Source organism: Corallococcus sp. AB011P, from assembly GCF_003611605.1.
Classification (GTDB): domain Bacteria; phylum Myxococcota; class Myxococcia; order Myxococcales; family Myxococcaceae; genus Corallococcus; species Corallococcus coralloides.
This window is the reverse complement of sequence record NZ_RAVX01000003.1, coordinates 167,444-225,114: the sequence shown is the minus strand read 5'-3', so window position 1 is coordinate 225,114 and position 57,671 is coordinate 167,444. Positions and strand designations below refer to the sequence as shown.

27 protein-coding genes (1 of these 27 cut by a window edge) are annotated in these 57,671 nt (G+C 71.3%); 16 read left to right on the top strand and 11 right to left on the bottom strand.

Going from position 1 to position 57,671, the window contains the following annotated elements; genetic code table 11:
- The first annotated feature begins 25 nt into the window (after positions 1–25).
- Entirely contained in the window at positions 26–772 is a 747-nt protein-coding gene (locus D7X30_RS10705; protein ID WP_120562792.1) for a hypothetical protein, read from the top strand.
- A 12-nt stretch (positions 773–784) separates the two neighbouring features.
- Here D7X30_RS10705 and D7X30_RS43405 read toward each other — a convergent pair whose 3' ends face one another.
- The 3 genes from D7X30_RS43405 to D7X30_RS42755 all read right to left on the bottom strand — a co-directional run bounded on the left by D7X30_RS43405 (position 785) and on the right by D7X30_RS42755 (position 3,955).
- Positions 785–2,371, bottom strand: a complete 1,587-nt coding sequence (locus D7X30_RS43405; RefSeq protein WP_120562791.1) for a nitrilase-related carbon-nitrogen hydrolase — start codon at positions 2,369–2,371, stop codon at positions 785–787.
- Positions 2,368–2,955: a PadR family transcriptional regulator gene (locus tag D7X30_RS10695; RefSeq protein WP_120562790.1), complete on the bottom strand. Its 588-nt coding sequence runs from the start codon at positions 2,953–2,955 to the stop codon at positions 2,368–2,370. The genes D7X30_RS43405 and D7X30_RS10695 overlap by 4 nt, the downstream gene beginning before the upstream one ends.
- 64 nt (positions 2,956–3,019) lie before the next feature.
- A complete protein-coding gene (locus D7X30_RS42755; protein ID WP_233591537.1) occupies positions 3,020–3,955 on the bottom strand; it encodes a GNAT family N-acetyltransferase in 936 nt (311 codons plus the stop codon).
- 73 nt (positions 3,956–4,028) lie between these two features.
- Between D7X30_RS42755 and D7X30_RS10685 the strand changes: the two genes are divergently transcribed.
- From D7X30_RS10685 to D7X30_RS10675, 3 genes are read left to right on the top strand one after another with little or no spacing between them, the layout of a single operon-like run.
- The gene (locus D7X30_RS10685; protein ID WP_120562789.1) at positions 4,029–5,204 is read left to right on the top strand and encodes a trypsin-like serine protease; all 1,176 of its coding nucleotides are present in this window, start codon (positions 4,029–4,031) and stop codon (positions 5,202–5,204) included.
- A 50-nt stretch (positions 5,205–5,254) separates the two neighbouring features.
- Positions 5,255–7,288, top strand: coding sequence for a CHAT domain-containing protein (locus D7X30_RS10680; RefSeq protein WP_120562788.1), 2,034 nt, complete (start codon positions 5,255–5,257; stop codon positions 7,286–7,288).
- Entirely contained in the window at positions 7,285–10,932 is a 3,648-nt protein-coding gene (locus tag D7X30_RS10675; protein ID WP_120562787.1) for a hypothetical protein, read from the top strand. The genes D7X30_RS10680 and D7X30_RS10675 overlap by 4 nt, the downstream gene beginning before the upstream one ends.
- Here D7X30_RS10675 and D7X30_RS10670 read toward each other — a convergent pair.
- Positions 10,915–12,378 (bottom strand): hypothetical protein, encoded by a 1,464-nt coding sequence (locus tag D7X30_RS10670; protein ID WP_120562786.1) that lies wholly within the window; start codon positions 12,376–12,378, stop codon positions 10,915–10,917. The genes D7X30_RS10675 and D7X30_RS10670 overlap by 18 nt on opposite strands.
- 169 nt (positions 12,379–12,547) lie before the next feature.
- On the opposite strand from D7X30_RS10670, the gene D7X30_RS10665 reads away from it, so the two are divergent.
- The 4 genes from D7X30_RS10665 (at position 12,548) to D7X30_RS10650 (ending at position 16,880) form a co-directional block, all read left to right on the top strand.
- Positions 12,548–12,958: a response regulator transcription factor gene (locus D7X30_RS10665; RefSeq protein WP_158619232.1), complete on the top strand. Its 411-nt coding sequence runs from the start codon at positions 12,548–12,550 to the stop codon at positions 12,956–12,958.
- A gap of 166 nt (positions 12,959–13,124) precedes the next feature.
- Positions 13,125–13,502: a response regulator gene (locus D7X30_RS10660; RefSeq protein ID WP_233591507.1), complete on the top strand. Its 378-nt coding sequence runs from the start codon at positions 13,125–13,127 to the stop codon at positions 13,500–13,502.
- A 330-nt stretch (positions 13,503–13,832) separates the two neighbouring features.
- Positions 13,833–15,626 carry a diguanylate cyclase domain-containing protein gene (locus D7X30_RS10655; protein ID WP_120562783.1) on the top strand — a complete coding sequence of 598 codons (1,794 nt, stop codon included), beginning with the start codon at positions 13,833–13,835 and terminating at the stop codon, positions 15,624–15,626.
- A gap of 222 nt (positions 15,627–15,848) precedes the next feature.
- A complete protein-coding gene (locus D7X30_RS10650) occupies positions 15,849–16,880 on the top strand; it encodes an LLM class flavin-dependent oxidoreductase (protein ID WP_120562782.1) in 1,032 nt (343 codons plus the stop codon).
- Here the strand turns inward: D7X30_RS10650 and D7X30_RS10645 are convergent.
- From D7X30_RS10645 to D7X30_RS10630, 4 genes are all read right to left on the bottom strand, one after another.
- Positions 16,831–17,331, bottom strand: a complete 501-nt coding sequence (locus D7X30_RS10645; protein WP_147443156.1) for a DUF6232 family protein — start codon at positions 17,329–17,331, stop codon at positions 16,831–16,833. The genes D7X30_RS10650 and D7X30_RS10645 overlap by 50 nt on opposite strands.
- Complete coding sequence (locus D7X30_RS10640; protein WP_233591506.1) at positions 17,324–17,686, bottom strand: DNA-binding response regulator; 363 nt, start codon at positions 17,684–17,686, stop codon at positions 17,324–17,326. The genes D7X30_RS10645 and D7X30_RS10640 overlap by 8 nt, the downstream gene beginning before the upstream one ends.
- Before the next feature lie 120 nt (positions 17,687–17,806).
- Positions 17,807–19,171 (bottom strand): sigma-54-dependent transcriptional regulator, encoded by a 1,365-nt coding sequence (locus D7X30_RS10635; RefSeq protein WP_370039109.1) that lies wholly within the window; start codon positions 19,169–19,171, stop codon positions 17,807–17,809.
- Positions 19,149–21,281 (bottom strand): ATP-binding protein, encoded by a 2,133-nt coding sequence (locus D7X30_RS10630; RefSeq protein WP_120562779.1) that lies wholly within the window; start codon positions 21,279–21,281, stop codon positions 19,149–19,151. The genes D7X30_RS10635 and D7X30_RS10630 overlap by 23 nt, the downstream gene beginning before the upstream one ends.
- 196 nt (positions 21,282–21,477) lie before the next feature.
- Here D7X30_RS10630 and D7X30_RS10625 point away from each other — a divergent pair, with 196 nt between their 5' ends.
- The 6 genes from D7X30_RS10625 to D7X30_RS10600 all read left to right on the top strand — a co-directional run bounded on the left by D7X30_RS10625 (position 21,478) and on the right by D7X30_RS10600 (position 26,877).
- On the top strand, positions 21,478–22,179 hold the full coding sequence (locus D7X30_RS10625; RefSeq protein ID WP_120562778.1) for a TetR/AcrR family transcriptional regulator: 702 nt from the start codon (positions 21,478–21,480) through the stop codon (positions 22,177–22,179).
- Positions 22,176–22,976: a CoA transferase subunit A gene (locus D7X30_RS10620; RefSeq protein ID WP_120562777.1), complete on the top strand. Its 801-nt coding sequence runs from the start codon at positions 22,176–22,178 to the stop codon at positions 22,974–22,976. The genes D7X30_RS10625 and D7X30_RS10620 overlap by 4 nt, the downstream gene beginning before the upstream one ends.
- Positions 22,973–23,719 (top strand): CoA-transferase subunit beta, encoded by a 747-nt coding sequence (locus tag D7X30_RS10615; RefSeq protein ID WP_120562776.1) that lies wholly within the window; start codon positions 22,973–22,975, stop codon positions 23,717–23,719. Before D7X30_RS10620 ends, D7X30_RS10615 begins: the two co-directional genes overlap by 4 nt.
- A gap of 46 nt (positions 23,720–23,765) precedes the next feature.
- On the top strand, positions 23,766–24,803 hold the full coding sequence (locus D7X30_RS10610; RefSeq protein ID WP_120562775.1) for a zinc-binding dehydrogenase: 1,038 nt from the start codon (positions 23,766–23,768) through the stop codon (positions 24,801–24,803).
- Between the two features lie 41 nt (positions 24,804–24,844).
- Complete coding sequence (locus D7X30_RS10605) at positions 24,845–26,095, top strand: hydroxymethylglutaryl-CoA synthase family protein (RefSeq protein WP_120562774.1); 1,251 nt, start codon at positions 24,845–24,847, stop codon at positions 26,093–26,095.
- Positions 26,096–26,628: 533 nt separating this feature from the next.
- Positions 26,629–26,877, top strand: a complete 249-nt coding sequence (locus tag D7X30_RS10600; protein WP_199724240.1) for a hypothetical protein — start codon at positions 26,629–26,631, stop codon at positions 26,875–26,877.
- 4 nt (positions 26,878–26,881) lie between these two features.
- Here the strand turns inward: D7X30_RS10600 and D7X30_RS10595 are convergent, their stop codons facing one another.
- A complete protein-coding gene (locus D7X30_RS10595; RefSeq protein ID WP_120562773.1) occupies positions 26,882–27,904 on the bottom strand; it encodes an isopenicillin N synthase family oxygenase in 1,023 nt (340 codons plus the stop codon).
- Positions 27,905–27,914: 10 nt separating this feature from the next.
- Positions 27,915–29,237 (bottom strand): FadR/GntR family transcriptional regulator, encoded by a 1,323-nt coding sequence (locus D7X30_RS10590; protein ID WP_120562772.1) that lies wholly within the window; start codon positions 29,235–29,237, stop codon positions 27,915–27,917.
- A gap of 942 nt (positions 29,238–30,179) precedes the next feature.
- Here D7X30_RS10590 and D7X30_RS10585 point away from each other — a divergent pair.
- Complete coding sequence (locus D7X30_RS10585; protein WP_120562771.1) at positions 30,180–31,232, top strand: oxidoreductase; 1,053 nt, start codon at positions 30,180–30,182, stop codon at positions 31,230–31,232.
- A 4-nt stretch (positions 31,233–31,236) separates the two neighbouring features.
- On the opposite strand, the gene D7X30_RS10580 is transcribed toward D7X30_RS10585, so the two are convergent.
- The gene (locus D7X30_RS10580; protein ID WP_120562770.1) at positions 31,237–31,710 is read right to left on the bottom strand and encodes a GNAT family N-acetyltransferase; all 474 of its coding nucleotides are present in this window, start codon (positions 31,708–31,710) and stop codon (positions 31,237–31,239) included.
- Between the two features lie 283 nt (positions 31,711–31,993).
- Between D7X30_RS10580 and D7X30_RS10575 the strand changes: the two genes are divergently transcribed.
- Positions 31,994–57,671, top strand: partial view of a non-ribosomal peptide synthase/polyketide synthase gene (locus tag D7X30_RS10575; RefSeq protein WP_233591505.1) — the 5' portion only. 7,325 nt of this gene lie beyond the right edge of the window; the window shows 25,678 of its 33,003 coding nt (coding positions 1–25,678); it begins with the start codon at positions 31,994–31,996; its stop codon lies beyond the right edge, outside the window.

Sequence of the window (57,671 nt, the reverse complement as noted above, 5' to 3'; positions counted from 1 at the left end):
CGAGGACTGGATAGGATGCGCGCCCATGCTCCTTTCCAAGAACGACTTCCTTCCGCGCGCGGAGGCCACGCTCGCCCGACTGGACGGAGCCCTCCGGGATGCGCTCTCCCATCAGGGCACGCCCCGGGTCACGACCCTGGAGAGGGCGTTCCCCAAGGACGAGCCCCTTCAGCCCGCCGCGCTCGCGAAGGCGCTGTGCCCCGGGCCCGTGTCACATGTCGGCCTGGCCGCCGTGGTGATGCGCGAGTTCCTTGAGCCCGTGGACGCCGTACTGGATGCGTCGCTGTCCAAGGCCACGGTCGTGACGGGCAACGCGAAGGCTCCCGGCTCGCTGCTCGTCACCTGCCCCCTCCTCGTGCTGGGCGACCTGGAGGTCGATGGATTCCTGGACGACTGCGGACCGGATTCGACCATCGTGGTCCTGGGCCGCTGTGTCGCAAAGGGACTGCGGACGTCGGGGAACTTCCTGGTCCTGGGCGACCTGGTGGTCCGGGACGTCATCCAGGGCGTCTACAACGATGAGAGTCTCATCGTGGCGGGCAACCTGGAGACGCGCTTCCTGGATGAGAATGATCACGAGGTCGCGTGCTACGGAGAGCTCCGCACGGAGCATCGCTTCGAGAACGGGCGCTCCGGCGAGGAGGCCGCATTGTGGGCCTCCGCCTTCCTGGTGCCCGGCCTCTGGAACATCGACCTCGGCGAAATCGACCACGGCGAACTCTTCGAACGCATCCGGCGGAACGAACCGGTCTTCACCGAAGCACGCGGCTGATTGAGTCCACCGTCAGTCAATGACAGACAGTGGCCCCTGGTCGTCCGTGTGGGCGGTCTTGGTGACGCTCCGCCGCCGCGCGATGAGCCCGCGCACGGAGGCCTGGAGCACCCAGGCCAGCGCGACCAGCCCGGAGAGCAGCCCCACCGAGTCCCCGATGCGCGCGTAGAGCGTGGGCACCCGGCCCACCGGCAGCTCCGCGCGCAGCACGCGCTCCTCCGCCGTGAAGTGGTCCAGTTCGCCATACACGCGCCCGTAGCCGTCCACCGCCACGGACAGCCCCTGGTTCACCTGCCGCACCATGCTGAAGCCCTGCTCCACCGCGCGGAACACCGCCTGCCGCGTGTGCAACGGGCTGATGCCCTTCCAGTCGCTCGATGGCAGCAGGAGCAGCTCGAGCCCTCGCGCCGAGGCGCTGGCGAACACCCCCGGGAAGTCACCGTCGAAGCAGATGGCGCCACCCAGGACTCCCACGCCGGGGGCATGGCTCACCGCCGGCTCCGCGCTGCCTGGGATGGAGTGCTCCGCCTCCCAGCCCGGCACCGGCCGGGACTTCACGTAGCGCCATGCCACCGCGCCATCCGGCCCCACCAGGATGAGTTCGTTGCGCAGCAGCCGCTCCGCCTCGGGCGTCATGCTCGCCACCGACATGCCGAGCCACACGCCCCGCTCGCGCGCCAGCGTGCTCCCCCGCGCGATGAGCGCCTCCAGCTCCGTGGCCAGCACCACCGCGTTGCCCTCGGACCAGAGGAGGAGCTTCGCCCCCTTCGCGGCCTCCTGCTCAGACAGGCGCAGCAGCTCCTCGTTCACCGCTCGCGAGGCCCCGGCGAAGGCGCTCCAGTCCTCATCACCAAAGACCTCGCCCTTCATGAGCCGGGACAGCCCCGCCTCGCGGCCCGTGGCCACATCTCCCGCCACCGTGATGCCCGCCACCTGGACGGGCTCGCCCTCCCTCCCCGCCCCCGCGAGCCGCAGCGCTCCGAAGCCGAGGATGGCCACCAATACCGCCGCGTACACCGACACTCCGGGCAGGACGCGGCGCCCTGTCTCCCGGTGCTCGAACGCCCAGTTGGCCACCGTGGCGAACCACACCAGGACGAACGTCAGGCCCCACAACCCCGTCACCGACACCCACTGCACCAATACCGGCACCCTTGCCTGGGTGTAGGCCAGCACGCCCCACGTGCCGAACGGGTTGCCCAGGCTGCTGAAGAACTCCAGCCCCGTCGTCGCCGCCGGCAGGAAGAGCGTCCCCACGAAGGAGCCCTGCGGCCCCACGATGAGCCGGTCCGCCAGGTACAGCCCCGCGACGACCACTGCGCCTCCCAGGGCCATGCCGAAGGCGCTCACGGCGGAGCCCGGGAACACCCCCAGGTTCGCCACGCCGACGGCGACGGTGTTGGCCACCAGGAGCCCCACGAAGCCCACCGCGGGACGCTGCCGCCGGGAGAAGAAGAGGAACAGGGCGCCCATCAGCCAGCCGGGCAGCACCGCCCACTCCGTGTTCAGCAACAGCACCAGTCCAGCCCCGACGCCCAGGGCGAGCCACGGCATGGACATGGACAGACGCCGCGCTCCTTCGTCCGGATGACTGCTCATCTCGCTCCCCTCTTCTTCGTCGAACCCGTCGTCGGCTTCAGCCGCTCAAGTGCTTCGCGCGCCTCGTCACACCAGCGCAGGTGCGCCTCCAGCCCGAGCAGCCCCGCGCGAATCGACAGGTGCTGGTAGGCGAACTCCGGGTCGTCTTTCCGGGCGTGACTGACGTCCCCGTCGATGAGGCGCAGCACCGCCAGCAACCCCTCCGCCTCGGCTCGGCTGCGCTCCACCTGCGCCAGGGAGTCCGCGGGCCCCACCTGCGCCCCGAAGAAGAGCTTGAGCAACAGCTCGTTGCGCTCCACGTGCGGGAGCACCGGCCGCCTCAGCCACTCCGCGAGCGCCTTCCGCCCCGCCGCCGTCACCCGGTACACCTTCCGGACCCGTCCGCCCCGCGAGCGCTCCTCTGGCTCGAGCTCCACCAGCCGCTCCTCCGCCATCCGCTCTAACGTCGGGTACAGGTTGCCGTAGCTCTCCTGCCAGAAGTGCCCCACCGACCGCTCGATGGCGCTTCGCAGGTCGTACCCACTCATCGGCTCCCGGCACAGCATCCCCAGGATGGCGAACCGACAGGTGCTCTCCCTCGCCATGACTGCCTCCTCCGTCCGGATATATCAGGCTGATATATCCGCCACCAGCCCCCCGGAGCTCGGGCTACAGCAGGCGGCAGAGCCACACGCTGGGAATGGCGGCATGGAAGCCGGCCTTCTCGAAGGCGCGCCGCGCCGGCGCATGACTCGCATCGCCACCGGTCGCCACGGTGGCGACCCTGGCGCCCGCGCGCTTCATGTGGCCGAGCGCGTATTCGTAGAGCGCCGTTCCGACCCCGTGTCCGGCATGATCGGGATGGACCGCGTTCAGGCCTATCTCGCCGATGAACGTCTCCGGGTCGACCTTCACCGCGACGAAGCCGACCACGCGCAGGTTGACCTCGGCCACGAACACGTCCCAGCCCGAGTCCGGAGCGATGAGCCCTCGAAGCATGTCGGCCTGGACTGCGTCCTGCTTCGCCTGCGCGAGTTCGTAGATCTCGTCGCCCAGGAGCGCGCGGAACGACGCGAACACGGGCTCGAAGGCCGCCCGCCGGATGTCCTCGAGGATCATCCCGTCAGCCACCGATGCGTGGCGGATGTGGAAGCGCCGCCGCGCGGTGATGCCATTGAAGCGATACCAGACGTGGTCGCGGACCTCGTCGCTCAACCCCAGCGCCTCGGCGCGCTCCAGCAGCGACTTCAGCTCCTCGGCGCTCAACAGTGGCCGCAGGTCCGCGTGGCCCTCCTGCAGGAAGAACTGGTGCACCAGCACCCGGGCCGCCACTTCACGTAACTCCTGCTCGTCATCGACGACGAGGGTCTTCGCGAGCCGATACAGAATGGTGTTCCGCGCCAGAAAGGCTCCCCGTTTCATGCACAGGTCACTCAGCGCCCAGAGCGCGTTCTTTCGCTGCCGGACGGAGAACTGGCCCTGTTCGAGGATCTCCACCAGCGCGTCGAACACCTCGGGTCCGCCCTTGTGGAGGGCATCCAGGTCGATGGGGACCCGCCACTTGTCCAGCTCATTGACGAGCCAGCGATATGCCTTTGCGTCCATGACGGCCACACTCCCAGTTCAAACGGTGAAACAAGCCTGCTCGCATCCCAAGGACGAACCCTAGAGTCGCCGCATGACCTCTCCCCGCTCGTCCTTTTCGTGGTCCCCTTCCCTGCGTGCCACCGTCGCGCTGGGCCTCCTGTCCCTGGGCGCTGGCTGTGGCCCTGAAGCGGTCAGCGATGCGCCCGCCGTGGCGGAGAGAGCACAGCCTCTCTTGGGGAGCACGCCCGCCTCCGCCGGTGAGTTCCCCTGGATGGTGTCCCTCCAGGACACGGCCGGGAACCACCTGTGTGGCGGCACCATCATCAACACCCACTGGGTCCTCACTTCACGCCAGTGCGTGCTGGGGACCGGCACCGTGACGCCCCCGCATCCCAGCACCCTGCGTGTCGTGGCGGGCGGCAACAGCCTGTCGGCGATGAGCAGCGCGGGGCAGGTGAGCACGCTGCTGGACATCATTCCCCTCATTGGCTCGTGGGATGTGACGCAGGGCAAGGACGCGGCGCTCCTGCGGTTGATGACCCCGCTGACGCTCAATGGCACCACGGTGGCGGCCCTGCCGGTGGCGACGGCGGCGGATGTCTCCGCCGGCTACACCGCCCCGGGGGTCATCGCCACGCTCTCGGGCTGGGGACAGACGAGCCCGGGCAGCGCAATCCCAGACGCGTTGATGAAGATGAGCGTGCCGCTGATGTCCAACGCGGATGCCTCCCTGGCGCTGGGGCAACCCCTCACCGCCGACCAGCTGGGGGCGGATGGTTCGGCGCAGGGCAACGCCTTCTGCACGGGGGACGTGGGGGGCCCGCTGGTGGTGGACGGTCCCTCTGGGAAGAAGCTGGTGGGTGTCGCCAGCTACAACCTGGGCTGCTCTGCGCCGAACATCTTCGAGAGGGCTGACTACCTCAAGGGGTTCATCGACTACATGACCCCGCGCCTGAATACCGCGCCGCGGGCGACGCTGCAGCACGTGAACGCAGCCCAGGGCGGCTGGAAGCACTACTCCCTGACCCTGCCGTCGGGCATCCCCGCGTTCACCGTGTCGCTCCAGAAGGGCACCGGCAATGGCACCCTCTACGTGCGCTACAACGCAGCGCCCACGCTGACGAGCTACACCTGCCGCTCCGGCGCCACGGACAGCAACCTGGAGTATTGCTCGCTCTACTACCCGAGCCAGGGGACCTGGTACATCTCCGTGTATGGCGAGACGGCTGTCGTCGAGGCCTCCATGCTCGGACGTACCTTCTATTGATACGGCCGCCTGCTTCGGGTGCCGTGAGGACGGGGTAGGCTTCCGCGCTCATGAGCACGAGTGGAACGGCGGCGCCCGGATTCTGGCTGGAGGTCGACCTCGCGCTGGCGGGCGATGAGGTCAGCGCCACGGCGCGGGGCAGCGGAGGCCAACAGCCCGCGCCGCACAGGTTGGGGCCCGCGCACTCGCGCGAGTCCCTCCGCCGCTTCAGTGAGTGGGTGCGGGACGCGGCCGTGCGCGGGGTTCCCCTGGAGTCCGCCGAGCAGGCGCGGGCGCTGCACTCCGCGCTCTTCCGCGAGGGGCTCCAGGAGGTGCTGCTCGAGCTGCGCGGCGTGTCGCGCAACACCGGGAGCAAGAAGCCGCTGCTGCTGCGGCTCCTGCCTCGGGACCGCGAGCTCCAGGCGCTTCCCTGGGAGGCGCTCTGTGGACCGTCCGGGCCGCTCGACTTCCTCGGCATCTCGCCGGAGCTGTGCATCGTGCGCGGGGTGCAGTCCACGAAGCCCTGGCTTCCTCGCGAGGTCACCGGGGCCGTGCGGCTGCTCGTCGTCTCGCCGCTGGACGAAGAGGCACCGGCCCGCCTGCGCGCCATGCTCCAGCCGGCCATCGACTCCGGAGCGCTGGAGTGGATGGAGCCGCTCGTGGGGCCCCGCTCGCGGCGTGACTACGTCATCGACCGGCTCCGCTCGGAGCCCGCGCCGCACATCCTGCACTTCATCGGTCATGGCGGCGTGGACCCGCGGGGAGCACCGGTCCTGCAACTCACGGATGCGGACGGCGCGTCCGCGGGGCTCTCCGTGGAGCTGCTGGCGAAGGAGCTGGCGGGAGCCTTCCGGGGCGACCTGCGATTGGTGGTGCTCGAAGCCTGTCAGGGCGCTCAACCGGGGGCGCTGACGAGCGCGGCTGAGCTGCTCGCGCAGGGCGGCGCGGACGCGGTGGTGGCGCACCTGTGGCCGGTGAAGACAGACGTGGCGCGCGCGTGCTCGCGGGCCTTCTACCGGGCGTTGGTGGGAGACACGCGGCACCGGGGCGACGTGGCCCGCTGCCTCCACGACGCGCGCAGCACGGTGCTGACGGAGTTCGGCGAGAGCGCCGAGGCCTTCTCTCCCGTGCTGTACCTGCGGGGCAGTGACACCACCCTCTTCTCCTTCCGGCCCGCCCGGGCGAACACCTTGCCGCGAGCCCCGGTGCAGGCCGAACCGGTGCGCGGAGAGGACCCGTCCGTGCGCGGGCTGATGGACCTGGTCTCACGCCCCTTCTCCCTGGTGCTGGGCGACCACGGGGGCACCACGGACGAGGACCTGCGGGAGCTCTTGCACGGCCGGATGCGCGGCACGCCGTGGGCCGTGCCGGAGGCCCTGCCGATGAGCGCGCTGGCGCAGCGGTTCACGCTGCGCTTCGGGCCCAAGACGCTGGACTCGCACTTCCAGGAGGTGTTCCGGGATGCGACGCCCACGCTGCCGCTGGTGGAGGCGCTGGCGCGGCGGCTGAAGCCCGGCGTGCACATCACGCTCTTGCGCACGCCTGTGTTGGAGCAGGCGCTCGCGCTGCACCGGCCCGAGCTGCCGCTGTATGTCATCCAGCCCTCGTCGCCCGACGAGGGCTCCGCGCTGATCCGACGGCGCCTGCCGGGGCAGGACTGGGAACCGCTCGACGCGCTGCCCCTGGACTTCGACCCCTCGCGCGACGTGGCGCTGGTGAGGCTGTACCGGGGCTACCTGCCCGACCGCGTCTTCGAAACGCCCCTGCTCACGGAGGACGATTACCTGCACGGCGTGCGAGACCTGGAGTCCGTCCTCCCGCCGGACCTGGCGGACGCCATCCTGGGGACGCTGGACAGCCGGCCCGCGCTGCTCATTGGACTGTCATTGCTGGCATGGCACCACCGCATGCTGTTGTCGCGGCTGTTCGGACGCCGGCCGCTGCCGCGCAAGAGCCTGGTGCTGCTGGAGCCCGGGGTGCATGAGGCGGAGTCTTGGAAGTCTGGCCGGGGCCTTCCCGCGGGCGCGGGCATCCAGGTGGTGCAGGCGGAAGCGGATGCGGTGGCCGAGTCCCTGGGCATGGGGACGCCGGGAGGTGCGCGATGAGCGGCCTGGTGAATCCCTTCCTCGGGCCGCAGCCCTACCGCGCGGCGGACCGCGAGCGCTTCTTCGGCCGCGAGACCGTGACGCAGCGGCTGGTGAACCGCATCCTCGCGCACCCGTGCCTCACGCTCTTCGGCCCCTCGGGTGCGGGGAAGTCGTCGGTGATGCAGGCCGGCGTGATTCCGCTGCTGGAGGAGGCGCACGAGTTCCGCACGGTGCGCATCGACGGGTGGCTCGCGGGGGAGGCTCCGCTGGCGCGGCTCGTGAGCACGATGCACGCGGAGCTGGAGCTGGGGCCGCCTCCAGAGCAGGCGGGGACGGCGCAGGCGCTGGACGCGGCGCTGGAGCTCGCCTCGCAGCGCTCGGACCGGCCGGTGCTCATCTACCTGGACCAGTTGGAGCAGCTCTTCCTGCCGGGGCGTGACGTGGAGGCGACGGGCGCGCTGCTGAAGGGACTGGACGCGCTGGCACGCAAGCCGGTGCGCGGGCTGCAGCTCGTGCTGGCGATGCGCGAGGACTACCTGGGGCGCTTCCGGGATCGCGTGCGGGGCCGGCGCGAGTTGCTGGAGCAGGGCTTCCGGCTGGGACCACTCACCGTGGGCGAGATGGTGAAGGTGTCTTGCCGGCTGGCCACCGAGAAGGGCCTGCCCTCGCAGCCCTGGTCCGAGCAGGAGGTGCGCGCGCTGATGCGGCAGGTGCGCATGGCGGGACAGGGCGAGCAGGACGATGACGCCGAGGTGCAGGCCGCGTTCGCGCAGATCGTCTGCCGGGCGCTGTGGGACGAGCGGGCGCGGGGCCAGGCCGTGGAGCCTGTCGCCGCGGAGCCGATGGTGCACCGCTACCTGGAGGCGACGCTGGATGCGCTCGGCTCCGACAAGAAGCGGGCGGCGCGCCGGTTGCTGGAGCAGTACCTCATCGCGAGCGATGGCAGCCGGACCCTGCTGACGGAACAGGAGGCCCGCGCCGAGCTGCCACCCGAGCACGCGGACGAGGTGCTGACGCACCTGGAAGCGGCGGCGGTGCTGCACGCGGAGCAGCACCAGGGCAGCCGGTACTTCGAACTGGGACACGACTGGCTCGCGCGCAAGGTCTTCGAGCTCAAGCAGCAGCGCATCGAGCGTGAGTCAGCGCAACGACAGCGCCGGCGTGAAGCGGCCGAGCGGCGCAGGCTCATCATCCTGGCGTCGGTGGCGGCGGGCGTGGCGGTGCTGATGGCCCTGCTGCTCATCTGGGCCCTGGCGGAGCGGTCCCAGGCGGAGCAGGCGACGACTGCGGCGGATCTCGCGACGAAGGAAGCCGTCAGGCAGGCGCGGGACGCGCGGGGATTGGCGTTGATGACGGGGGCTCGCGATCTGCAAGGCCGCGGCTACACCGCGATGGCCACGAAGCTGCTGCTCGAAGTGCCTGAACCCGAGCAGGCGCGGTGGTGGACGCAGCTGGCGCATGACTTCCTGAAGGACCCCCTCCCGGAGGTGACGTTCCAGGGAACGGATCCGCTGCGGGTCGCGGCCTTCAGCCCGGACGGCCAGCGGGTGGCGGCGGCCTCCATGGAGGGACCGGCGTGGGTATGGCGCGTGGACGGGACGGGCACACCCGTGGCGTTGACGGGCCATCTGGGCCGCGTCGGCTCCATCGAGTTCAGCCCGGACGGGCAATGGGTTGCCACCGCATCCCAGGACGCCACCGTCCGGGTGTGGCGGGCGGATGGGACGGGCACGCCCGTGGTGCTCCGGGGGTACGAGGATACCGTTCGCTCCGCGAGGTTCAGTCCGGATGGCCAGTGGCTGGTGACGGCTTCGGTGGACATGAGCGTGCAGGTGCGGCGGGCGGATGGAACTGGCAAGCCCGTGATGCTGGTCGGGCACGAGGCCTCAACCCTGTCGGCGCGCTTCAGCCCGGACGGGCGGCGCGTGGTGACCGCCTCGTGGGACGGAACGGCGCGGGTGTGGCGGGTGGATGGGAAGGGCTCGCCCGTGGTGCTCAAGGGGCACACGGAGCCCATCTCCTCCGCCGAGTTCAGCCCGGATGGGCAACGGGTGGTCACGGCTTCCGACGACAACACGGCGCGGGTGTGGAAGGCGGATGGGACGGGCACACCCGTGGTGCTCAAGGGACATGAGGGGGCCTTGTACTCCGCCACGTTCAGCCCCGATGGCCTGTGGGTGGTGACGGCTTCGGTGGACCATACGGCGCGGGTGTGGAAGGCGGATGGGACGGGCACACCCGTCGTGCTCGAAGGACATGAGTCCTCCGTCACCTCCGCCGGGTTCAGCCCGGATGGTCAGTGGGTGGTGACTACGTCCTTGGACAGGACCGCACGGGTGTGGAGAGCGGATGGAAGGGCTCCCCCCCAGGTGCTCAAGGGACACCAGGGTTGGGTCGAGAACGCGCGATTCAGTCCGGATGGGCAACGGATCATCACCGCGTCCAGGGATGGAACCCTCCGGGTCTGGAAAGCGGGCGGACCGGAGCTTCCTGTTGTGTTCCAGAGCCCCGCAGAGGCGGTCCAGTCCGCGAGCTTCAGTCCGGATGGGCAGCGGGTCGTCACGGCGGGCACCGACGGAGCGGCGCGCGTCTGGCGCACGGAGGGGACGGGAGCCCCCGTGGTGCTCGATGGTCGCGCGGGCTCCGTTTCGTCGGCCGCGTTCAGTCCGGATGGACAACAGGTGGTGATGGTCTTCGCGAACGGGAGTGCGCGGGTGTTGCGGGCGGATGGGACGGGCCCTCCGGTGGTGATGAGAGGGGATCTGCTCAATCCCATTGGCTCAGCGGAATTCAGTCCTGATGGCCAGTCGGTGTTGACCACGCTCCGGTTCGGAGGCGTGCCCCAGGTGTGGAAGGCGGACGGAAGTGGGACACCGCGGGTGCTGGGCTCCGACGAAGCGCGCTCCGCCCGGTTCAGCCGCGACGGTCAGTGGGTCGTGACCGCGTCGGACCAAACCCCGAAGGTGCTGAGGACGGATGGAACAGGCACGCCCGTGGCGCTCCTGGGGCATGAGCGCAGCGTTCTCTCCGCCGAGTTCAGCCTGGACGGCCAGTGGGTCGTGACCGCGTCCGAGGATGAGACCGCGCGGGTGTGGAAGGCGGACGGGACGGGCACGCCCGTGGTGCTCAAGGGGCATGGGGGTCACGTCTATTCCGCTAGCTTCAGCCCGGATGGCCTGTGGGTGGTGACGGCGTCCAAGGACAAGACCGCGCGGGTATGGCGGGCGGACGGGACGGGCACGCCCGTGGTGCTCAAGGGACACCTGGAGCGCGTCTCCTCCGCCCGCTTCAGCCCGGATGGCCGCTGGGTGGTGACGGCTTCGGCGGACACGACCGCGCGGGTGTGGCGGGCGGACGGAACGGGCCTGCCCCTGGTGATCCAGGGATGTGAGTCGGAGGTCGCATCCGCCGAGTTCCGTCCGGTCGGGCACCAGGTCCTCACGGTGTGCGCCGATGGACCGGCGCAGCTCTGGCCCCTGGATGTTTCGGAGCTCCAGCGGCGGCTTCGGGCCGTCAACAAGGACTGCCTTCCTCCGGACGTCCGTCGCAGCTACCTGGATGAAAGCGAAGAACAGGCGCGCAGCGGCTATGCGGAATGTGAGCGGGTCCAGGGACGGGATCCGCTCGTGACGCCGCCACCGACGCTACGGCTGCTGCCCTGAAAGCCTTGCAGCGGGGTCTCCAAGCAGCACATAGCCGCGCAAGTCATTGCGCAGCATCCACTGATAACCCTGTCGTTTCGGGTCGACAGGATCCGGAACGCCATACACCTGCGCGTCCTGCCGCGCCCGGTAGCCCGCCAGCAGCGCGTCGTTGACGCCCCGGTACGCGCTCATCAGCGAGTCCAGGGCGACGCCCGCGCGGCTGCCGTTGGACAGGACCTGGAGCGCGGAGAGGACACGCGAGGCACGGCTGCGCGTCATGTCCTCCGAGTCCAGGAACCCGAGCGTCCACGCCAAGTCGCTGTGGCCGATGATGCCCAGCGGGCCGCGCGGATTCGCCAGCAGGGCCTGGGGCAGCGCCGCCACGAAGGGGCGCTCCCCTTCCCTGGGCAGGCTGTGCAGCACGGACGCGGGACGGCCCGCGAACCCACCGGCCGCGGCGATCTGCGCGAGCCATGCGTGGAACGCGCTGTCCGGCGGCGTCGCCGCGCCGAAGCACGCCACGCTGAACCACATGCCTCCAGGCAGGAAGGGCGTGTCCCGCATCAGTGCTCCCGTGAGCGGTGGGCCGCCTCCCAACGTCAGCGCGCCCTGCATCGCCCGCTGCTCTTCGGGAGAAGCCCAGCCCTTCGAGGGCCGCCCCAACCCATGCGCCACCGTGAGCATCACCGCCGAGCGCGCATCGGCCGCGGCCTCCAGGAGCGCGTCAGCGTCCGCGTAGTCATAGGGAACCTCCTGGACCTTCAACGCGGGTCGCTTCTGCTTCCACCGCGTCTCCATGACCTGCCGGCAGGGCTCCACCAGCAGCTGGTGTCCGGACGTCGTGGCCGTCGTCCCGTCCCGCGCCGTGTACAGGAGCATGTCGGGGGCCTCCGGAGGCGCGCCGCGCTTCTCGGCCACGACCACCTTCTCGGCGTAGGACGTGTAGCCCGCGAGGTCCGGCGCACCGTCGGGCAGCCCCACGTGAAGCCGCCCCACGAACGCGCCATGCGCGAGCACGTGCTGCAACTCGATGGACACGTCGGGCAGGTCCCCGAGCAGCAGCAGGTACCTGGGACGTTCCTCCTCGGGGACGTCCTCGGCCCGGTGCACCGACTCCCTCCAGCGCACCGCCGCGTTCGCGTCCATGCCGGGAGGAACGCGGTAGCGCATCACGGGCGCACCCTGCTCCTGCTCGCGGTGCTGGAGGAGCGGCTCGATGGCGCGAAGCATGGCATCACCCGTCGTGCCTAACGGCGCGATGACACCCCAGCGCTGCGAGGCCAGGTCATTCGGGCTCGCGTCGGGGCGCTCCAGCGTCATGCCCTCGGCACGGCGAGGAAGCGGCGCGGGCCTGGGTGCATCCCGGGTGGAGTCCGCGGGAAGCCCTTCCTCCAGCACCGGCCGGCGGTCGTCAGCGCGCGCGAGCAGGAGCTGCAGCGCTTCATCCTTCACGGGCTCGGGCATCCTTTGGCTCCCAGTGGGACATTCGTCCTATTGATTCCAGAATCCGGAGACCGGTCCAGGAATTGGAAAACGGATCCGTCCGCGCCCGCCCCCTCCCCTGCAATCCCTTGCAATGATTGGAAGGGCGCATGACGCCTCGTGTGGCACAACCGCTGCACTGTTGTTGTGCATGCACGGTAAAATCCTCCTCCTCGATTCGAAGCCCCCGGTTCGTGGGGCGACGGCGCGTCACCTGACGGCAGCGGGCTTCACCGTCCTCACCGCTCGCACGGATTCCCAGGCGCGAGTCCTGCTGGACACGAACCTGTTCGACGCGGTCCTCATCGATCATCCCTTCGGCCGGCCCGGCATGGAGGAAGGTCTGCGCTTCGCTCGCGACCTGCGCCTGCAGGACTCGCACGTCCCCATCCTGCTGATGACGGCGCTGCCTCTGGACGAGGTCCGGCACTCGGCGTGGAGCAGTGGCATCACCAAGCTGCTGCCCAAGCCCCAGCTGATGCCGGTGCTCCTCCTCCACCTGTCCGCGCTCATCCCCGCCGCGGCCAACGAGGACCAGCCCCAGCCCATCCCCATGCGCTGAAACTCCAGACTGCCGTCTTCTCTGTTTCTGTCCGGATTCCGGAAACTGGATCCGCAAGCTGGACAAGCGGCCCGGCGGACGTGCTTTCGCTGGGCCAAGTGGCTGTAACGACTTCATCGCTTTATTCCCGGGGCTCCTGGCCCCTCGCTTGCTCATGCCTCCTTGTGTGCCCCGGAACCTGCTGATCATCGATGATGAAACGGTCCTGTGCTGGGTCCTGGGCCGCTTCTTCTCCAGCGCCGGGTACGAGGTCGACTCGGCCACGGACCTGACCGAGGCCCTGGAGCGGGTGAAACACGGCCGGTACGACCTGGTCATCAGCGACCTGCGCCTGAGCGGAACGCAGTCCGAGGAAGGGCTCATCATCGCGGAGCGGGTGCGCGAGTCCTCTCCGGCCACGCGCATGGTGCTGCTGACGGCGTTCGCGACGCCGGACCTGGGGACGCGGGCGCAGGCGCTGGGCGTGGACCTGGTGCTGAGCAAGCCCCAGCCGCTGCCGGACCTGGCGGAGCACGTGTCGCAATTGCTGGAAGCTCCGCGCTAGGAAGACGCGCGGTCGCCGGATCCACGCCGCGTCCGGGCGCCATCGCGGCGATGTCGCCGTGCGAGCGCGTCGCGTCCGCGCGGCCCGGAGTGACGCACCGCGACTCGCGTGCTCGGCGATCCGGAGTCCGGAACAGAGCGGCCCCGGGCGCGGCGGAGCCCGGGGCGCCACGCTCGCTGCCAGGGGAGCCCCGGTCCTGACGCAGGTGCAGGCAGTCGTGGGAATCCACGAGGGCCCCCTGCCCCGTCGGCCCATGGACGAGCGGACCTCACTTGGACAAAGGGTCGGGGTACGCAACGGCGACACGCGTGGCAGCATGACTGGACCGACATGTCCCGCTATGCCCTCATCGCCGAACTGGATCGCCACCGTGCCGCGGGCCTGCTCGCGCTCGCACAGCAAGAGGGGCTGGAGGGCGTGGTGGCGCGCGACGGCGCAGAGGCCCAGGAGCTGGTGCGTCTGCGCGGCTCGCCCACGCTGCTGGTGACGGACCTGGCGCTGCCCCGGGTGGATGGGTTCGCGCTGCTGGCGTGGCTGCGGGGCCGCTCGGATGCGCGTCACACGGCGGTGATGGTGGTGACGGCGTTCGACGAGCTGCGCGTGCGTGCCTGGCAGCTCAAGGACGCACTGGGCATCCACGCGCTGCTCAGCCGGCGCGCGGGGCCGGAGGCGATGCGCGACGGCGTGCGGCGCGCGCTCGCGGGCCAGCTCGCGGGCCACGGCCAGCTGGAGCTCAACGCTGACGAGGAGAAGCGGCGGCTCGCTCGCATCGACGAGCTGAAGCTGGTGAACCCGGGCCTGCCCGACAAGGAGCTTCAGGACCTGGTGACGGAGGTGGCGCAGTCCTTCGGGGTGCCCGTCGCGCTGCTGACGCTGGTGCTGGGGGACAAGCAGTGGTTCAAGGCGCACGTGGGGTTGCCCGCGGCGCTCGCGAAGGACCGGGGCACGCCGCGCGACTGGTCCTTCTGCCACCACGTGGTGCAAGGCCGCGAGGCCCTGGTGGTGCCGGACGCCACGCGCCATCCGGTGTTCCGGGACAACCCGCTGGTGCGCGACGGCATCGTCGGCAGCTACGCGGGCGCGCCGCTCATCACCTCCACCGGAGACGTGCTGGGCTCGCTGTGCGTCATCGACACGCGTCCGCTGATGCTGGGCCCGGAGGACCTGGCGGCACTGCGCGAGCTGGCGGGCCGCGTGGCGGAAAACCTGGAGCACACCGCGGTGAAGGGACGGGCTCGCTCCGCCTTGCCTCATCCCCAGCGCGCGACGGAGCCGGTGCTCACCGAGGCGGCGGCGCTGGCGCTGGTGCGCGAGGCGGTGAGCGCCCTCGAAGTGCCGGTGCTGGTGGTGGCGCCGGGCCGCAAGCCCTTCGCCGCCAACGCGGCGCTGGCGGAGCTGCTGGGGCTGCCGGAGGACCGGCTGTCGGGCATGGCCTTCGATTCGCTGTGCCAGCACGTCGCCAGCTTGACCGCGGACCCCGGCGGCACGCTGCGGCAGCTGGACCTGGCGGCGGAAAGCTCGCGCGGGCTGCACCTGACGCTGTCGCTGGAGCGGCCCCGGCCGCGCGTGGTGCGCTGGGTGGCGCGGCCCTTCCTGGTGCCCGGGGGCATCGCGCAGCTCCTGTCGCTGATGGACCTGGGCATCGGCGCCGACCTGAAGGGCAAGCACGAGCGGATCTTGCGCCAGGACGCGCTCACGGGGCTGGACACCCGGCGCGTGGGAGAGGAGCGGCTGGCCAGGGAGATTGGCCGTTGCCGACGGGAAGGGCTGCCCATCAGCCTGGTGCTGATGGACCTGGTGGAGCTGGGCGCCGTCAACCGCGCGCGCGGCTACGACGCGGGCGACGCGGCGCTGCGGGAGCTGGCCCGGCACGCGGAGGGCCTCTGTCCTCCACCGGGCTTCGTGGTGCGCTGGACGGGGGACACCCTCCTGCTCGCGCTGCCCGGGGCGGACGCCGTGGGCGCTGAGGCCGCTCGCCAGCAGCTCCATGACGTGCCCGGCCAGCCCGCGTGCGTGTCCATCGCCGTCACGGTGCAGGGCGAGGAGGATCCGCACGGCACCCTGGCCCGGGCACACGCCGCGCTGGACCGGGCGAAGCCTGAGCCAGCCTCCAAGCACGACTGAAAGCAGCTCCCCTCGGGCGCGACCGCCCGCAAACCTGTCCGACAGTCGGACAGGTTCGAAGGCATCGGTCCCCCCGGGCGCGCCTGGCGACAAGCCAGGCTGATGGGTGGGATGGCCTCCGCCTGGCAGGCCGGAGGGTCTGGGAGGCGTCAATGCCGTGAAAACCCTGGGGCCCCTGGCTATCGAAGGGCTTTTCCGCCCCCGTGGCGCGAGGGTCCCCCGATGATCCCCTTCTCCGTCCTCGACCTGTCCCCCGTCATCTCCGGGGGCGACGCCGGCCTCGCCCTCCGCAACAGCCTGGACCTGGCCCGCCACGCGGAAGCCTGGGGCTACCAGCGCTTCTGGCTGGCCGAGCACCACAACATGACGGGCATCGCCAGCGCGGCCACGTCGGTGGTCATCGGGTACGTGGCGGGGGGCACGAAGACGATTCGCGTGGGCGCGGGCGGCGTCATGCTGCCCAACCACGCGCCGCTCATCATCGCGGAGCAGTTCGGCACCCTGGAGACGCTCTACCCCGGCCGCATCGACCTGGGCCTGGGCCGCGCGCCGGGGACGGATCAGCGCACCTCCGCCGCCCTGCGCCGGGGACTGGGCGGCGCGGACAGCTTCCCGCAGGACGTGGTGGAGCTGCAGAACTACTTCAAGGACCCCACGCCGGGGCAGGCCGTGCGCGCGGTGCCGGGCGCGGGCCTGCACGTGCCGCTGTGGCTGTTGGGCTCCAGCACCTTCAGCGCGCAGCTGGCCGCGGCCCTGGGGCTGCCCTTCGCGTTCGCGTCGCACTTCGCGCCCGCGCAGATGATGAGCGCGCTGCACCTGTACCGCACGCAGTTCCGCCCGTCGGACGTGCTCCAGAAGCCGTACGCGATGATTGGCGTGAACGTCTTCGCCGCGGACACGGATCAGGAGGGCCAGCGCCTCTTCACTTCGCTGCTCCAGGCCTTCATCAACCTGCGCCGGGGCCGGCCGGGCCCGCTCTTGCCGCCGGTGGACAGCATGGACGGTCAGCTCAACGAGATGGAGCTGGCGGAGATCGAACACATGCTGGCGTGCACCGTGGTGGGCTCGCCGGACAGCGTGCGCGACGGCCTCCAGTCCCTCCTGGAGCAGACCGGGGCCGACGAGCTGATGGTGACCGCGCAGATCTTCGACCACGCGGCGCGGCTGCGCTCCTTCGAGATCGTCTCGCAGGTGCGCGAGCAGCTCACGGCCGCTGACACGCGGCCCGCACCGTCCCCGCAAGCCGCGCGATGAGCTGGGCGTCGTGGCTGCCGAAGACGCGGCGCGAGCCGCCCGGCAGCCCCAGCACCAGGTAGTGGGTGTCCTCCACCACGAGCAGCGCGGCCATGGACGCGAAGAGGCCCAGGGCGGTGACGACGAGCCCCGCCTCGTACGCGCCCTTCAGCGCCGTCACGCTGACGGACAGCCAGGACAACAGCGGCAGCCCCAGCGCCCCGGCCAGCCCCACCGCGAGCAGGTAGGGCCACACCTTCGGGGTGCGGCGCGCGGTCTCCACCTGGAGCACGTCACGCAGCGCCCAGCTCTGGCCGCCCACGACGAGCCGCTCGCCGGTGACACGGACCTGGCCGGCCTGGAAGAGGGAGGTCTCCGCCGCGTCCGACACCGGAGCCACCGGGCGGCGCTCCGCTTCACGCAAGGGGACAACGGGACGCAGCACGGTGACGACGGCCATCGGTTCACCCATGGGTGGTCTCCAACAGAGGAAAGTGCGAGCGCAGGAGGGCGCGAAGCTCATCGAGCGGGCGGCCCAGCGCGAAACATGCCCGGGCCCCCTGACACAGGGCGCGGGACACCAGGCGCTCGTCCGCGAAGGGCAGGAGGACGACGACGGGCGCGGCGGCGGCGCAGTCCCGCGCGTGCGTCAGCACCGGGAGGATGGCCTCCCCGCGCTCCACGTGCGCCAGCACCAGGTCCGGCCGGGCCGCGTCCTCCGCGTCCAGGAACAGGGCGATGCCCAGGTCGCCCAGCACGTCCGCCAGCAGCGAGGCCAGGGACTCATCCGCACCGAGCAGCAAGGCCCGGGTTGTGCGCAGGGACACCACGGTCCCACGTCACAGCAAGCTACATGCCGGAACCACCGTCCCCCGGGGCCACGGAGTTATCACCCGTGGACCATGGCAATCCGCCAGCCCCCCGTGGCGGATTGCCACACGGGCCGGTTACCGCTCCCGCTCGCGACGATGGATGGTGGACACATCAATGCCCAGGAGCTCCGCGGCGCGGGTCTTGTTCCCGCCGCAGTGCTGGACCATCCAGTGGATGTACTCCCCCTCCAGCTTGCGCAGGGTCCACACTCCCTCCTGCGCCTGGGCGAGCGGGGCCGCCGGCTCCGGCACCGGCGCGTGGGGCCGCAGGTCCTCCAGCGTCACTGTCTCCCGGGGGACGAGCACCACCAGCCGCTCCACCAGGTTCTCCAGCTCGCGCACGTTGCCCGGCCAGGGCATGGCGCCCAGCGCGGCCACCACCTCCGGTGACAGCGACGTCACGCGGGAGCGCGGGTTGCGTGTGCGAGAGCGGGCGGTGAAGTGCTCCACCAGCTGCGGGATGTCCTCCCGGCGCTCCTTCAGCGAAGGCACCCGCAGCGTGACGACGTTGAGCCGGTAGAAGAGGTCCGCCCGGAAGCGCCCCTCCCGCACGCGCGCCTCCAGGTCCTGGTGCGTGGCGGCCACCACGCGCACATCCACGGTGCGGCTGGCATCCGAGCCCACCGCGCGCACCTCGCCGTCCTCCAGCACGCGCAACAGCCGCGCCTGGAGCTCCGTGGGCATGTCGCCAATCTCGTCCAGGAACAGCGTGCCGCCGTGCGCCTCCACGAACAGGCCGCGCCGCACGGACGTGGCCCCGGTGAAGGCGCCCTTCACGTGGCCGAACAGCTCGCTCTCCAGCAGCGGCCCCGGCAGCGCGGTGCAGTTGACGGCCACGAAGGGGTTGGCCGCGCGCGGGCCCTCGACGTGGAGCGCGCGGGCCACCAGCTCCTTGCCGCTGCCGCTCTCGCCCCGGAGCAGCACCGGGGCCGCCGCGTGCGCCACCCGGTCGATGAGCTCGTACAGCCCGCGCATGGGCGCGCTCCTACCCACCAGCGCGCCCAGGCCGGAGCGCTCCTGCGACGCCTGCTTCAGCGCCCGGTGCTCCGCGCGCAGCCGGCGGTCCTCCAGCGCTCGGCCCAGGTACAGCCGCACCTCGTCCAGGCGGAAGGGCTTGGTGAAGTAGTGGTACGCGCCCCGGCGCATCGCCTCCACGGCGCTCTCCACGCCGCCGAAGGCCGTCATCAGCAGCACGGGCAGCTCCGCGTCCACCGCGCGGGCGGCGTCCAGCACGTCCAGGCCGTCCACCTTCTCCATGCGCAGGTCGGTCAGCACCGCGTCGTACACGCGCGAGCGGATGAGCGTCAGCGCTTCCTGCCCGCCCGTGGCCAGGTCCACCGTCCAGCCCGCGTCGGCCAGCGGCTCCTGGAGCATGCGCCCCATCTCCACGTGGTCGTCCACCACGAGGATGCGCGCGTCAGACGGCAAGTCGCTCGGCATTTCGTTCCTCTGGGACAGCGCGGGCCACCGGCCACAGCACGGTGACGCGAGTGCCCTGCCCCGGCGTGCTCTCCAGCTCCACCCGTCCGCCGTGGTTGCGCACGACGTGGGCCACCATCGTCAGCCCCAGCCCCGTGCCCTGGCCGCGCTTCTTCGTGGTGAAGAACGGGTCGAACACCTGGTTGAGGCGCTCCTTGGGAATCCCGCACCCGTCGTCACGCACGGTGAGCGCGACCAGGCCCCAGGTGCCTTCCTCCGGCCCCGCCAGCGCGGAAGCCGAAACCTCCACCTTGCCGCCCTCGTTGCACGCATCGCACGCATTGAGCGTGAGATTGAGCAGCACCTGCTGGAGCTGATCCGCGTCCGCCGCCAGCGCGGGCACGGACTCCGGCACGTCCACGCTCAAGCTCACCCGCCGCCGCTCCGCCTCCACCTGCAACAGCTCGTGCACGCTCCGGGCGAGCGGCCCCAGCGCCACCGGCCGCACCATCGCCGGCTGCAGGCGGGAGAAGTCCAGCAGCTGGCGCAGCGTGCGGCTCACCCGGTCGATCTGTTCGACGATGACGCCCAGCCCTGGCCCTTGCGGATGCGAGGGGCCCAGCTTGCTCTGCACGTACTCCGCCCGGCCGCGCACCACGCCCAGCGGCGTGCCGATCTCATGCGCGATGCCCGCGGCCAGCACACCCACCGTGGCCAGCTTCTCCGCGCGCAACAGCTGCGTCTCCAGCGCGCGCACGTCGCTCAGGTCCTCCACCACCAGGAGAGCGCGCGTCTCCTCCTTCGGGTCCTCCGCGGTCAGCGGCACCGCGTGCAGGTTGTATGTGCCCTCCTCACCGAAGAGCGCCAGCGGTTCGCCCAGGAGGCTCAGGGGCCGGTCCTCCTGCCGCGCGGACGCCACCAGCGCGGACAGCCGCTCCACCACCGGCGCCGGCGCCCCGGGGAACGCGGACGCCAGCGGCGCCCCCGTCACGTTGCCGGGCACGCGCGAGCGCAGCGCCTGGTTGACCGCGCTGATCCGCCCGTCCTCCGTCAGCGCGAGGACGCCCGTGGGCAGATGGTCCAAGATCTTCCGCGTCCGGTCATGGAGCGCGGCGAGCTGGGCCGCGTGCCGGCGGCTCTCTGTCAGCGCCACCGCGCGCCGCCGCGCCAGCACCACGTACACCGCGAAGGCCACCAGGAAGAACGCCACCAGCGCGCCCGCGCCCAACAGCCGCACCACCAGCGACTGCTCGTGCGAACGCAGCGCCGCGGTGGACACCAGCGTCGCCACCGCCCAGTGACTGCCGCCGCGCATGCGGATGGGCGTGTAGACGGCCACCACCTCCGAGCGCCCCAGCCCCAGCCGCTCCGCCTCCTGTTCGGACAGGGGCAGCATGCCGCGCGCACCAGCCTTCAGCCGGGACACGAGGAACGCGAAGCCCGGCACACCTGAGTCCTTCTGGCTCGCGCGGCCGAACCACTCCGCCAGGGCCGGGTCGCTCGCGGGCGTGGGCTGGCCGTGCGTGCCCACGAGCAACATCCGCGCATCCAGGTCCGACGTGACGATGCGCAGCGGCGCGAAGAACGACTCCGTGTCCACCAGCACCGCCACCGCGCCCTCGGGCTTGCCATCCGTCGCGGGCAGCCCCGTGGCCAGGATGCGCAGCCAGCCGCCGTTGGCCGCGTCCAGGATGGGCGACGTGGTGAGGTCGCCGGGCGGACGCTGCAACGCCCGGCGCGCCGTCTCGGCCATCTCCGCCACCAGTCCCTCGCGAGACACCTGCGCGTCCGGCTTGCGGTCCAAGAGCAGCAGCCGCTCCACACCGTCGCCGTCGTACGCCGCGATGGCCTTGTACTGGCCCACCGCCTCCAGCAACGCGCGCAGCTCCCGGCGGTGCTCCGCCAGGGTCCCCGGCTGGGACATCAGCTCGCCGGCGAAGCGCAGGTTCTTGCCCACCTCCTCCAGCGAGTCCGTGACGCCACCCACGGCCTCGTCCAGCTGCTTCTGCCGGTCCCCGGCGAACTGCTCCACCAGGGTCGTCCGGCTGCGCTTCACGAGCGTCCAGACCCCCACCCCCACGCTCGCCAGCGCGGCGCACAAGAGGAGGATGGGCAGGAGCGTGGACCGCATGAGCGGCCCGCAACCTAACCCGTTGGGTGCTCCCAAGTCCTTGTTTCCAAAAGCATTTGTCCCACCTGCCCTCCGGTACTTGCCCGTTGACGGACCGCGTCGCGGAGTGCTACCTACCGGTCGGTAGGTGAAGTGACCTACCGGTCGGTAGGTGGTCTCAGCCCGGCAGCAGGCAGGCCGGCAAGGGAAGGCACGCATGACACCCACAGGGCGCAAACCGGACGAGGGCGAGCGGTACAGGGCCATCCTGGAGACGGCGGCGCGGCTCATCTGCGAGCGCGGCTACGAGGGCACGTCGATGCAGGAGATCGCCGCCGCGTGCCGGATGACGAAGGCGGGGCTCTACCACCACATCCAGAACAAGGAGCAGCTGCTCTTCGCCATCATGAACTACGGCATGGACGTGTTCGAGGAGCAGGTCCTCGCGCCCGTCCAGGACGTGGCGGATCCGGTGGAGCGGCTGCGCCAGTGCATGCGGCAGAACATCCACCTGGTGACGAGCGGCCGCAGCAAGGAGGTCATCATCATCCTCCACGAGCACGCCACGCTCACCGGTGAAGCGCGCGAGTACATCGACCGGCGCAAGAAGCGCTACGTGCGCTTCCTGGAGGACGCGTTCGCGGAGGCCAACCGACTGGGCCGCCTGCGCGGCGTGGTGGACCCCACGGTGGCGGCGTTCTCGTTCCTGGGGATGATCCTCTGGGTCTACAAGTGGTTCAAACCGGACGGGCGTCTCACCGAGGAGCAGATCGCCGACGGCATGGTGGAGCTGCTCTTTCCCTCCGCCGCTTCGGCCGTGAGCGCCCCGGCCCCTTCGTCTGAAGACGCGCCCGCGCTGCGCATGGTGCCGCGCGCCGCTTCCGGTTCCAGCTCCGGTTCTGGAGGAGAGCCCCAGTGAACCGCGCCCGTTGGAGTTCCCTGTCGGAGGCGGTGGCCTCCATCCCGGACGGCGCGTCGCTCGCGGCCGGCGGGTTCATGCTGGGCCGCGCGCCCATGGCGCTGGTGCTGGAGCTGGTGGCGCAGGAGAAGCGCGGCCTGCAGCTCATCTCCCTGCCCAACCCGCTGCCGGCGGAGTTCCTGGTCGCGGGCGGGTGTCTCCAGCGCGTGGAGCTGCCCTTCGGCGCGCTGGTGCTGGAGAACCGCGTGCGTCCCCTGCCCTGCCTCAAGCGGGCCATCGAGGCGGGCGAGCTCGAGTGGCGCGAGCACGACGGCTACCGCGTGGTGCAGCGGCTGCGCGCGGCGTCCATGGGGCTGCCCTTCATCCCCGCGCCGGACGCGGACGTGTCGGAGCTGGCGGAGGTGGACGCGCCGCGCACGGTGGAGGATCCGTTCACGGGCCGCCGCGTGCCGGTGGAGCCCGCGTACTACCCGGACGTGGCGCTCATCCACGCCCGGGCGGCGGACGACAAGGGCAACCTGCTGATCGAAGACCCCACCACGGACCTGCTCGTCGCGGGCGCCGCGAAGCGGATCATCGCCACCGTGGAGGAGCGCGTGCCGAAGCTGTCGCGCGTCACCATCCCCGCCTTCCAGGTGGAGCGTGTGGTGCTCGCCCCCGGCGGTGCGCTGCCCACGGGCTGCCTGGGCCAGTACCCGCATGACGACGCGATGCTCGCGGCCTACCTGGCCGCGGCGGACGCGGGCGACGCGAAGGGCTTCCTCATGTCGCTGCGCGCGACGCGGAGCGCGGCATGACGACGACGACGGTGGACGCGACGCCCGCGGAGACGGTGGTGTCGCTGCTGGCGCGGGAGATTGAAGACGGCTCGGTGGTGGCCACGGGCGTGGCGTCGCCGCTGGTCATCCTGGCCATCGCGGTGGCCCGGGCCACGCATGCGCCGGGGCTGACGTACCTGGCGTGTGTCGGTTCGTTGGATCCGGCGCTGCCGGAGCTGTTCCCGTCGTCCGAGGACCTGCGGTACCTGGACGGCCGGTCCGCGGAGGTGAGCATCGCGGACCTGTTCGACCACGCCCGGCGCGGCCGGGTGGACACGGTCTTCTTTGGCGCGGCGGAGGTGGACCCGGCGGGCCGCACCAACATGACGGCGTCCGGCAGCCTGGACAAGCCGCGCACCAAGTTCCCCGGCGTGGCGGGCGCGGCCACGCTGCGTCAGTGGGTGAAGAACCCCGTGCTGCTGGTGCCCCGGCAGTCGCGCCGCAACCTCGTCCCGCAGGTCCAGGTGGCCACGACGCGCGACCCCAGCCGTCCGGTGCGGCTCATCTCCGACCTGGGCACGTATGAGCTGGGCGGGCCTCGTGGGGCGCGGCTGTTGGCGCGCCACCCGTGGGCCACGGTGGACGGCATCTCCGAGCGGACCGGCTTCGAGTTCGCGGTGCCGGACGCCCTGCCCGTCACCTCGCTGCCGGACGCGCGCACGGTGTCGGCCATCCGCGCGCTGGACCCCCGCAACCTGCGCGACGCGCTCGTCGGCGGCTGAAGCACTCCTTCCCCATCCTTCAAGCAGCACGGAAAAGAGGCACCGCATGGAAGCCGTCGTTCTTCGCCAGTTCGGGAGTGCAGAGAACCTGCGTCTGGAGACCGTGCCGGTGCCCCGGCCGGGCAAGGGCGAGGTGCTGCTGAAGGTCCACGCGTGCGGCGTCTGCTACCACGACGTCATCAACCGCCGCGGCAACCTGCCCCGCACGCACGTGCCCGCCATCCTGGGGCACGAGGCCGCGGGCGAGGTGGTGGAGGTGGGCCCGGACACAGTGGGCTGGAAGGTGGGCGACCGCGCGGCGACGCTGCAGCGCATGTCCTGCGGCGAGTGCGCGCTGTGCCTCTCCGGCCGCAACAGCCTGTGCAAGACGGACAACCGCTTCTTCGGCGAGGAGCTCCAGGGCGGCTACGCGCAGTTCATGGTGGCCCCGGTGCGAGGCCTGGGCCGCGTGCCGTCCGACCTGCCCTGGGCGGTGGCCGCCACGGTGTGCTGCACGCTGGGCACCGCCGTGCACACGCTGCGCACGCGGGCGAAGGTGAAGGCCGGTGAGACGGTGCTGATCACCGGCGCCAGCGGCGGCGTGGGCCTGGCTGCCGTGCAGTTGGCGAAGGTGGACGGGGCGCGCGTCATCGCCATCACGTCCGGCGAGGCGAAGGTCGCGGCCCTCAGGGAGGCTGGCGCGGACGAGGTGATTGTCTCGCGCGGCCTGGACTTCGGTTCGGAGGCGCGCAAGCGCACGCAGGGCCAGGGTGTGGACGTGGCGGTGGAGATTGTGGGCAGCGCCACCTTCGACCAGACGCTCAAGGCCATGGCGCCCGGCGGACGCGTGGTGGTGGTGGGCAACCTGGAGTCGGGGGTGGTGAACCTCAACCCGGGGCTGGTCATCGTGAAGGAGCTGGAGATTCTTGGCGCGTACGCGACGACGCGCGAGGAGCTGGACGAGTCGCTGCGGCTGACGGCCAGGGGCCTCATCCGCCCCTTCGTGTCGGAAGAGGTGCCGCTGGCGGATGCGAGCCGCGCGCACTTCCGCCTGGAGAACCGGGAAGTGGCGGGCCGGCTGGTGCTGGTGCCGCCGGCTGCGTGAGGCCCACTGGATTCGCGACCTTTTGACTTGAGGAGTTCCCCATGAAGAAGCGGGTTGGAATCGAAGCGCTGGCGGTGGCGGTCCCCCGGCGGTACGTGGACATCGAGGACCTGGCGCGGGCGCGCGGCGTGGACCCGGCGAAGTTCACCGCGGGCCTGGGCGCGAAGGAGATGGCGGTCAACGACCCGGGCGAGGACTCCGTGTCGCTGGCGGCCACGGCGGCCGCGCGCCTCATCCAGCAGCAGGGCGTGGACACCTCCAAGCTGGGCATGCTGGTGGTGGGTACGGAGACGGGCGTGGACCACTCCAAGCCCATCGCGTCGCACGTGCACGGCCTCTTGAAGCTGCCTCGCGGCATGCGCACGTTCGACTCGCAGCACGCGTGCTACGGCGGCACGGCGGGCCTGATGGCGGCGGTGGAGTGGATTGCGTCCGGCGCCGCGGCGGGCCGCTCCGCGCTGGTGGTGTGCACGGACATCGCGCGCTACGGACTGAAGACGGCGGGCGAGCCCACGCAGGGCGGCGGCGCGGTGGCGCTGCTGGTGTCGGAGACGCCGGACCTGCTGGCGGTGGACGTGGGGCTCAACGGCGTGAGCACCGCGGACGTGTACGACTTCTGGCGCCCGGTGGGCCGGCGCGAGGCGCTGGTGGACGGGCACTACTCCATCACCTGCTACCTGGACGCCATGGCGGGCGCGTACCGGGGCTGGCGCGAGCGCGCCATGGAGCAGGGGCTGGTGCGGTGGGATTCGAAGCTGCCCAGCGAGCAACTGGCGCGCATCCTCTACCACGTGCCCTTCTGCAAGATGGCGCGCAAGGCGCACGCGCAGGTGCGGCTGTGCGACCTGGAGGATTCCGGCAACGGGCCGGCCACGCCCGAGGCGCGCGACGAGGCGGCGAAGTCGCAGGCCAGCTACGACGCGCAGGTGGCGAAGTCGCTGGGGCTGAACGCGCGGGTGGGCAACGTCTACACGGCGTCGCTGTACCTGGCGCTCGCGGGCCAGCTGCACGCGGAGGGCGCGGCGCTGGCGGGCCAGCGGATTGGCCTCTTGTCCTACGGCAGCGGTTCCTGCGCGGAGTTCTACACCGGTGTCGTGGGTGAGAAGGCCGCGGAGCGCATGGCCCGCGCGGACCTGGACACGGTGCTGGCGAAGCGCGAGCGCGTGTCGGTGGAGGAGTACGAGCGGCTGATGAACCTGCCCTACGACGCGCCGGAGGCCATTGCCCCGGAGCCGGGCACGTTCCGGCTGGCGGAGATCCACGAGTTCCGCCGCAAGTACGCGGGCGCGTAGGCCTCAGCGGTTCAGGTGAAGTCCCCTCGGGCGATGCGCGCTTCCTGGCGTGCATCGCCCGTCTGCTTTTCACGGGCATGGTCCCGAACCGGTTTGATGGGGTTTGGGCAGCGCAGGGGCCGGACTGCCGACACGGGGGTTGTCATTGAACGCGGAGCGTTTGCGGCGGCTGTTCGCCAGGGCCTTGAAGGCAACGTTGGCCACGCCGCTTGTGATTGCCGGATGCCACGGCGAACGGCCCGTGAAGCCGGACGTGCCCGCTGGACTCCTGGCGACGAACTACCGCCGGATCCGGTGCGTGGACGCTCCTCCGAGGGAGGAATCCTCTTTCTCCAACGCGGTCCCCGGAATCGACAGGGCGTGGATGGTGCCCGAGGCGGTACTCGTACACCTGGGAGCTCGTCGCCGACACGTCACAGCCTCGGCTGCCCAATGGAGGGCAGCCAGTCCGCGTCGAGCGGAAGCGAATCCCCGGCTTCCAGCCCGTCTTCACCGCGGGAAATGATTGCGAGACGGCCGTCATCCGCGAGGCCATGGTGCGCATCGCGGAGGACGAGACGCGCCACGCGGGCCTGTCCTGGGACATCGACGCGTGGGCCGCGCCCAGGCTGTCCGAGGAAGAACGCTCCGCCCTTCGGGGGGCCCGGCGTCAGGCGTTGGCCGTGCTGCGCGCGGAGATGGCCGTGCCGCTGGACGCGCGTCTCTCCGCGGAGGCCGGACTGCCTTCACCGGCGGTGGCACTGGCGCTGTTGGACTCGCTGGAGCAGGAACTCTGGGCCTGAGGCGCTACAGCACTTCCGCGCGCAGGTCGGGGAACACCTTCCCCACCTTGCCGAGCAGGTAGTCCCCATACGTGCCCTGGAAGGTGTGCACGCTCTGGCGGTCCCACCGCTCCGCATGGTCGTCCGCGCCCGCGTCCTTCAGTGCGGGCGAGTCGATGGCGCGCACCTGCGCCGTCCAGTCCGGATCAAAGAAGAACGGCAGCGACAGCCGGTCGCGGCCCGCGCGGTTGAGGACCCGGTGCGGCGTGGAGCGGTACACGCCGCGCGTCATCCGGTCGAGCATGTCGCCGATGTTGCACACGAACGCATCCTCCACCGGAGGAGCGTCCACCCAGCGAGTCTGCCCCTCCTGGCGAGTCTTCACCTGGAGCCCGCCCGCGTCGTCCTGCTTGAGGATGGTGAGCACGCCATAGTCGGTGTGCTCGCCGACGCCCCACACCGGCAGGCCTTCCACGTCCATCTCCGGGCCCGGCGGGTAGTTGAAGATGCGGAACAGCACCGTCGGATCCGCCATGTACCGGGTGGCGAAGAAGTCCGCTTCCAGGTCCAGGCTGAGCGCGATGCCGGACATCAGCGCGTGTCCCAGCGACGTCAGCGCCGCCATGTACGCCAGCACCGCGCCCCCCAGCCCCTCCGGCTCAAGGGGGAACAGGTTCGGTCCATGCAGCGGAGTGCCGGCGCGCACACGAGGGTCGTCTAGCGACAGCTCCGTGCCGAAGTACAACCCCTCCTTGCGGTCCGGCCGGCCCGAAGTGAGCTCCCCGCCCACGGGGAAGAAGCCACGCCACGCCCTCCCCCCGAGCGCCATGCGCACCCGCTGCTTCTCCGCCTCCGGCCGCGCGAAGAAGTCCCGAGCCAGCGCCTCCAACCGGGTCTGAATGCCCACGTCCACGCCATGGCCCACGACGTAGAAGAAGCCGGTGTTCCTACAGGCCGCGCCCATGCGAGCGGCGACCTCCCTTCGGGCCAGGGGGCTCGACGTGGGGTCCACGAGGGCTCGGACGTCGATGAGGGGCACGGTATCCATGGCGCGAACTCTAGCCAGAAGTGCGTTGCCCCATCCTGCGCGGAAGCATGGCTCCGGCGACTGCGTCCAAGGTCAATCGGAGCAGGCGCTCCCACCACTGCCCCAGGCAGCCCAGGGTCCCGTGAAACAGTCCACCCGCCTTGCACTTCGCGCCGAGAGAGCCGGAGGGAGGAACCGCAGGCGGGAGACACCCCTCACCGGACGAGGCGCTCCCATTCGCCCGACCGTCAGACAGGTTGAGCGAAGCATCATCCGCCATGCCCCTCCCGGAGCCCCCGCCATCATGTCCACACGACGCGTCCCCCAGGACGGTTGAAGGCAGCGGCGTCCCGCTGTCGGACCCAATGGGGCAGACCTGGTCATGGGGACGGAGTGCAACGCCGAGCGCCTCGGTGTCCTCAACGGCTGGCGCAAGGACGCCGAGGCTCCGTTCGTCCACGCAAGTCCCTGTCTCCAGCGCATCATCCAGGAGGGAGGCCGGCACGGGCGCGCCGAGAAGGTCCTCATGGGCGGATGGAGCCTCGGGGGAAGCCTGCGCCTGGGGAGCGGGGGCTGCGGGGGCTGCGGGGGCTGCGGGGGCTGCGGGGGCTGCGGGGGCTGCGGGGGCTGCGGGGGCTGCGGGGGCTGCGGGGGCGAAAGCATCTAGCACGCGCTCGTCGCAAGCCTTCAGCAGTGCCGGCAGCTCGTTCTGAAGTGCCTGCACGTCGCGCTCGTGCAGGATCGCCGTCACGCGGAGGACCCACTCGCGCAGCGCCTCACCACCCATGAGCGGCAGCAGTTGGGCTGCGCCTCCCAGGAATGCCCGCTGCAGGGACTGAACGAGGAGCACGTGCCCGGGACGCGCCGCCACCCGCGCTGCCTGCCGCAGCAACTCGAATTCCACCTGGGCGCAGGTTGCCCCCGACTCCCAGCGTGCCGCGTCCTGGAGCTGGAAGCACGTGCTCCCCAGCCGGTCCAGGTCGAGGTCCGAGGCCCTCGCGCAGCAGTCGGCCAGCAGTTCCACCAGCACCTGCCGCTTGAGGCTGAAGTAGCCCTCCAGAAGCCACCGGGCATCCGGGTTGCTCGCGTCATGCAGCGCCAGGCCCAGGTTCTCCAGCGTCAGCGACTCATCCAGCGCCACCGCGCGAGTCCTTCGTCCGGGGTGCTGAACCACCAGCCCCCGCGCCGCCAGCCGCCGCAGCGCCTCGCGGAGGGTGCCCCGGCACACGTCATAGCGGCGCGCCAGCTTCGCTTCGGAGCCGAAGTGCCCGCTCGGGTGCAGCCGCCCCAGCGCGATATCGCGCTCGATTTGCGCCTCCACATAAGCCACGAGTCCGCCCCGTCCCATCCCCATCCCCCCTCCTCGTCCCAGCATCGCCATCCAACCACAGGGGTCTGACATGGACGTGCGGGCCCACCATCCGCGTCGATTGCCGGGCCAGCGCGCCCCCGGGCAGCATGGGGCGAAAACCTGTCCGACTGTCGGACAGGTTTTGAGGCAGCCGGTCCCGGGCGGGCGCCCCTATTCGCGCCCCACCTTGGTATCCGCGCACGCATGACGTTGTGCCCCTGTCGGTCCGGCGGCCTCGGTCCTCATGCGGCGGAAACCTGTCCGACTGTCGGACAGGTTCTGCGGCAACCGGCCCTGGACGGGCGCCCCTGTCCGCGCCCCACCTTGGTATCCGCGCACGCACGGCGTCACGCCCCTGCCGGACCGGCGCGGCCTCGGGTGCCAGGCGGCGGAAACCTGTCCGACTGTCGGACAGGTTCTGCGGCAACCGGCCCTGGACGGGCGCCCCTGTCCGCGCCCCACCTTGGTATCCGCGCACGCACGGCGTCACGCCCCTGCCGGACCGGCGCGGCCTCGGGTGCCAGGCGGCGAAAACCTGTCCGACTGTCAGACAGGTTTTGAGGCAACCGGGCCCGGGCGGGCGCCCTGCTCTCACCTTGGTATCCGAAAACGCGCGGCGTCTCGGCCCAGTGCGGCGCTCCGCAAGGCGCGTGGCCCCGGCTTCATGCGGAACGCATCTGTCCAACTGCCGGACAAGTTCGGGGGATGCGCGCCCGGCGAGTGCCTCTGGCCCTGGCCCCGCCTGGGTGTTCGATCGAGAAGTCCGTCGTGGCCCGCCGCTTCGCTCCGAAACGTCGCTCGTTGCGGCGGACCACTTCGGGTCGCTCGCTGCATGGGGCGGCGCTCTACTGGCGCACCCATCAATGCTCCGGTGTCGGGAAGGCGGCAGGGCCAGTCACTTACGGCTGCCCGCATGGAGGCCACTTCCCGCTACCCTCCTGGCCCATGACCTCCACTCGCGTCCCTGGCTCCCCGTTGCGGGTGGGCCTCCTTGGCTATGGTTTGTCCGGCTCGCGCTTCCATGGGCCCCTCATCGCCGCGGAACCCGCTTTCACCCTGGCTGCCGTGGCGTCGAGCCGCACGGATGCCGTGGCCCGCGACTGGCCAGGTGTTCGCACCAGCACCGTGGAGTCGCTGCTGGCGGATCCGGACCTGGACGTGCTCGTCGTGTGCACGCCCAATGACTCGCATGCTTCGCTCGCGGGACAGGCGCTTCGCTCGGGCAAGCATGTGGTGGTGGAGAAGCCCTTCGCGCTGGACGCGGACGAGGCGATGCGGCTGGACGCGCTCGCGAAGGAGCGCGGGCTCTGCCTCACCGTGTTCCACAACCGGCGCTGGGACGGTGACTTCCTCACCGTGCGCCAGCTGCTGGAGCAGCGACGGCTGGGGACACTCTATAGCCTGGAGAGCCACTTCGACCGCTTCCGGCCCCAGGTGAAGGATCGCTGGAAGGAGCAGGACGTACCCGGCGGCGGGACGCTTTGGGACCTGGGCTCACACCTCGTTGACCAGGCCGTGCAGCTCTTCGGCCTGCCCGAGTCGGTGGCCGCGGACCTGGGCCGGCAACGCCCGGGCGCACAGGGCACGGACTGGTTCCACCTGGTGCTGCGCTATGGCTCGCTGCGCGTGGTGCTGCACTCCGGATCCGTGGTGCACGCTCCGTGGCCCCGCTTCGTGTTGCAGGGCGACCGGGATGCGTACGTGAAGCATGCGCTGGATCCGCAGGAGGGACAGCTCGAAGCGGGCCTGCGTCCCGGCCATCCGGACTTCGGCCATGAACCCGCGGAGCGACACGGCCGGTTGCTGGCCTCGGGGGAAACCATCGCCACGCTCCCCGGAGAGTACGGCCAGTTCTACCGGCAGCTCGGCGCCGCCATCCTCCACGGCGCGCCCGTGCCCGTGACGGCACTGAGCGCGAGCGAGACGGTTCGCGTCATCCAGGCCGCGATCCAGAGCGACCTGGAAGGCCGCCGCATTCCGCTGTTGCCTCGTGACTGAAGCGTCAGAGCGTCTTCTCCAACACCAGGAACGTGGGTGACGCGTAGCCCGCGTGCGTTCCATGGGAATGGAAGACGTAGCCCTGGCGCGCGTACCACGCATGGTGCGACGTGAGCGCGAGCCGCACCGACAGCCGCACGCGCGTCTGGCCCAGCTCGCGCGCTCGGGACTCCGCTGCCTCCATGAGGCGCAGCGACACGCCCTGGCCCCGGTGCGAGGGCAGCACCGCGAGCCGGTCCAGATACAGGTGGTCTCCCTTCGGGTGGAAGAAGACGCAGCCGAAGAGGATGCCGTCCGCCTCCGCGACGAAGGCGCCTCCGTCCGACAGCTCGCGCCGCACCACGGCCTCCGTCTTGTCGTGCGCGCTGGAGGGCGGATCCAGGCGGCCGCGGTATTCCTCGAAGGCGTCGCGCAGCACCTGGGTGATCCGCTCGGCGTCGGTGGGCACGGCTTCGCGGATCCGGAAGGACTCAGGCATTCCCGAAGTCTAGTGGAAACGTCAGGCGCGGGCGTTTCACCATCACGGTGAAACACCGCTGAAACATGTCACCAGAGACCAGGCGTGGCGCGGAATTCCCGCCAGGTCCCCACCGCCCGCATGGCCGCGCTCCCGAGCGGGCTGACAGCCAGGCCCTCTCAAGCAAATCGCTGCGGCCGTGTCGGAGTGCCTGTCTACTATCCCGCGCTCTCGCGAGTCCGGGAACCCGTCACATCTCATCCCCGAGCGTTCGCAAGCCCCCCTCCCAAGGAGTCTCTGGCCCATGGCTTCCACCCCTGAGCAGAAGCGCGCGCGGCTGGCGGAATTGCTGCGCGAGAAGCGCCGCCCCACGTCGCGGGTTCCGGCGTCGTTCGGTCAGGAGCGCATGTGGTTCCAGGAGCGGTTGGCGCCCGGGCAGGCCGGATTAAACCTGCTCTTTTCGGTGCGACTGGAGGGGCTGCTCGATGTGCCCTCGCTGGCGGGGAGCCTGAACGAGGTGGTGCGTCGCCACGCGGTGCTGCGCACCACCTTCGTGGAGCAGGACGGGCGGCCTTGGCAGCGCATCGCACCCGAGCTGGACGTGCCCCTGCCCGTGGTGCCGGTGGTGGATGCCGCGGAGGCCTGGCGCAGGCTGCACGAGGAGGCTCGCGCGCCTTTCGACCTGGAACAGGGGCCACTGCTGCGCGCCGTGCTCTTCGCCGTCTCCCCCACCGAGCACCTGTTGCTGCTCGCGCTGCACCACACCGTGTCCGACGGCTGGTCCATGGGCCTGCTGGTGCACGAACTGGGCATCCTCTACGAGGCCCTGGCTTCGGGCGGGACGCCAGTGCTGCCCGCGCTGGCGTTGCAGTACGCGGACTTCTCCGTGTGGCAGCGGGAGGCGCTGAAGGGAGAGTCGCTGGAGGCGTCGCTCGACGTGTGGCGCTCGCGGCTGGATGCGCGGGCGGTCCTGTCGCTGCCCACGGATCGGCCCCGCACCGGACCTACGGACAGCCGGGGCGCGACCGTGACCGCGATGCTTCCCGTCGCGCTGGTGCAGCGGCTCACGGCCCTGGCGGCGCAGGAGGGCACCACCCTTTTCACGGTGTTGCTCGCGGGTTTCAACGTGTTGCTCCTGCGTTACTCCGGACAGGACGATCTCACGGTCGGAACGCCAGTCGCCGGACGCTCGCGCGCGGAGCTGGAGCCGCTGGTCGGGTTGTTCGTCAACACGCTCGCGCTGCGCACGTCGCTCGCGGGGGATCCGTCGTTCCGCGCGCTCATGGGCCGCGTGCAGGCGACGTCGGTGGAGTCCTTCGCGCACCAGGACGTGCCCTTCGAGAAACTGGTGGAGGTGCTCCAGCCTCCGCGCCACCTGGACGTGCCGCCGTTCTTCCAGGTGATGTTCGTCCTGCAGAACACGCCCCTTCCGGCCATACGCCTGCCCGGGCTGTCGCTGGACGCGCAGCTGGTGGACAGTGGCTTCGCGCAGTTCGACCTCACCCTCTTCGCCTTCGAACAGGCGGACGGCCTGCGCCTCACCGCCGAGTACCGCACCGCCCTCTTCGATGAGGCCACGATGGTGCGGCTGATGGGGCACCTGCGCGTCCTGATGGAGGACGCCGTCTCCCGGCCGGATGCGCGCCTGTCAGAGCTGTCCCTCCTGGACGCAACCGAACGGCAGCGCGTGCTTTATGCGTGGAATGGGCCCCGGGAGGCATTTCCTCGCGGGGTGCTGCTGCATCAACTGGTGGAAGCGCAGGTGGCTCGCACGCCGGACGCGGTGGCCGTCACGTTTGGCGAGACGGCGCTTACCTATGCGCAGCTGGATGCCCGGGCCAACCAGCTCGCGTGGCACCTGCGGTCCATGGGCGTGGGGCCGGAGGTTCGCGTCGGGTTGATGCTGGAGCGGTCGCTGGAGCTGGTGGTGGCGCTGCTCGCGACGTTGAAGGCGGGAGGGGCGTACGTTCCGCTGGATCCGTCCCTGCCCGCGCAGCGGCTCGTGTGGATGTTCGAGGACGCGCGGCCCGCCGTGGTGCTCATCCAGGAGCGGCTGGTGGCGCGGCTGCCCGCCGGGGACACCGTGCCGGTGCTCCGCCTGGACTCCCAGTGGGCGGAGGTGGCTCGGCAGCCGACCGACGCGCCGCCTCCTGTGGCCTCCGAGGACGCGCTGGCGTACGTCATCTTCACGTCCGGCAGCACGGGTCGGCCCAAGGGCGCGATGAACGCGCACGCGGGCATCGTCAACCGGATCCTGTGGATGCAGGGGTCGCTGCCGCTGTCACCGGGCGATGCGGTGTTGCAGAAGACGCCGTTCAGCTTCGACGTGTCCGTGTGGGAGTTCTTCCTGCCGCTGATGGCGGGCTCGCGGCTGGTGGTGGCTCGACCCGGAGGACACCAGGAGCCGGACTATCTGGCGGACCTCATCGCGCGGGAGCGCATCACCGTCACGCACTTCGTGCCATCCATGCTCCAGGCGTTCCTGGAAGCACCCGGCCTGGAGCAGTGCGCGTCGCTGCGCCAGGTGGTGTGCAGCGGTGAGGCGCTGCCTCTGGAGCTGGCCGAACGGTGCCTGGCGCGGCTGCCCCAGATCCGGCTGCACAACCTCTATGGCCCCACCGAGGCCGCGGTGGAGGTCACCGCGTACGAGTGCGTCCGCGGCGCGATGGGGCGCTCCGTGCCCATCGGGTATCCGGTGGCGAATACGGCGATCCGGCTGCTGGACGCGTCGCTGCGACCGGTGCCCCAGGGCGTTCCCGGGGAGCTGTTCATCGGCGGCGTTCAGGTGGGCCGCGGGTATCTGGGTCGCCGGGACCTGACCGCGGAGCGCTTCATCCCGGACGCGTTCAGTGACATGCCCGGAGCCCGGCTGTACCGCACGGGGGACCTCGCCCGGTGGCTGCCCGATGGCGCCATCGAGTACCTGGGCCGAACCGACTTCCAGGTGAAGGTGCGCGGGCTGCGCATCGAACTGGGAGAGATTGAGGCCGCGCTGGAGCAGCACCCGGCCGTGCGGCAGGCCGTCGTCGTGGCGCTCGCGGGCGTCACGGCGAGCGACACGCGGCTGGTGGCATATCTCGTCGGCGGGACGGACGTACCGGGAGCAGAGGCCCTTCGGACGTTCCTCTCCGAGAAGATCCCCGAGTACATGGTGCCCGGTGCCTTCGTCTCGCTGGAGGCCCTGCCCCTGACGTCCAGTGGCAAGGTCGACCGCAGGGCGCTGCCCGTGCCCGACGCCGCACCGGGGGCGGCTCCGGAGTACGTCGCGCCGCGCACGCCCATGGAGGAGCGGCTGGCTTCTCTCTGGGCGGAGCTGCTGCGCGTGGAGCGCGTGGGCGCGCACGATGACTTCTTCGCGCTGGGGGGACATTCGCTGCTCGCCACTCAGCTGCTTTCGCGCATCCGCGCGGCATTGCAGATGGAGCTGCCGCTGCGGGCGATCTTCAAGGCGTCCACACTCGCGGCCCTGGCTTCGGCGCTGGAGGGGATGCGGGGCCGGAGTGAGGGTCCTCATGCGCCGCCGTTGCGGCCCGTGAACCGGGAGGGCGAGCTCGCGCTGTCCTTCGCGCAGCAGCGCCTGTGGTTCCTGGAGCAGCTCCAGCCCGGGGGCGTTGCGTACAACCTGCCAGGGACCGTCCTGATCGAAGGCGCGCTCCATGTTCCCGCGCTGCGGCAGGCCCTGGACGCGCTGGTCGAACGGCATGAAGTGCTGCGCACCACGTTCGCCTCCGGATCCCATGGGCCGGTTCAGCGCATCGCGCCCCTGGCGCCGTGCCCGTTCGAGTTCGTGGACCTGGACGAAGCGGCACCGAGCACGCGTGATGCCGGCGACGAGTCCCTTCGCTCGGACTCCCGTGCGTCAACCGTGCGCGATGCCGCGGACCGGGACGGCATCGGATTCATGGACCCGGATACCGGGGCCGTCAACGAGCGCGGTGCTCGGCTGCGGGACTTCGTCGCCGCGCAGGCGCAGCGGCCCTTCGACCTGATGCGGGGCCCGATCTTCCGCGCGGTGCTCGTGCGGCTGGAGGAGACGCGGCATGTGCTGCTCGCCCTCACGCATCACATCGCTTCGGACGGCTGGTCCACGGGGGTGCTCGTGCGCGAGCTGGTCGCCCTCTATCAGGCCTTCGCTTCCGGCCAGCGTCCTTCGCTTCCGCCACTTCCCGTCCAGTACGCCGACTTCGCCGCGTGGCAACGCTCCTGGCTTCAGGGAGAGGTGCTCACCTCGCAGCTCGCGTGGTGGCGGGAGCAGCTCGCGGGTGCGCCTCCGCTCCTGATGCTTCCCACGGACCGGCCTCGCCCGGCGGTGCAGACGTTCTCGGGGGACTCGCTCGCGGTGCGGCTGTCCCGGAAGCTGACGGACGGCGTGCATGCCGTGGCGAGGCAGACGGGGGCCACCCCCTTCATGGTGCTGCTCGCCGCGTACCAGCTGTTGCTGTCACGGTATGCCGGACAGGACGACGTCAGCGTGGGCGCTCCGGTCGCGGGCCGCACCCGTTCGGAGACGGAAGGGTTGATTGGCTTCTTCGTCAACACGCTGGTGATGCGTGCGCGCATCGACCCTCGCGCTTCGTTCCGGACGCTGCTCGCCCAGGTGCGCACCACGACGCTTGGCGCCTTTGAACACCAGGACGTCCCCTTCGAGAAGCTGGTGGAGGAACTCCAGCCCGCACGCGACCCGAGCCACACGCCGTTCTTCCAGGTCACCCTCACCCTCCAGAACGCGCCCACCGCGGAGTGGCGGCTGCCGGACCTCACGCTGCGAGAGCTGCCTCCTCCCTTCACGCCGTCGAAGTACGACTTCAGTCTCATCCTGGAGGAGTCGCCGGACGGCTTCACCGGCAGCCTCCACTACAACACCGACCTCTTCGACCCGGCCTTCCTCCAGGGTTTGATGCAGGGCTACGCCACGCTGCTGGAAGCGCTTCCTGGACAGCTGGAGCACCCGGTGGAGCAGCTGCCGCTGATGCCCACCGAAGCACGGCGGCAGGTGCTGGAAGACTTGACTGGCGTCTCCTCGATGCGGGACTTCTCCGCGCGGTCCATCCCGGCCCGCTTCGCGGAACAGGTCGCCCGGGCGCCGGACGCGGTGGCGCTCGTATCCGAGTCCGGGAGCCTGACGTATGCACGGCTCGATGCGCGGGCGAACCAGCTCGCCCACCACCTTCGCGCCTCTGGCATCTCCGAGGGCAGCCGCGTGGCCGTGCTGTTGCCGCGCTCGCCGGATCTCATCGTCTCGGTGCTGGCGGTGCTCAAGACCGGAGCGGCCTATGTCCCCATCGACCTGAATGCTCCGCCCGAGCGCTGGTCCCTCCTGCTGGAGCAGTCCGGGGCGGGCATGGTCATCACGCTGGAGGCGCTCGCCGATGAGCTGCCGTCGCTGATGACGCCGCTGGTGCTGCTGGATGCGGATGCGGCCCGGCTGGCTTCGCGTCCGGAGACAGCGCCAGCGGAGCCGCGCGCGACAGGGGACCGGCTGGCCTATGTCCTCTTCACCTCGGGCTCCACAGGGACGCCCAAGGGCGTCTGCGTTCCGCACCGCGCCGTACTGCGGCTGGTGGTGGACACCGACTTCATGCGCTTCGGCCCGGAGGAGGTCTTCCTCCAGCTCGCGCCGGCCGCGTTCGATGCTTCGACACTCGAAATCTGGGGCGCGTTGCTGCATGGGGCCCGGCTCGTGCTCGCGCCTCCGGGGGAGCTGTCCCTCGCGCGCATCGCGGAGGTGCTGACAGGGCACCGTGTCACCACGCTGTGGCTCACGGCCGCCCTCTTCGAACAGATGGCCGTGCACCATCAAGAGGCCCTCGCTTCCGTGTCACAGGTGCTGGCGGGAGGCGACGTGCTCCCGGCGTCCCGCGTGCGGGAACACCTGACGAGGATGCGTCCGGGCACGGTGTTGATCAACGGCTACGGCCCCACCGAGAACACCACCTTCTCCGCCACGCACCGGATGCATGCGGGCGACGCAGTGGAGACCGCCGTTCCCATCGGGCGTCCACTGCCCCACTCCACCGCCTACGTGCTGGATCCGGCGATGCGGCCAGTGCCTCCTGGCATGCCGGGAGAGCTGTACGTCGGCGGCGAGGGACTGGCGTGGGGCTACCTCCACCAGCCCGCGCTCACCGCCGAACGCTTCGTGCCCCACCCGTTCAGCACGACACCGGGGACACGGCTCTACCGCACCGGCGACAGGGCGCGCTGGCGCGCGGGCGGCACGTTGGACTTCCTGGGGCGCACCGACTTCCAGGTGAAGCTGCGCGGCTTCCGCATCGAACCGGGCGAGGTCGAAGCGGCCCTACGCGGACTGCCGGGCGTGCACGAAGCCGTGGCCGTGGTGCGCGAGGACGTGCCCGGAGACAAGCGACTGGTGGCCTACGTCGTTGGTGAATCCCTGGACGGCAGGGCCCTGCGCTCGGAGCTCCAGCAGCGGCTCCCCGACTACCTGATCCCCAGCGCCTTCGTGGTGCTGGACACCCTGCCCCTCAACACCAACGGCAAGCTGGACCGCTCCGCGCTTCCCGCTCCCGAGGCCCCCGTGGCTTCGGCGGATACGTACGTCGCGCCTCGAGACGCGGTGGAGGAACAGCTCGCCGCCCTCTTCACGGAGGTGCTGCACGTTCCTCGCGTGGGCATCCACGATGACTTCTTCGACCTGGGGGGCCACTCCCTGCTGGCCACGCAGGTGGTGTCGCGCGTGCGCTCGACGCTGGGTGTGGAGCTGCCCCTGGGCGACCTCTTCGCCGCGCCCACGGTGGAGACGCTCGCGACCCGGGTGGTGGCACTGCGCTCGCGGGAGGACTCCCGGCCGGGGACGCCGCCGCTCGTGACCGTGCCGCGCTCTGGTCCCGTGCCGCTGTCGTACGCGCAGCAGCGGCTCTGGTTCCTGGATCAACTCCAGCCGGGCAGCGCCTTCTACAACGTGCCCGGCATCCTGGTGCTCGATGGCGCGCTGGATGCCTCGGCGCTGGAGCAGTCCCTCCAGGCCCTGGTGCGCCGGCATGAAGTCCTGCGCACCACGTTCGTGTCCGACGGGGACTCGCCGGTCCAGCGCCTCCATCCCGAAGCGACACTCACGCTGTCCGTCGTCTCGCTGGAGTCCGCCCCCGAGGACCGCCGTGAAGCCGAGGCGCACCGTCACGCCGCCTCCGAGGCCGCGCGGCCCTTCAACCTGGGCACCGGGCCCCTGGTGCGCGCCGTGTTGCTGCGGCTGGATTCACGGCGTCACTGGTTGTTGCTCACGCTGCACCACATCGTCTCCGACGGCTGGTCCATTGGCGTCTTCGCTCGCGAACTGGGCGCGCTGTACCGGGCCTTCGCTTCCGGTCAGTCCCCGGCGCTGCCTCCCCTGCCCCTCCAGTACGCGGACTTTGCTCTCTGGCAGCGCTCGTGGCTCCAGGGAGACGTGCTCCAGGCGGAGCTGGAGTGGTGGCGCGGGCAGCTCGCCGGCGCGCCCACCGCGCTGGAGCTGCCCACCGACCGGCCTCGACCCGTCTCGCAGTCGTTCCGGGGCGCGTCGCTTCCCGTGACGCTGTCCACGGACGTGTCCGGCGCGGTGAAGGCGCTGGCGGCCCGGGAAGGTGCCACGCCGTTCATGGTGCTGCTCGCGGGCCTCCAGTTGCTGCTGTCGCGCTACACGGGCCAGGACGACGTGCTCGTGGGCTCCGCCATCGCCAACCGCAACCGCGCGGAGACGGAGGGCCTCATCGGCTTCTTCGTGAACACGCTGGTGCTGCGTGCTCGCATCGACCCGCGCGCTTCGTTCCGGACGCTGCTGGCCCAGGTGAAGGCGACGACGCTCGCGGCGTACTCGCACCAGGACCTGCCCTTCGAGAAGCTGGTGGAGGGCATGCAGGGAGCTCGGGACCTGAGCCGATCTCCTCTGTTCCAGGTGGCGTTCACGTTCCAGAACGCTCCCGTGAATGCGTTGGATCTTCCCGGCCTCCGCCTGGAGCTGCGCGGCGGGGAGAGCACCACCGCGAAGTTCGACCTGGACTTCAGCCTCCAGGAACGGGACGGCGCGTTCAGCGGCGACCTGAACTTCAGCACCGACCTCTTCGACCCCGCCACCGTCACCCGGATGATGGCGCACTTCCAGGCGCTGCTCGGCGCGCTCACGTCCCGCCCCGAGGCTCGCGTGCGGGAGCATTCGCTGCTCGACGGCGCGGAACGTCAGCGCGTGCTCGTGGACTGGAACGCCACGCAGCGTCCGCTCGCGCCCCACTCCGTGCCAGAGCTGTTCGCGGCCCAGGTGCTCCGCGCTCCGGAGGCCGTCGCGGTCCAGCACGAAGGACAGGTGCTCACCTACGCGGCGCTGGCGGAACGGGCACGTCGGCTGGCCCTGCGCCTGCGCACCTTTGGCCTCCCTCCGGAGGCGCGGGTCGCGCTGTGCGTGGAGCGGGGGCTGGAGCTGGTGGTGGGGATGCTCGGCATCCTGGAGGCGGGCGGCTGCTACGTGCCCATGGACCCCGCCTATCCGCGCTCCCGCCTCGCGTTCATGTTCGAGGACGCGGGCATCTCCGCGGTGGTGGGCCAGCGTGACCTGCTGGGCTCCCTTCCGGAACACTCCCTGCCCACGGTGTGCCTGGATCCGGACGTGGAGGAAGCCGGCCAGGAACCGGCGCCTGCATCCGCGAACATCACCGTGCGGCCGGAGCAACTTGCCTACGTGCTCTACACGTCGGGCTCCACGGGCACGCCCAAGGGCGTGGGCATCACGCACCAGTCCATCGCGCACCTGGTGCGGGACACGAACTACGTCGAGCTCGGGCCGGATGACTGCGTGGTGCAGGCGGGCACGCCTTCGTTCGACCTGGCCACCTTCGAGGTCTGGGGCGCGCTGCTCAACGGCGCGCGGCTCGTCATCCTGCCGCGTGAAGTGACGCTGGCTCCAGCGGAGCTGGCTCGCACGCTGCGCGAGGTGGGCGCCACCACGGCCCTGTTCGCCACGGCCCTGTTCCACACCGTGGCGCGCGAAGTCCCCGATGCCTTCGCCACGATGCGCACGGTCCTCTACGCCGGTGAGGCCGCGAACGCGGATGCGGCTCGCGCGGTGCTGCGCGCGGGGCCTCCGGGCCGGCTGGTGAACCTGTACGGCCCCACGGAGACGACCGTGGGCGTCACCACGCACGACATCGTGGACCTGCCGGAGCACGCGACGTCGGTGCCCATCGGCCGGCCGATGACTCGGGTCCAGACGTACGTGCTGGATGCGCACGGGCAGCCCGTGCCCGTGGGTGTTCCGGGCGAGCTGTACCTGGGCGGTGACGGTCTGGCCCGCGGCTACCTGGGACGCCCCTCGCTGACGGCGGAGCGCTTCGTGCCTTCACCGTGGGGCGACGTGCCCGGTGCGCGGCTGTACCGCACGGGAGACCGGGTGCGCTGGCTCGCGGACGGGACGCTGGACTTCCTGGGCCGCATGGACACGCAGGTGAAGCTGCGCGGCTTCCGCATCGAACTGAGCGAGGTGGAGGCCATCCTCCGGCAGCACCCCTCCGTGAAGGCCGCGGTGGCTGGGGTGATTGGGGATCGCCTCGTGGCGTGGTTCGTGCCGGGCGCTCCGGTGGAGGCAGCGGCGTTGCGCGCCTTCGTCTCCGAACGGCTGCCCGCGCCGCTGGTGCCCTCCGCGTTCGTGTCGATGGACGCCCTGCCGCTCACGCCCGTGGGCAAGGTGGACCGCAAGGCGCTGCCCGCTCCGGATGCGCGCTCGGTCGCTGGCGGGCCCGCGGGTCCGGAGCGGATGACGCTCTTCCAGCAGCGCATCGCCACGCTGTTCCAGGAGCTGCTCCGCCTGGAGTCGGTGGGGCTGCACGATGACTTCTTCGTCATCGGGGGCCATTCGCTGCTGGCCACGCAGCTCGTCTCGCGGCTGCGTTCGACCTTCGGCGTGGAGCTGCCGCTGCGCGCCCTCTTCGATGCGCCCACCGTCGCCCGGCTCACGGAGCGGGTGGAGGCCAACCTCCTCGCGCGTGTCGAAGGACCGCGCATCCCGGCCCTCGTCGCCACGTCGAGGGAGCAGGACCTGCCGGTGTCCTACGCGCAGCAGCGGCTGTGGGTGGTGGAGCAGCTCCGCCCGGGCGGCAGCCACTACACCCTCGCCACCGCGCTGCGGCTGGAAGGCGCGCTGGACGTGGAGGCGCTGCGCCGCGCACTGGAGCTCGTCGTCTCCCGGCATGAAGCCCTGCGCACTACGTTCGCGATGAAGGAGGGCCAGCCCGTCCAGCACGTGCACGCGGCGGGTGCATGGGAGCTGCCGGTCACCGACCTGACCACCGTGCCCCGGGAGTCCCGCGAGGCCGAGGCCCAACGGCGCTCCGTGGAAGAGGCCGCCACTCCCTTCGACCTGGGCCGGGGACCGGTCCTGCGCACGCGGCTGCTCCGCCTGGACGCACGGGAGCACCTGTTGCTCCTGTGCATGCACCACATCGTCTCCGACGGCTGGTCGCTGGGCGTGCTCGTCCGCGAGGTGGCCGGCGCCTACGAAGCCTTCGCATCTGGCCGGGCACCCGTGTTGCCGGCGCTACCGGTGCAGCCCGCGGACTTCGCCGTGTGGCAGCGCTCCTGGCTCCAGGGGGACGTGCTGGCGCGGGAGGTGTCTTGGTGGAAGCAGCACCTCGCCAGGGCTCCCCAGGTGCTGGAGCTGCCCACGGACAAGGCGCGTCCGCCGCTCCAGTCCACGAAGGGGGCACTGCTTCCCGTGCACCTTCCGTCCTCGGGCGTGGAGCGGTTGGTGGCGTTGGGCCGCTCGGAAGGCGCGACGCCGTACATGGCGCTGCTCGCGGTGTGGCAGGTGCTGCTGTCGCGGTACTCGCGGCAGGAGGAGCTGCTGGTGGGCTCGCCCATCGCGGGCCGCGACCGTGCGGAGTTGGAGGGGCTGGTCGGCTTCTTCGTGAACACACTGGTGCTGCGCGGGCGCGTGCGTCCGGGGGACTCGTTCCGGACGCTGCTCTCCCAGGTGCGGGCCACGGCGCTCGCATCCTTCGAGCACCAGGACCTGCCGTTCGAGAAGCTGGTGGAGGAGCTGCACGTGGCTCGCGACCTGAGCCGCAACCCGCTGGTGCAGGCGGTGTTCGCGCTCCAGAACGCGCCCACCGGCGAGCTGAAGGCGCCGGGGCTCACGCTGCGGCCCGTGCCGGTGGACAACGCCACGGCCCGCTTCGACCTGGGCCTGTTGCTGCACGAGGCGCCAGACGGACTGCGCGGCGTCATCGAATACAGCACGGACCTCTTCGAGCGTCCCACCGTGGAGCGGCTGGCCGGGCACCTGCGCACGTTGCTGGACGCCGTCGTCGCCGCTCCGGACGTCCCGCTGGCCCAGGTGGCATGGCTCACGCACGAGGAGCGCCAGCAGGTGCTCACGGACTGGAACGCCACCGACGTGGACTACCCGCGTGAATCGAACCTCGTGGAACGCTTCGCGCTCCAGGTCGCACAGCGTCCGGAGGCCATCGCGCTGGAGTCGGGTGACGCGCGGCTGACGTATTCGCGGCTCGATGCTCGGGCGAATGCGCTGGCCTGGGTGCTGCGCTCGCAGGGCGTGGGGCCGGATGCGCTGGTGGCGGTGTGCCTGGAGCGCTCCGTGGAGCTCGTCGTCACGCTCCTGGCCATCCTCAAGGCGGGTGGGGCCTATGTCCCCCTGGATGCCGCGTACCCCGCGCGGCGACTGGCCCTCATGCTGGAGGACGCGCCGCCCCGACTGCTCGTCACCACCCGCGCGCTGCGGGCCTCGCTGCCGGTCGCGGAGGGCGTGCCCTGCGTCTTCGTGGAGGAGACGCGCCTGGAGGAACAGCCCTCCACGGCTCCGGACGTGGCGCTGTCCTCGCGGAACCTCGCGTATGTGGACTTCACCTCCGGGAGCACCGGGCGCCCCAAGGGCGTCGCCGTGGAGCACCGGGGCGTGCTGCGGCTCCTGCACGGTGCCCCCTGGGCCTGCTTCACTCCGGACGAGACGTTCCTGCTGATGGCTCCGCTGTCCTTCGACGCGTCGACGTTGGAGCTGTGGGGGCCGCTGCTGTCCGGCGGCAGGCTGGTGGTCTTCCCGCCGCAGCCGCCCACCGACCTGGAGCTGCTGGGCCAGGTCATCCGCCGCCATGGCGTCACGTCGCTCTACCTGTCCGCGGGATTGTTCGCGCAGGTGGTGGACGTGAAGCGCGAGGTGCTGCGCGGATTGCGGCAGCTCTTCGTCGGCGGGGACGTCCTGTCCCCCACGCACACGCGCCGCGTGGTGGAGACGCTGGGCCTCCCGGTGGTCAACGGCTACGGCCCCACCGAGGCCACCGTCTTCACCTGCTGCCTCCGCATGGAGCGCCCCGAGGACGTCTCGGCCGAGGCGATCCCCATCGGGCCTCCGCTGCCTAACACGCGGACGTTCGTGGTGGACGGCTCGCTGCGGCCGGTGCCCGTAGGTGTGCCGGGTGAGCTGCTCATCGGCGGGGACGGGCTCGCGCGGGGCTACCTCTCCCGCCCGGACCTCACCGCCGAGCGCTTCATCCCCCACCCCTTCGCCACCACGCCCGGAGAGCGCGTGTACCGCACGGGAGACCGGGTGCGCTGGCGCGCGGACGGGAGCCTGGAGTTCCTGGGCCGCATCGACACCCAGGTGAAGGTGCGCGGCTACCGCATCGAGCTGTCCGAGATCGAAGCCGCCCTCCGGGACTGGCCCGCCCTCACCGACGCGGCCGTGCTCGTGCGCGAGGACGTGCCCGGCGACAAGCGGCTCGTGGCCTACGTGGTGGCCAGCGCGTTGGACGTCCAGGCGCTGCGCGAACACCTGCGACAGCGGCTGCCCGAGTACATGGTCCCGGCCGCGTTCGTCCCGCTGCCCGTGCTGCCCCTCTCCGCCACCGGCAAGCTGGACCGTCAGGCCCTGCCCGCGCCGGACGTCGCGGCGAGTGCTCGCAAGGGGCGGTTCGTGGAGCCCGCGGATCCGCTGGAGGAACAGCTCGCCGCCATCTGGGCCCGGGAATTGGGTGCCCGGAGCGTCGGTGTCCACGACCACTTCTTCGAGGACCTGGGTGGCACGTCGCTCACCGTGGTCCGCGTCGCCAGCCGGTTGCACGAGTCGCTCCAGCGCGACGTGCCCGTGGTCTGGCTGTTCGAACACCCGACGGTCCACGGGCTGGCCCGAAGACTGGAGCGAGAGGGGTATCCCAAGCAGCCCAGCCTCGCGCCCACGCCGCCCCCTATTGCGCCCACGGCTCCTGAATCCACGGCAACAGTGGAGCCCGTCGCGTCCGTGCCATCCACGCTTGCTTCCGCTCCGGTTCCCGCGCCCATGCCTTCCAACTCCGCCTCCACGCCCATGCCGTCAGGGGGCGCGACGGAGCGAACGCCAGCGCTGCCATCAAACGCCATCGCCATCATCGGCATGTCCGGGCGCTTCCCTGGCGCGGCGTCGGTGGAGGAGTTCTGGCGCAACCTGCGTGAGGGCGTGGAGTCCATCTCCCGCTTCACTCCCGAGGAGCTGGAGCCGATGCCCGGCCTGCCTCCGGGCGTGTCGCTGACACAGCATCCAGGGTTCGTGCCCGCGCAGGGTGTGCTCGCGGACATCGACCAGTTCGATCCCGCGTTCTTCGACATGTCCCTGCGCGAGGCGCAGTGGACCGACCCGCAGCAGCGGATGTTCCTCCAGTGCGCGTGGGCGGCGCTGGAGGACGCGGGCCTCGACCCCGCGCGCTTCCCGGGCGTCATCTCCCTCTTCGCGGGCGCGAACGAGTCCGGCTACGCGAACGAGGTGCAGCGGCACCTGCCGTTGGACTCGGCGGCGTTCTTCGAGCTGTACGGCACGGCGACCTACCAGAGCCTGCCGACGAAGGTGTCCTACAAGCTGGGGCTCACCGGCGAGAGCATGCTCGTGTACACGGCGTGCTCCACGGGGCTCGTGGCGGTGCACGTCGCGTGTCAGAACCTGTTGTCCGGACTGTCGGACGTGGCGCTCGCGGGCGCGACGCGGCTGTCCGTGCCACAGCGCACCGGCTACGTGCACCAGGAGGGGATGATCTACTCCCCGGACGGCCACTGCCGCGCCTTCGATGCGAAGGGCAAGGGCACCGTCTCCGGCAGCGGCGTGGCGGCCGTGGTGCTCAAGCGGCTGGAGGACGCGGTCCGTGACGGCGACCCCATCCACGCCGTCATCCGGGCCACCGCCGTCAACAACGACGGGCGCGACAAGTCCGGCTTCACGGCGCCCAGCGTGCAGGGACAGGCGACCGTCATCACGCAGGCGCTGCGCCGTTCAGGCGTGACCGCGACGGACATCGGCTACGTGGAGGCGCACGGGACGGCGACCCCGCTGGGCGACCCCATCGAGGTCGCTGCGCTCCAGCGCGCCTACGGCCTGGGACCCGAGCACCGGGGCACCATCCCCCTGGCGTCGCTCAAGACGAACGTGGGCCACCTGGACACGGTGGCGGGGCTCGCGGGGCTCATCAAGGTCGCGCTGTCGCTGCGCGAGGAGGAGATTCCTCCCAGCCTCCACTTCGAGTCTCCGAACCCGCGGATCGACTTCGACGCGGGGCCGTTCTTCGTCAACACGCGCCTGCGGCCCTGGCCTCGGGGGAAGACACCCCGGCGCGCGGCGGTGAGCTCGTTTGGCGTGGGCGGGACGAATGCGCACGCCGTACTGGAGGAGGCGCCTGTCGTGCGGAGCGGGCCCACGACGCGCTCGCACCAGCTGTTCGTGCTGTCGGCGCGCTCGCCGGAGTCCCTGGAGGCGGGAGCGCTGGCGCTGGCGTCGCACGTGCTGGCGGACCGGTCTCCGGAGGCGCTGGAGGCCGCGTCGTTGAAGCTGGCGGATCAAATCCTGTCCGCGCGTTCGCCGGAAGCCTTGGAGGCGGCGGCGAAGCAGCTGGCGTTGCGAGTGCTGTCGGCGCGCTCGCCGGAGTCGCTGGAGGCGTTGTCGGCCCGGTTCTCCGTGGAGGTCGCGGGGGATGGAGGAGTGTTCGCGGACGCCGCGTATACGCAGGCGGTGGGACGCCGGGCCTTCGAGTACCGGAGAGCGGTGGTCGCCCGGGACTCGGCGGACCTGGCGAAGCAGCTTCGCAAGACGGCTACGCCTTCGCGCTTGAAGGACGTGGAGGGGGCGCGCCGCAAGCGGGTGGCGTTCGTCTTCTCCGGTCAGGGCTCGCAGCAGGTGGGCATGGGGCGGGAGCTGGATGCGTCCGTGCCGGCGTTCCGCGCGCAGGTGGATGCATGCCTGACGCTGCTGGATGCGCCGCTGCGTTCGCGGGTGGAGACGCTGCTGCGTCCGGGACCGGGCCAGGAGACGGAGGCGTCCGCGATGCTCTCCGACACCCGTGCCGCGCTGCCGGCCCTGTTCACGGTGCAGGTGGCGCTGGCTCGGCTGTGGCAGGCGTGGGGCATCGTTCCGCACGCCGCGCTGGGGCACAGCTTCGGTGAGTACGCCGCCGCTTGTGTCGCGGGTGTGCTCTCGCTGCCGGATGCGCTGCGGCTGGCCGTGGTCCGAGGCGAGCTGATGCACCGGTTGCCTCCGGGCGCGATGCTCGGCGTGGCGCTGCCGGCGACGGAGGTCCGGCCGCTGCTGTCCGGACGGCTGACGCTCGCGGCGATCAACGCGCCGGACCGGTGTGTCGTCTCCGGCCCCGTGGACGAGGTGGAGCGCCTCCAGGCGGTGTTGCAGCAGCGCAAGGCGGGCGCAGTGCGCATGCCGTCGGGTCATGCGTTCCACTCGGCGGACGTGGAGCCGTTGATGGCGGAGCTGGCGCGCGCGGTGGGTGCGCTCCAGCGCAGCGAGCCTTCCGTGCGGTACGTCTCCAGCCTCACGGGGGCGCTGGCGCGTCCGGGTGAGCTGGCCGCGCCGGAGTACTGGGCCACGCAGATGCGGCAGCCCGTGCGCTTCACGGACGCGGTGGGGGCCCTTCTGGAGGAAGGGTGCAGCGTGCTCCTGGAGGTGGGGCCCGGCCAGGACCTCACCCCGCTGATTCGCGCGTGCCTGGGTGAGGACCGGGAGCGAGTAAAGGCGCTCGCGTCGCTGCGCCGGGGCGGTGCGACGACGGAGCAGTCGGGGTTGTTCCAGTGCGTGGGCGAGCTGTGGACGCAGGGCCTGGAGGTGGACTGGACCGCGTTCTACGCCCACGAGCAGCGCCGCCGCGTGCACCTGCCGACGTACAGGTTCCTGCGCAAGCGCTGCTGGGTGGAGCCTCGCACTCAGGACGGTGCGGCCATCGAGACGGGAGCCGCGGGACAGGACGTCGCGCCTGCGGCCGTGGTGACCGCGTCCGCGCCTCACACGGCCCCGGCCGGTGGACTCCCTCCGGTCTCCGCTCCGCCCGTCCGTGCTCACGCGACGGCGGGCCTGACCGACACGTCCGCGATGGCCTCGCCAACGCAGGCACGGGTGACCGTCTCCACCGGCACGCTCGCGCCGTCCCCGTCTTCGCACGCCCCGTCCACGAGCGCCGTCACCGGACCGCTCGCGTCGTCCGCGGTGTCGCGCGATCCGTCCATGAGCGCTCACATCGGCATGCCAGGTCTGTCGTCCTCCGCGCCCGTGAGCACGAGCGCAGCGGTGGCGCCTCCGCCCGCGGAGCGCCCTGCCCTCCCGGTTCCAGGGGGCCGTGAGGACACGCCTCGCGGTGACGTGGAGGTCCGCATCGCCACGCTGTGGCGTCAGCGCCTGGGCGTGGACTTCGTCGGACGCGACGACAACTTCCTGGAGCTGGGTGGCAACTCGCTGATGGCCGCACAGCTGCTCAATCAGCTCCGCGACACCTTCCACGTCCAGGTGCCGCTGGCCGCCCTCTTCGAAGCGCCCACCGTCGCGGGGCTCGCCTCCCGCATCGAACCGCTGCTCCAACAGGCCCCCGCCCGGGAGCCCACGCGCGAGCTGCCACTCGTGCCCCGCTCCCGCACGGAGCCGCTGCCCCTGTCCTTCGTGCAGGAGCGCGTCTGGCGCCTGGAGCAGCACCTCCCCGGCCTGTCGGCGTACACGATTCCCTTCGTCCTGCGCCTGGAAGGCCCTGCCGACGCCGCCATCCTGGAGCGGGCCATCCAGGAGGTCGTCCAGCGCCACGAAGCCCTGCGCACCACCTACGACGCCGTGGATGGCCGGCCCGTGCAGCGCTTCCATCCCCACGTGCGCATCCCGCTTCCCATCGTGGAGGTGGAAGGCACGCCCGGGGAACGCGAGGAGGCCTCGCTCCACATCGCCCGCGAGGACGCCGCGCGCCCCTTCGATCTGGTGCGAGGCCCCGTGCTGCGCACCACGCTCGTGCGCCTGCGCGCGGACCTGCACCTGCTGGTCTGCGCCATCCACCACATCGTCTGCGACACGCTCTCCACGTCCCTCTTCCTCCAGGAGGTGGGGCAGCTCTACGCCGCCTTCCTCCAGGGCCGGCCGTCCCCGCTGGCGCCCCTGCCCGTGCAGTACGCGGACTTCGGCGCGTGGCAGCGGCAGTCGCTCGCGGAGGCGCGCTTCCCCGAACAGGAACAGTGGTGGCGTCAGCGCCTGGCCGGCATGCCGAAGCAGCTCGGCATCCCCACGGACCGGCCCCGGCCCGCGAGCTGCCCGCTCACCTCCGAGCGCATGGTGCTGGACTTCCCACCGAAGCTCGCCGAGGCGCTCGTCGCCTTTGGACGCGGCGAGGGCTTCACGTCGTACATGACGGTGCTCGCCGCGTGGAACGCGCTCCTGCACCGCTACACCGGGCAGGCGGACCTCATCGTCGGCACGCCCATTGGCAACCGCACGCGGCCGGAGTTGCTGCCGCTCATCGGCTACGTGGCGCACTCGGCCGCGTTCCGCACCCACGTGGGGGATGACCCGAGCTTCCGCGAGCTCCTGCACCGCGTGCGACGCGAGGTCACCGACGTGCAGTCGCGGCCGGACGTGCCCTTCGAGATGCTCGTCGAACAGCTCGTCCCCGGGCGCGACATCGGCCGGGAGCGCATGACGGACACGGTGTTCGTCTACCACTCGAACCTGGAGATGGGCGGCGACGCGCTGGCGGCCGTCGGAGCGCGGGGCACGTTCATCGAAGTCCCGGGCACGCCCGTGCAATGGGGCGCCACGCTGTCGGACCTGACGCTCATCCTCACCGAGGAACCCGGCCGCATCCACGGCGCGCTGGAGTACGCGACGGAGCTGTTCGACGCCTCCACCGCGCGGCGGATGCTGGAGCACCTCCAGGTGTTGCTCGGCGCGGCGCTGGCCCGGCCCGAGCAGCCCCTCTCCCGCCTGCCGCTGGCCACCGGCGCCGAACGCCGCGAATGGCCCGCGCCCCCGCCCATCACTCAGGCCCCCGTCCTGCCCGCACGCCTGCGCGAACACGCGCTGCGGCAGCCGGACGCCGTCGCCGTGGAGCAGGCCGGGCGGACCTGGACCTGGCGTGAGCTGGCCTCGCGCGCGAGAAGGCTCGCGTCGAGGCTGCGGGAGCAGGGACTCCGGCCGGGAGAGCCCGTGGCGCTCTGCCTCCGTGCGTCGCCGGAGAAGCTGGCCGCGCTATGGGGCGTGCTGGAGGCAGGCGGCGCGCCGGTGGCGCTCGGGCCCACGGACCTGGACTCGCTGGCCGTCTATGCCGTGGAAGGCAGTGTCGTGCCCCGGCTCGTCACCTGGCGCGGGCTCTTCACTTCGGCACGCCTGGAGTCCTCACGCGTCCTGCACGTCGAAGAGGTGCTGGGAGACGCGTCGCCGTTGACGGTGGCGGAGGCGCTGCCGCTTCCCTCGCCGGAGTCCCTAGCGTGGCTCCTGCCCATGGGTGCGGGCCAGCCCGCGTGGGCACTGAGTCACACGTCGCTCACGGGCTTCTTCGCGGGCCTGGATGCGCGGCTGCGTCCGGCGCCGGGCACTACGTGGCTCGCCGCCTCCGAACCCGCTCCCGAGAAGCCCGAACTGGAAGCCCTCTGGGCCCTGTCGCGCGGCCTGCGCGTGCTGTTCCCCTCCGAGGCCACCGCATCGCGCCGGGGTTCCTCGGACGAGGCGGCATCGCGTCCGCTTCAGCTCAGCCTGTCGTACTTCGCCAATGACGAGGACTCGCTCACCGGGCCCAAGTACGAGCTGCTGATGGAGGGTGCGAAGTTCGCGGACGCGCACGGCTTCTCGGCCATCTGGACGCCCGAGCGGCACTTCCACTCGTTCGGCGGCATCTACCCGCAGCCCGCTGTGGTCTCCGCCGCGCTCGCGTCCGTCACGAAGCACCTGCGCCTGCGCTCCGGCAGCGTCGTGTTGCCGCTGCATGATCCGCTGCTCGTCGCGGAGCAGTGGGCGGTGGTGGACAACCTGTCGCAGGGCCGCGTCGACGTATCGGTGGCCACGGGCTGGCACGTGCAGGACTTCATCTTCGCGCCCGGGAACTACGCCGACCGGCGCAACATCCTGCTGCGCCACCTGGAGACGCTGCGAGGCCTGTGGCGGGGAGACCGGCTGCGGCGTCCGGGCGGCAACGGCGTCACCGTGGAGGTGGGCCTGCGCCCGAAGCCGGTGCAGCGCGAGCTGCCCGTGTGGCTCACCGCCACCGCGAACCCGGAGACATTCCGGCTCGCGGGCGAGCTGGGCGCAGGCGTGCTCACGGGCCTCTTCGCCCACTCGCTGGAGGAGCTGAAGCCGAAGGTGGCCCTCTACCGCGAGGCGTGGCGCCGCAACGGACACCCCGGCCGGGGCCACATCACCTGCATGCTGCACACGTACCTGGGTGACGACGAGGCGGAGGTCCTCCGGCAGGTGCGCAAGCCGCTGCTGGCGTACTTCCGGAGCTCGGCGGACATCACCACGTCGCTGCTCGCCGCGCAGGGGTATCAGGGGGAGATCGCCAAGGTGTCCCGAGAGGACATCGACGCGCTGTTGGAGCACACCTTCGAGCACCACGCGAAGGGCACCGGCCTCATCGGCACGGTGGAGAGCGGCATCCAGCGGCTGCGCGAGGTGCGGGCCTCGGATGTGGACGAGGTGACGTGCCTCATCGACTTCGGCCTGGAGACGCCGGTCGTCCTGGAAGGACTCCAGCGACTGGCCAGGGCCCGCGAGGCCGTGGCCTCCGATGCGGCGGCACACTCGCGGCGCGTGCGCGGCGAGCAGGAGACGGATGCGGAGGAGTTGCTGTCCCTGGCGAAGCAGTCGGGCGCGGTGCTGGTGAACACCACGGCACGGCTGGCCCGCGCGTTGACGGACCTCCCGGGAGCGCGCGAGGCCCTGGCCCCGGTAGGGGCATGGGTCCTGGAGAACGCGTCCGCGGAGCTGGCGTCGGCGCTCCAGCGCACGGCGGGCGGCGACGTGCTGCTCGCTGGGGAGGCCCGGGATGGCGGCCTGCTGCCGCGTGCACCGGAGGAGAAGCTGCCTCCGGGCCTGGACGTCTGGGTGCTGGACGCGGCCGGTGCGCCCGTGCCCGCGGGCGTCGTCGGAGAGCTGGCCCTGTCGGGCGCGGGTCTGCCCGCCGCCCTTTGGAGGGCGACGGGTGAGGCGCCGCACAGGTTGGTGCCCCATCCGCTGAGTGGCTCCGAGAGCCTCTACCGCACCGGCCGGCCCGTGCGCCTGCGCGCCGATGGCCGTGTCGAGGCCGTGAACCTCCCTGCCTTCAAGCTGCCCGCACCGCGCCCCGCGTCTCCTGCCGCCCCGAGCTCTCCGGCCGCGACCGTGCACGCGGAGACTCCCAGCGCCTCCGGTGCGCTCCAGACGATCCCGCGTGCGCCGCGCGACCGGCCGTTGCCGCTGTCGTTCGCGCAGCAGCGCCTCTGGTACCTCCAGGAGCTGGAGCCGGAGAGCACCGCCTACAACAACGCGATCATCTTCCGGCTCACGGGGGCGCTGGATGTCACCGCGCTCCAGACGGCGCTCCACTCGCTCGTGGAACGCCATGAGGTCCTGCGCACCACGTACGCCCTGGGTGACACCGGCGCCGTGCAGGTCATCCACGCGACCTGCCCCCTGCCCCTGGAGACGGAGGATGTTCCCGGCGACACGGCCGAGGCACGCGAGGCCGCCATGCTTCACCGCTGCCAGGCGTACACCGCCACGCCCTTCCACCTGGACACGGGCCCCGTGGCCCGCGCGCTGCTGCTGCGGCTGGCTCCGGACACGCACGTCCTCCACCTGCTCCTGCACCACGTCGTCTCCGACGCCTGGTGCGCCCTGGTGCTCAGCCGCGAGCTTCCGGTCCTCTACGCCTGCGCCAGCGCGGGTGTTCCCTCCGTCCTGCCGCCCCTGCCGGTGCAGTACGCCGACTACGCCGTGTGGCAGCGCACGTGGCTGACCGGGCCGGTGCTGGAGGAACAGGCCCGCTGGTGGAAGGACCTGATCCAGGGCACGCCGCCGCTGGAGCTGCCCACCGACCATCCCCGCCCCGCAGCGCAGTCCTACGCGGGCGCCGCGCACGCCTTCCACCTGCCTCGCGAGCTGTCCGAGCCGCTCCTCTCGTTGGGCCGCCGTGAAGGCGCCACGTCCTTCATGGTCCTGATGGCGCTGTTCCAGGTGCTGCTCTCCCGCACCTCCGGACAGGACGACTTCGCGGTGGGCACGCCCATCGCGGGCCGCTCTCGCCCCGAGGTGGAAGGCCTGCTGGGCTGCTTCGTCAACACGCTCGCCTTCCGCGCGAGGCTCCATGGGGCTCCGGGCTTCCGGGAGCTCCTCTCGCGCGTGAAGCAGCAGGCCCTGGGCGGCTACGCGCGCCAGGACATGCCCTTCGAGCAGTTGGTGGACGTGCTCCAGGTGCCTCGCGACCTGAGCCGCACGCCGGTGTTCCAGACGGTCCTCAACGTCATCAACGTGCCCGAGGCCCAGACGACTGGAGGCGCCGGGCTCCAGATTGGCGGCGTGGACGTGCCGGTGACGACGTCCAAGTTCGACCTGAGCCTGGAGGTCTGGGAGCAGCGCGACGGCCTGCGCTGCCGCCTGGAGTACGCCACCGCCCTCTTCGACGCCGCGACCCTGGAGCGAATGGCGGAGCACCTGACAGTGCTGGTGAAGGCGGTCGTCGCCGCACCGGACGCACCGGTCTCCACCCTGTCGCTGCTCACGCCGGCCGCGCGCGAACAGGTGCTGCGCGGCTGGAACGACACGCGCGTGGACTTCCCCACCGGCGCCACGCTCCACCACCTCTTCGAGTCCCAGGCCGAACGAACGCCGGAGGCCATTGCGCTCCAGTTCGAGGACCAGCGCCTCACGTACGCGCAGCTCGAAGCCCGGGCCAACCAGCTCGCGCACCACCTGCGTGCGCGCGGCGCGGGTCCGGAGACCCTGGTGGGCGTCTGCATGGAACGCTCGCTGGAGATGATGGTTGCCCTCCTGGGCGTCCTGAAGTCCGGCGCGGCCTACGTCCCGTTGGATCCGGCCACGCCCTCGGAACGGCTCGCAGGAATGCTGGAGGACACCGCCGCGCCCGTGCTCCTCGTGCAAGAGCGCCTCCGCGCCGCGCTGCCTCCGCATGCCGCTCACGTCATCGCGCGAGATGCCCACGAAGGCATCAGCACCGCGCTGCATTCGCATGCCGCGCACGTCATCGCGCGAGATGCCCACGAAGGCATCAGCACCGCGCTGCATTCGCATGCCCGGCACGGCATCGCTCGGGATGCGACGAGAGACGTCCACGCCGCCGCGCATGTCATCGCGCTCGACACCCAGTGGGAGGCCATCGCGCGCGAGCCCACCGTCCGGCCTCCGCCGCTCGCCGGTGAGGACTCCCTCGCCTACGTCATCTTCACGTCTGGCAGCACGGGCCGTCCCAAGGGCGCGATGAACGCGCACGCGGGCGTCGTCAACCGCCTGCGCTGGATGCAGGGCCGCTACGGCCTGACGCCGTCGGACACGGTGCTGCAGAAGACGCCGTTCAGCTTCGACGTGTCCGTCTGGGAGTTCTTCTGGCCCCTGATGACGGGCGCGCGGCTGGTGCTCGCGCGGCCCGGCGGGCATCAGGAGCCGGACTACCTGGTGGCACTCATGGCGCGCGAGGACGTAACGACCACGCACTTCGTGCCGTCCATGTTGCGCGCCTTCGTGGAGGAGCCCGGCCTGGAGTCCCTGACGCGCCTGCGCCAGGTGATGTGCAGCGGCGAAGCCCTGCCCGTGGACCTGGTGCTCCGTGCCCAGTCGCGCCTGCCGCGCACCACGCTGCACAACCTCTACGGCCCCACCGAGGCCGCCGTGGACGTGACGTCCTGGGAGTGCCCGCGCGACGAAGCCCTGCGAGTCGTTCCCATTGGCCGGCCCGTGGCCAACACGCGCATGCACGTCCTGGATGCTCACGGCCAACCGGTGCCAGTGGGCATCCCGGGTGAGCTCTTCATCGGCGGCGTACAGGTGGGCCGGGGCTACTGGCGCCGCCCCTCGCTCACCGCCGAGCGCTTCATCCCCGACGGCTTCAGCGACACGCCCGGCGCCCGCCTGTACCGCACGGGCGACATCGCCCGGTGGCGCATGGACGGCACGCTGGAGTACCTGGGCCGCGCGGACTTCCAGGTGAAGCTGCGCGGCTTCCGCATCGAACTGGGCGACATCGAAGCCGCGGTCCAGTCCTGGCCCGGCGTGCGTGACACCGTGGCCGTCGTCCGCCAGGAAGGCACGGGAGGACCGCGCCTCGTCGCCTATGTTCGTGTCGACGAGGGGACGCTCGACGTGGCCGGACTGCGCACGTTCCTGCACTCGCGGCTGCCCGAGTACATGGTGCCCTCCGCCATCGTCCGCCTGGAGGCGCTGCCCCTCACCTCCAGCGGCAAGGTGGACCGCAAGGCCCTGCCCGCGCCGGACGCGCCCACCGCCGGACGCGCGGAGCCCATCGCCCCGCGCGACGACACCGAGCGCGCCCTGGCGGAGATCTTCGCGCAGGTGCTCGGCATCGCGCGGGTCGGCGTGCGGGACAGCTTCTTCGAGCTGGGCGGACACTCGCTGCTCGCGACCCAGGTGGCCGCGCGCGTGCGGGCGCGCCTGGGCCAGGAGGTGCCGCTGCGCACGCTGTTCGAAGCCCCCACCGTGGAGGCGCTGGCCCGGCGCATCGCTCCGTCCGGCTCCGTGGCGCCCGCACAGGCCGAGCCTCCGAAGGCCGATCCCACCGGCCTCACGCCGTTGACCCGTGGCGTGCGGCCCGCCGTGCTGCCGCTGTCGTTCGCGCAGCAGCGGCTGTGGTTCATCCATCAACTGGGCACCGCGGACACCGCCTACAACATGCCGTTCTCGCTCCGGCTGGAAGGCACGCTGGACCCTGTCGCGCTCCAGCGGAGCTTCGACCGGCTGGTGCGCCGGCATGAAGTCCTGCGCACCACGTTCCGCGAATACGAAGGGGCCCCGGAGCAGGTCATCCACGCTCCCAGTCCGCTGCCCCTGCGACAGGTGGACCTCACCGGCATCCCGGACCTGGAGCAGCGCCGCGCCGAAGCCACCAGGCTCGCCCACGCAGAGGCGCGCACCCCGTTCGACCTGGAGCAGGGTCCCCTCCTCCGGGCCCTGCTGCTGAAGCTGTCGTCCTCGGAGCACGTGCTGGTGCTGAACCTGCACCACATCATCTCCGACGGTTGGTCCACCGGCGTCCTGGTGCGCGAGATGGGCACGCTCTACGCCGCGCTCTCCCAGAACCTCCCCTCCCCGCTGCCCGAACTGCCGGTGCAGTACGCCGACCACGCGCTGTGGCAGCGCGACTGGTTGCAGGGCGCGGTGCTGGACGCGCAGCTCGGCTACTGGCGGCGGCAGCTGGAAGGCGCGCCGTCGCACCTGGAGTTGCCCACGGACCATCCGCGTCCGGCCCGGCAGACCTTCCAGGGCGCCCTGCTGCCCTTCACCCTCCCGCGGGCCTCCAGCGAAGCCCTGGAGGCACTGGCGAAGCGCGAGGGCGCCACGCCGTACATGGTGCTGCTGGCCGCGTTCCAGGTGCTGCTCGGCCGCTATGCCGGCCAGGACGACGTGCTGGTGGGCTCGCCCATCGCGGGCCGCCGCCACGCCGAGTCCGAAGCCCTCATCGGCTACTTCGCCAACACCGTCGTCCTGCGCACCCGGCTACTCGACGACGACACCTTCGTCTCGCTGCTTTCGCGCGTGCGGGACACCACCCTGGGCGCCTACGAGCACCAGGACCTCCCGTTCGAGAAGCTCGTCGAGGCGCTGCACCCCGCGCGCGACGCGTCCCGCACGCCGTTCTTCCAGGTCACCTTCACGCTGCAGAACGCGCCGCTGCCACCGCTGGCCCTACCCGGCCTGACGCTCCAACCGATGAACGCCGACCCGGGCGCCATCCGCTTCGACCTGGAGCTGCTGCTGCACCGCGCCCCCGAGGGCTTCACGGGAGGCCTCAACTTCAACACCGCCCTGTTCACGCCCGGCACGGTGGCCGGAATGGCCCGGCACCTGAACGTGCTGCTCGAAGCCGCGGTGGCGTCGCCAGGGACGCCGCTCACGCACCTGCCGCTGCTGACTCCCGAGGAGCGGCACCACGTACTCGCCACCTGGAACGACACCGCGACGGAGTATCCGCGTGACGCCTCCGTGCCCGCGCTGTTCGCGGAGCAGGCCGCGCGCACGCCAGACGCCATCGCCGTGAAGATGCCCGCGAGTCCGGGGTCCTTCCCATCGGTGGACACGGCGCCGGGTGCTGCGCGTGAGCTCACGTATGGCGAACTGGAGCGCCGCTCGAACCAGCTCGCGCACCATCTGCGCCGGCTGGGCGTGCGGCCCGGGGACCGCGTGGGGCTGTGCATGGAACGTTCGCCGGAGCTCGTCACCGGCATGCTCGGCATCCTCAAGGCGGGCGCGGCCTACGTCCCCGTGGAGGCGAAGGCCCCGGCGGACCGCACGGCCTGGGTGCTCCAGGAGGCGGGCATCAGCGTGCTCGTCACGCAGGCAGCCCTGGCGGATGAACTGCCGGCGGTGACCGGGCTGTTCGTGCTGCTGGACGCGGAAGCGGACCTGATCGCGAAGCAGCCGGTCACGCCGCTGGACGTGCGGGTGCCCGCGGAGGCGCTGGCCTACGTGATGTTCACGTCGGGCAGCACCGGCCGTCCCAAGGGTGTCTGCGTGCCGCACCGGGGCATCGTGCGCCTCGTCCGGGGCAATG

Bases quoted from the DNA above. Each gene is read 5' to 3' on its own strand.
- D7X30_RS10585 (WP_120562771.1), top strand. From the start codon at position 30,180: ATGACCTCCACTCGCGTCCCTGGCTCCCCGTTGCGGGTGGGCCTCCTT.
- D7X30_RS10655 (WP_120562783.1), top strand. From the start codon at position 13,833: ATGTCCCGCTATGCCCTCATCGCCGAACTGGATCGCCACCGTGCCGCG.
- D7X30_RS10615 (WP_120562776.1), top strand. From the start codon at position 22,973: ATGACGACGACGACGGTGGACGCGACGCCCGCGGAGACGGTGGTGTCG.
- D7X30_RS10670 (WP_120562786.1), bottom strand. From the start codon at position 12,378: ATGCCCGAGCCCGTGAAGGATGAAGCGCTGCAGCTCCTGCTCGCGCGC.
- D7X30_RS10650 (WP_120562782.1), top strand. From the start codon at position 15,849: ATGATCCCCTTCTCCGTCCTCGACCTGTCCCCCGTCATCTCCGGGGGC.
- D7X30_RS10580 (WP_120562770.1), bottom strand. From the start codon at position 31,710: ATGCCTGAGTCCTTCCGGATCCGCGAAGCCGTGCCCACCGACGCCGAG.
- D7X30_RS43405 (WP_120562791.1), bottom strand. From the start codon at position 2,371: ATGAGCAGTCATCCGGACGAAGGAGCGCGGCGTCTGTCCATGTCCATG.
- D7X30_RS10675 (WP_120562787.1), top strand. From the start codon at position 7,285: ATGAGCGGCCTGGTGAATCCCTTCCTCGGGCCGCAGCCCTACCGCGCG.
- D7X30_RS10680 (WP_120562788.1), top strand. From the start codon at position 5,255: ATGAGCACGAGTGGAACGGCGGCGCCCGGATTCTGGCTGGAGGTCGAC.
- D7X30_RS10645 (WP_147443156.1), bottom strand. From the start codon at position 17,331: ATGGGTGAACCGATGGCCGTCGTCACCGTGCTGCGTCCCGTTGTCCCC.
- D7X30_RS10665 (WP_158619232.1), top strand. From the start codon at position 12,548: ATGCACGGTAAAATCCTCCTCCTCGATTCGAAGCCCCCGGTTCGTGGG.
- D7X30_RS10635 (WP_370039109.1), bottom strand. From the start codon at position 19,171: ATGCCGAGCGACTTGCCGTCTGACGCGCGCATCCTCGTGGTGGACGAC.
- D7X30_RS10590 (WP_120562772.1), bottom strand. From the start codon at position 29,237: ATGGGGATGGGACGGGGCGGACTCGTGGCTTATGTGGAGGCGCAAATC.
- D7X30_RS10685 (WP_120562789.1), top strand. From the start codon at position 4,029: ATGACCTCTCCCCGCTCGTCCTTTTCGTGGTCCCCTTCCCTGCGTGCC.
- D7X30_RS10595 (WP_120562773.1), bottom strand. From the start codon at position 27,904: ATGGATACCGTGCCCCTCATCGACGTCCGAGCCCTCGTGGACCCCACG.
- D7X30_RS10695 (WP_120562790.1), bottom strand. From the start codon at position 2,955: ATGGCGAGGGAGAGCACCTGTCGGTTCGCCATCCTGGGGATGCTGTGC.
- D7X30_RS10705 (WP_120562792.1), top strand. From the start codon at position 26: ATGCTCCTTTCCAAGAACGACTTCCTTCCGCGCGCGGAGGCCACGCTC.
- D7X30_RS42755 (WP_233591537.1), bottom strand. From the start codon at position 3,955: ATGGACGCAAAGGCATATCGCTGGCTCGTCAATGAGCTGGACAAGTGG.
- D7X30_RS10625 (WP_120562778.1), top strand. From the start codon at position 21,478: ATGACACCCACAGGGCGCAAACCGGACGAGGGCGAGCGGTACAGGGCC.
- D7X30_RS10630 (WP_120562779.1), bottom strand. From the start codon at position 21,281: ATGCGGTCCACGCTCCTGCCCATCCTCCTCTTGTGCGCCGCGCTGGCG.
- D7X30_RS10610 (WP_120562775.1), top strand. From the start codon at position 23,766: ATGGAAGCCGTCGTTCTTCGCCAGTTCGGGAGTGCAGAGAACCTGCGT.
- D7X30_RS10600 (WP_199724240.1), top strand. From the start codon at position 26,629: ATGGTGCGCATCGCGGAGGACGAGACGCGCCACGCGGGCCTGTCCTGG.
- D7X30_RS10605 (WP_120562774.1), top strand. From the start codon at position 24,845: ATGAAGAAGCGGGTTGGAATCGAAGCGCTGGCGGTGGCGGTCCCCCGG.